The organism is Chryseobacterium sp. Leaf180, from assembly GCF_001424585.1.
GTDB lineage: Bacteria > Bacteroidota > Bacteroidia > Flavobacteriales > Weeksellaceae > Chryseobacterium.
Genome location: NZ_LMPJ01000001.1, coordinates 1268773 through 1326443, shown reverse-complemented (window position 1 = coordinate 1326443; position 57671 = coordinate 1268773). Strand labels below are relative to the sequence as shown.

General features: G+C 38.8%; 57 protein-coding genes (2 of these 57 only partly in view). 25 read left to right on the top strand and 32 right to left on the bottom strand.

Annotated elements, in window-relative coordinates; translation table 11 throughout:
* On the top strand, positions 1-463 hold the 3' portion of the coding sequence (locus tag ASG01_RS06220; protein ID WP_055861450.1) for a TIGR00730 family Rossman fold protein. Its footprint begins 293 nt before the window's first position; 463 of the gene's 756 nt are visible here — the last part of the coding sequence; its start codon lies off the left edge, out of view; the stop codon is at positions 461-463.
* Positions 464-514: 51 nt separating this feature from the next.
* The gene (locus ASG01_RS06215) at positions 515-985 is read left to right on the top strand and encodes a DUF6702 family protein (protein WP_055862225.1); all 471 of its coding nucleotides are present in this window, start codon (positions 515-517) and stop codon (positions 983-985) included.
* Positions 986-1033: 48 nt separating this feature from the next.
* On the opposite strand, the gene ASG01_RS06210 is transcribed toward ASG01_RS06215, so the two are convergent.
* Both ASG01_RS06210 and ASG01_RS06205 read right to left on the bottom strand, forming a co-directional pair.
* Positions 1034-3091, bottom strand: a complete 2058-nt coding sequence (locus ASG01_RS06210) for a DUF5689 domain-containing protein (RefSeq protein ID WP_055861447.1) — start codon at positions 3089-3091, stop codon at positions 1034-1036.
* Positions 3092-3102: 11 nt separating this feature from the next.
* Positions 3103-5844 carry a TonB-dependent receptor gene (locus ASG01_RS06205; protein ID WP_055861445.1) on the bottom strand — a complete coding sequence of 914 codons (2742 nt, stop codon included), beginning with the start codon at positions 5842-5844 and terminating at the stop codon, positions 3103-3105.
* A 204-nt stretch (positions 5845-6048) separates the two neighbouring features.
* Between ASG01_RS06205 and ASG01_RS06200 the strand changes: the two genes are divergently transcribed.
* Positions 6049-7248 carry an endonuclease gene (locus tag ASG01_RS06200; RefSeq protein ID WP_055861441.1) on the top strand — a complete coding sequence of 400 codons (1200 nt, stop codon included), beginning with the start codon at positions 6049-6051 and terminating at the stop codon, positions 7246-7248.
* 40 nt (positions 7249-7288) lie between these two features.
* Positions 7289-7717, top strand: coding sequence for a DUF6146 family protein (locus tag ASG01_RS06195; RefSeq protein WP_055861438.1), 429 nt, complete (start codon positions 7289-7291; stop codon positions 7715-7717).
* 6 nt (positions 7718-7723) lie between these two features.
* Here ASG01_RS06195 and ASG01_RS06190 read toward each other — a convergent pair whose 3' ends face one another.
* Together ASG01_RS06190 and ASG01_RS06185 are read right to left on the bottom strand one after the other, a co-directional pair.
* Positions 7724-7909, bottom strand: coding sequence for a hypothetical protein (locus tag ASG01_RS06190; RefSeq protein ID WP_055861435.1), 186 nt, complete (start codon positions 7907-7909; stop codon positions 7724-7726).
* Positions 7910-7971: 62 nt separating this feature from the next.
* Positions 7972-8571 carry a superoxide dismutase gene (locus tag ASG01_RS06185; protein ID WP_055861432.1) on the bottom strand — a complete coding sequence of 200 codons (600 nt, stop codon included), beginning with the start codon at positions 8569-8571 and terminating at the stop codon, positions 7972-7974.
* 142 nt (positions 8572-8713) lie between these two features.
* Here ASG01_RS06185 and ASG01_RS06180 point away from each other — a divergent pair, with 142 nt between their 5' ends.
* Positions 8714-9298: a hypothetical protein gene (locus ASG01_RS06180; protein ID WP_055861429.1), complete on the top strand. Its 585-nt coding sequence runs from the start codon at positions 8714-8716 to the stop codon at positions 9296-9298.
* A gap of 53 nt (positions 9299-9351) precedes the next feature.
* Here the strand turns inward: ASG01_RS06180 and rho are convergent, their stop codons facing one another.
* Entirely contained in the window at positions 9352-11268 is a 1917-nt protein-coding gene (gene rho / locus ASG01_RS06175) for a transcription termination factor Rho (RefSeq protein WP_055861426.1), read from the bottom strand.
* Positions 11269-11409: 141 nt separating this feature from the next.
* On the opposite strand from rho, the gene ASG01_RS06170 reads away from it, so the two are divergent.
* The 4 genes from ASG01_RS06170 to ASG01_RS06155 all read left to right on the top strand — a co-directional run bounded on the left by ASG01_RS06170 (position 11410) and on the right by ASG01_RS06155 (position 15117).
* Entirely contained in the window at positions 11410-11799 is a 390-nt protein-coding gene (locus tag ASG01_RS06170) for a DUF4293 family protein (RefSeq protein WP_055861423.1), read from the top strand.
* Positions 11800-11936: 137 nt separating this feature from the next.
* A complete protein-coding gene (locus ASG01_RS06165; protein WP_055861420.1) occupies positions 11937-12860 on the top strand; it encodes a M28 family peptidase in 924 nt (307 codons plus the stop codon).
* Positions 12861-12913: 53 nt separating this feature from the next.
* Positions 12914-14752 carry an ABC transporter ATP-binding protein gene (locus tag ASG01_RS06160; RefSeq protein WP_055861416.1) on the top strand — a complete coding sequence of 613 codons (1839 nt, stop codon included), beginning with the start codon at positions 12914-12916 and terminating at the stop codon, positions 14750-14752.
* A gap of 17 nt (positions 14753-14769) precedes the next feature.
* A complete protein-coding gene (locus ASG01_RS06155) occupies positions 14770-15117 on the top strand; it encodes a DUF1801 domain-containing protein (protein WP_055861413.1) in 348 nt (115 codons plus the stop codon).
* A 103-nt stretch (positions 15118-15220) separates the two neighbouring features.
* Here ASG01_RS06155 and ASG01_RS06150 read toward each other — a convergent pair whose 3' ends face one another.
* The 6 genes from ASG01_RS06150 to rsfS form a co-directional block, all read right to left on the bottom strand.
* Positions 15221-16543, bottom strand: coding sequence for a peptide-N-glycosidase F-related protein (locus ASG01_RS06150; protein WP_055861410.1), 1323 nt, complete (start codon positions 16541-16543; stop codon positions 15221-15223).
* A gap of 132 nt (positions 16544-16675) precedes the next feature.
* On the bottom strand, positions 16676-17329 hold the full coding sequence (locus ASG01_RS06145) for a phosphatidylserine decarboxylase family protein (RefSeq protein WP_055861407.1): 654 nt from the start codon (positions 17327-17329) through the stop codon (positions 16676-16678).
* A gap of 7 nt (positions 17330-17336) precedes the next feature.
* On the bottom strand, positions 17337-18209 hold the full coding sequence (locus ASG01_RS06140) for a phosphatidate cytidylyltransferase (RefSeq protein WP_055861404.1): 873 nt from the start codon (positions 18207-18209) through the stop codon (positions 17337-17339).
* A gap of 22 nt (positions 18210-18231) precedes the next feature.
* Positions 18232-18813 carry an LUD domain-containing protein gene (locus tag ASG01_RS06135; protein ID WP_055861401.1) on the bottom strand — a complete coding sequence of 194 codons (582 nt, stop codon included), beginning with the start codon at positions 18811-18813 and terminating at the stop codon, positions 18232-18234.
* Positions 18814-18940: 127 nt separating this feature from the next.
* Positions 18941-20926, bottom strand: coding sequence for an ATP-dependent zinc metalloprotease FtsH (ftsH, locus tag ASG01_RS06130; protein WP_055861400.1), 1986 nt, complete (start codon positions 20924-20926; stop codon positions 18941-18943).
* A gap of 9 nt (positions 20927-20935) precedes the next feature.
* Entirely contained in the window at positions 20936-21304 is a 369-nt protein-coding gene (rsfS, locus tag ASG01_RS06125) for a ribosome silencing factor (protein ID WP_055861396.1), read from the bottom strand.
* Between the two features lie 86 nt (positions 21305-21390).
* Here rsfS and ASG01_RS06120 point away from each other — a divergent pair, with 86 nt between their 5' ends.
* Positions 21391-22104, top strand: coding sequence for a biotin--[acetyl-CoA-carboxylase] ligase (locus ASG01_RS06120; protein ID WP_055861393.1), 714 nt, complete (start codon positions 21391-21393; stop codon positions 22102-22104).
* On the opposite strand, the gene ASG01_RS06115 is transcribed toward ASG01_RS06120, so the two are convergent.
* The 4 genes from ASG01_RS06115 to ASG01_RS06100 are packed head-to-tail and all read right to left on the bottom strand — an operon-like array spanning position 22098 to position 25465.
* Complete coding sequence (locus ASG01_RS06115; RefSeq protein ID WP_055862223.1) at positions 22098-23207, bottom strand: LptF/LptG family permease; 1110 nt, start codon at positions 23205-23207, stop codon at positions 22098-22100. The two genes, ASG01_RS06120 and ASG01_RS06115, sit on opposite strands and share 7 nt — an antisense overlap.
* 32 nt (positions 23208-23239) lie before the next feature.
* Entirely contained in the window at positions 23240-24376 is a 1137-nt protein-coding gene (gene tgt / locus ASG01_RS06110; protein ID WP_055861391.1) for a tRNA guanosine(34) transglycosylase Tgt, read from the bottom strand.
* Positions 24377-24380: 4 nt separating this feature from the next.
* On the bottom strand, positions 24381-24752 hold the full coding sequence (locus tag ASG01_RS06105; protein WP_055861386.1) for a DUF4296 domain-containing protein: 372 nt from the start codon (positions 24750-24752) through the stop codon (positions 24381-24383).
* Complete coding sequence (locus ASG01_RS06100; protein WP_055861383.1) at positions 24749-25465, bottom strand: polyprenol monophosphomannose synthase; 717 nt, start codon at positions 25463-25465, stop codon at positions 24749-24751. The genes ASG01_RS06105 and ASG01_RS06100 overlap by 4 nt, the downstream gene beginning before the upstream one ends.
* 77 nt (positions 25466-25542) lie before the next feature.
* Here ASG01_RS06100 and ASG01_RS06095 point away from each other — a divergent pair, with 77 nt between their 5' ends.
* From ASG01_RS06095 to fabF, 11 genes are all read left to right on the top strand, one after another.
* Complete coding sequence (locus ASG01_RS06095) at positions 25543-26214, top strand: DUF4271 domain-containing protein (protein WP_055861381.1); 672 nt, start codon at positions 25543-25545, stop codon at positions 26212-26214.
* 11 nt (positions 26215-26225) lie between these two features.
* A complete protein-coding gene (locus ASG01_RS06090) occupies positions 26226-26966 on the top strand; it encodes a uroporphyrinogen-III synthase (protein WP_055862221.1) in 741 nt (246 codons plus the stop codon).
* A gap of 91 nt (positions 26967-27057) precedes the next feature.
* Positions 27058-29103 carry a S9 family peptidase gene (locus tag ASG01_RS06085; protein WP_055861375.1) on the top strand — a complete coding sequence of 682 codons (2046 nt, stop codon included), beginning with the start codon at positions 27058-27060 and terminating at the stop codon, positions 29101-29103.
* A gap of 27 nt (positions 29104-29130) precedes the next feature.
* A complete protein-coding gene (locus tag ASG01_RS06080; RefSeq protein ID WP_055861374.1) occupies positions 29131-29475 on the top strand; it encodes a hypothetical protein in 345 nt (114 codons plus the stop codon).
* 199 nt (positions 29476-29674) lie between these two features.
* Positions 29675-31222, top strand: a complete 1548-nt coding sequence (locus tag ASG01_RS06075) for a sensor histidine kinase (RefSeq protein WP_055862219.1) — start codon at positions 29675-29677, stop codon at positions 31220-31222.
* A 29-nt stretch (positions 31223-31251) separates the two neighbouring features.
* Positions 31252-31938: a response regulator transcription factor gene (locus ASG01_RS06070; RefSeq protein ID WP_055861372.1), complete on the top strand. Its 687-nt coding sequence runs from the start codon at positions 31252-31254 to the stop codon at positions 31936-31938.
* Between the two features lie 83 nt (positions 31939-32021).
* Positions 32022-32666, top strand: coding sequence for a hypothetical protein (locus ASG01_RS06065; RefSeq protein WP_055861370.1), 645 nt, complete (start codon positions 32022-32024; stop codon positions 32664-32666).
* A gap of 427 nt (positions 32667-33093) precedes the next feature.
* Positions 33094-33459: a hypothetical protein gene (locus tag ASG01_RS06060; protein WP_238584505.1), complete on the top strand. Its 366-nt coding sequence runs from the start codon at positions 33094-33096 to the stop codon at positions 33457-33459.
* A gap of 63 nt (positions 33460-33522) precedes the next feature.
* Complete coding sequence (locus tag ASG01_RS06055) at positions 33523-36213, top strand: TonB-dependent receptor domain-containing protein (RefSeq protein ID WP_082498294.1); 2691 nt, start codon at positions 33523-33525, stop codon at positions 36211-36213.
* A gap of 123 nt (positions 36214-36336) precedes the next feature.
* Positions 36337-36753: an OsmC family protein gene (locus ASG01_RS06050; protein ID WP_055861364.1), complete on the top strand. Its 417-nt coding sequence runs from the start codon at positions 36337-36339 to the stop codon at positions 36751-36753.
* 129 nt (positions 36754-36882) lie between these two features.
* The gene (gene fabF / locus ASG01_RS06045; protein WP_055861362.1) at positions 36883-38124 is read left to right on the top strand and encodes a beta-ketoacyl-ACP synthase II; all 1242 of its coding nucleotides are present in this window, start codon (positions 36883-36885) and stop codon (positions 38122-38124) included.
* Between the two features lie 45 nt (positions 38125-38169).
* Here fabF and ASG01_RS06040 read toward each other — a convergent pair whose 3' ends face one another.
* Positions 38170-38928, bottom strand: a complete 759-nt coding sequence (locus ASG01_RS06040) for a murein L,D-transpeptidase catalytic domain family protein (protein ID WP_055861359.1) — start codon at positions 38926-38928, stop codon at positions 38170-38172.
* Positions 38929-39053: 125 nt separating this feature from the next.
* Entirely contained in the window at positions 39054-39500 is a 447-nt protein-coding gene (msrB, locus tag ASG01_RS06035) for a peptide-methionine (R)-S-oxide reductase MsrB (RefSeq protein ID WP_055861356.1), read from the bottom strand.
* A 142-nt stretch (positions 39501-39642) separates the two neighbouring features.
* On the opposite strand from msrB, the gene ASG01_RS06030 reads away from it, so the two are divergent.
* Positions 39643-40887 carry a DUF445 domain-containing protein gene (locus tag ASG01_RS06030; RefSeq protein WP_055861353.1) on the top strand — a complete coding sequence of 415 codons (1245 nt, stop codon included), beginning with the start codon at positions 39643-39645 and terminating at the stop codon, positions 40885-40887.
* Positions 40888-40958: 71 nt separating this feature from the next.
* Here ASG01_RS06030 and ASG01_RS06025 read toward each other — a convergent pair whose 3' ends face one another.
* From ASG01_RS06025 to ASG01_RS06010, 4 genes are all read right to left on the bottom strand, one after another.
* Positions 40959-41450, bottom strand: a complete 492-nt coding sequence (locus ASG01_RS06025; RefSeq protein ID WP_055861348.1) for a hypothetical protein — start codon at positions 41448-41450, stop codon at positions 40959-40961.
* A 57-nt stretch (positions 41451-41507) separates the two neighbouring features.
* Positions 41508-42545 carry a quinone-dependent dihydroorotate dehydrogenase gene (locus tag ASG01_RS06020; RefSeq protein WP_055861346.1) on the bottom strand — a complete coding sequence of 346 codons (1038 nt, stop codon included), beginning with the start codon at positions 42543-42545 and terminating at the stop codon, positions 41508-41510.
* A 75-nt stretch (positions 42546-42620) separates the two neighbouring features.
* The gene (locus tag ASG01_RS06015; RefSeq protein ID WP_055861343.1) at positions 42621-43316 is read right to left on the bottom strand and encodes a pseudouridine synthase; all 696 of its coding nucleotides are present in this window, start codon (positions 43314-43316) and stop codon (positions 42621-42623) included.
* Positions 43317-43341: 25 nt separating this feature from the next.
* The gene (locus ASG01_RS06010) at positions 43342-43536 is read right to left on the bottom strand and encodes a DUF4177 domain-containing protein (RefSeq protein WP_055861339.1); all 195 of its coding nucleotides are present in this window, start codon (positions 43534-43536) and stop codon (positions 43342-43344) included.
* Between the two features lie 137 nt (positions 43537-43673).
* Here ASG01_RS06010 and ASG01_RS06005 point away from each other — a divergent pair, with 137 nt between their 5' ends.
* A complete protein-coding gene (locus ASG01_RS06005) occupies positions 43674-45215 on the top strand; it encodes a glycine--tRNA ligase (protein ID WP_055861336.1) in 1542 nt (513 codons plus the stop codon).
* A gap of 39 nt (positions 45216-45254) precedes the next feature.
* On the opposite strand, the gene ASG01_RS06000 is transcribed toward ASG01_RS06005, so the two are convergent.
* Together ASG01_RS06000 and ASG01_RS05995 are read right to left on the bottom strand one after the other, a co-directional pair.
* Positions 45255-45572 (bottom strand): hypothetical protein, encoded by a 318-nt coding sequence (locus tag ASG01_RS06000; RefSeq protein ID WP_055861332.1) that lies wholly within the window; start codon positions 45570-45572, stop codon positions 45255-45257.
* A 20-nt stretch (positions 45573-45592) separates the two neighbouring features.
* Positions 45593-46396 carry a M48 family metallopeptidase gene (locus ASG01_RS05995; protein WP_055861330.1) on the bottom strand — a complete coding sequence of 268 codons (804 nt, stop codon included), beginning with the start codon at positions 46394-46396 and terminating at the stop codon, positions 45593-45595.
* A 96-nt stretch (positions 46397-46492) separates the two neighbouring features.
* On the opposite strand from ASG01_RS05995, the gene ASG01_RS05990 reads away from it, so the two are divergent.
* The gene (locus tag ASG01_RS05990; protein WP_055861328.1) at positions 46493-47035 is read left to right on the top strand and encodes a DUF4251 domain-containing protein; all 543 of its coding nucleotides are present in this window, start codon (positions 46493-46495) and stop codon (positions 47033-47035) included.
* Position 47036: 1 nt separating this feature from the next.
* Here the strand turns inward: ASG01_RS05990 and meaB are convergent, their stop codons facing one another.
* The gene (gene meaB, locus ASG01_RS05985) at positions 47037-48020 is read right to left on the bottom strand and encodes a methylmalonyl Co-A mutase-associated GTPase MeaB (RefSeq protein ID WP_055861327.1); all 984 of its coding nucleotides are present in this window, start codon (positions 48018-48020) and stop codon (positions 47037-47039) included.
* A 127-nt stretch (positions 48021-48147) separates the two neighbouring features.
* On the opposite strand from meaB, the gene ASG01_RS05980 reads away from it, so the two are divergent.
* Positions 48148-48429 (top strand): hypothetical protein, encoded by a 282-nt coding sequence (locus ASG01_RS05980; RefSeq protein WP_055861323.1) that lies wholly within the window; start codon positions 48148-48150, stop codon positions 48427-48429.
* A 19-nt stretch (positions 48430-48448) separates the two neighbouring features.
* Here ASG01_RS05980 and ASG01_RS05975 read toward each other — a convergent pair whose 3' ends face one another.
* The 8 genes from ASG01_RS05975 to prfA all read right to left on the bottom strand — a co-directional run.
* Positions 48449-48964, bottom strand: a complete 516-nt coding sequence (locus ASG01_RS05975) for a tetratricopeptide repeat protein (protein ID WP_055861321.1) — start codon at positions 48962-48964, stop codon at positions 48449-48451.
* A complete protein-coding gene (gene prfH, locus ASG01_RS05970; protein ID WP_055862216.1) occupies positions 48951-49649 on the bottom strand; it encodes a peptide chain release factor H in 699 nt (232 codons plus the stop codon). Before prfH ends, ASG01_RS05975 begins: the two co-directional genes overlap by 14 nt.
* Before the next feature lie 212 nt (positions 49650-49861).
* The gene (locus ASG01_RS05965) at positions 49862-51253 is read right to left on the bottom strand and encodes an RtcB family protein (protein WP_055861311.1); all 1392 of its coding nucleotides are present in this window, start codon (positions 51251-51253) and stop codon (positions 49862-49864) included.
* A 583-nt stretch (positions 51254-51836) separates the two neighbouring features.
* Positions 51837-52349 carry a hypothetical protein gene (locus ASG01_RS05960; RefSeq protein ID WP_055861308.1) on the bottom strand — a complete coding sequence of 171 codons (513 nt, stop codon included), beginning with the start codon at positions 52347-52349 and terminating at the stop codon, positions 51837-51839.
* Between the two features lie 115 nt (positions 52350-52464).
* Entirely contained in the window at positions 52465-54585 is a 2121-nt protein-coding gene (gene scpA / locus ASG01_RS05955; RefSeq protein ID WP_055861306.1) for a methylmalonyl-CoA mutase, read from the bottom strand.
* Positions 54586-54914: 329 nt separating this feature from the next.
* Positions 54915-55295 carry a DUF5071 domain-containing protein gene (locus tag ASG01_RS05950; RefSeq protein ID WP_082498293.1) on the bottom strand — a complete coding sequence of 127 codons (381 nt, stop codon included), beginning with the start codon at positions 55293-55295 and terminating at the stop codon, positions 54915-54917.
* 32 nt (positions 55296-55327) lie between these two features.
* The gene (locus ASG01_RS05945; RefSeq protein ID WP_055861304.1) at positions 55328-57439 is read right to left on the bottom strand and encodes a prolyl oligopeptidase family serine peptidase; all 2112 of its coding nucleotides are present in this window, start codon (positions 57437-57439) and stop codon (positions 55328-55330) included.
* Between the two features lie 91 nt (positions 57440-57530).
* On the bottom strand, positions 57531-57671 hold the 3' portion of the coding sequence (gene prfA / locus ASG01_RS05940; protein ID WP_055861301.1) for a peptide chain release factor 1. It continues 945 nt past the right edge of the window; only the last 141 of its 1086 coding nucleotides appear in the window; its start codon lies beyond the right edge, outside the window; it ends in the stop codon at positions 57531-57533.

Genomic DNA, 57671 nt, shown 5'->3' with positions numbered 1-57671 from the left:
CACCGGCGGCGGCCCGGGAATTATGGAAGCAGGAAATAAGGGCGCGTTCAACAGCGGTGGGAAATCAATCGGTTTGAATATCGATCTCCCTTTTGAGCAACATTTCAACCCGTACCTCAGCAAACTGTATTCAATGAATTTCGATTACTTTTTTGTGCGGAAAGTGATGTTTGTGAAGTACAGTCAGGGATTCGTAGTGATGCCCGGCGGTTTTGGAACTTTGGATGAACTTACCGAAGCAATTACGCTAATTCAGACAAAAAAAATCGGAGCTTTTCCAATAGTTTTGGTGGGAACCGAATTTTGGAGCGGTCTTCTCGACTGGTTCAAAGATACGCTACTGAAAGAAGGAATGATTGCTGAGCAGGATCTTGATCTTTACAGAATTGTAGATACTGCAGATGAAGCGGTGGCGCATATCAAAGCTTTTTATGATAAGTATACTGTGAATGTTAATTTTTAGTGGCATCCTATTTGAGCGTTTATATTAACACAGATGAAAATTTACAATAAAATGAAAAAATTAATTGTTCTTACAGGGATCTTTTCGGTCCTGATTATGATGAGTTTCGGTGTCGCCGATTTTTTCTCATCAATGACAAAAATCGATTATAATGACGGAAGCAAAACGTTAAAATTCACCACAAAGATGAATACAACGCATATTTCTGACGCTTTAAAAATAAACCGCAGCACAGCAGGTTTTGAGGCTGAAGTAAAAAAATATGTGAATAATAACTTCGATGTTTTTGTGAACGGAAGCAATAAGACGCTTACTTTCACCGGTAGCCAGGTGAGTGGCGAGACTGTTTGGGTGTATTTTGAAACCTCAAATATCGATGCAATTAGTAATTTAAAAATTAAAAACACGATACTGCTGAGTGCTTTTCCGAAACAGATTAATCTTGTGAATGTTGCCTATAAAGGTGATCAAAAAACAATGAATTTTCAGCGTGGAAAGGAAGTAAACGAAGTTTCGTTCTAAAAGAAAATCTAATAATCAAAAGCCGTTCAACAGAGCGGCTTTTTTTATTTAATTCCCTTTGATTTTAAACTCATCAATCTGCCAGGTTGCTGCCGAAAATGAGGTAGAAGTATATTTAAAAGCAATCCGTACATTTTTTCCGAGAAACGCATTAAGACTTACATTTCCAGAATTTACCCAATCACCAAATGCGAGATTATTGCTGTCCAAAGTTGCTGGCAATAAAAACCAAACCGTTGTCGCAGGATTTCCCGTGTAATTATCTGTAGCATACACCTGCAGCGAATTTCCTGCGTACCGAACATCTGACACAAAACTCAGCGCAGCTTTACTTTTTCCCGCCAAACTTACAGGCTTCGATATCAGCCAGTCTTCATTAGCAGTATTTCCGCCGGAAAAACCGTTGATCACGGCATAATAATCATTTCCATTGCTCACATTTGATGTTGCCCAGGTTTGCGTACCAAGAACATTTACAATCGACCAGTCTGTCGAGAATCCGCCGACGGCAAAATTTTCTGTATACAAAGTGGGCAGCGTTTCATACACCGAACCGTCGCACCGTGGAAGATCCAAATCAGCGCCCAAAAGATCAAGAATAGTCAGCTGAAAACTTCCGTTAAAAATTCCAAGAATTCCTTTCACATCACCTCTGCCTGATTCTACAATTTCGGAAGCAAAATCTGCAAAATTACTCGTTCGTAAAGTTATCTGATTACCGTTGCAGTCTTCAAAGGTTCTATTGGTGGCAATAGCTCCCGCATATTTCCGTTCTAAATCTGATGTGATAAACTGCAGGTTTTTAATGGTTATAAATTTGCCGACGTCTGCCGTTGTAAGCTGAGAAATCTGTTTCTCTGTGGCTACTACATTCGTGGAGATTTTATTTGAATCAAAAAAATATTTATAAACATCCTGTTCGGGGATTCTGCCGACACTTCCGTTGAAAGCAGCGCCCAACTGAATTTCACCTGAAACATTTCCTATAACCAGGTTTTTGAGTTTTACATAAAGTTCTTTGCCAACCATAAAACGTGCATCATTATAAAGATCAAGCTTATCAATATTTATCCTGATCCCGCCGCTGGCATCTTCCACAAACAGATATTTATAAAGATTTCCAGATTTATCATTCCCGGTAACTTTTGCTTTTAAGACAAAATCTCCGCTGACTGTTGATAAAGTTCCGGTGTAGAGTTGCTTGATTTCCGCCACGGTTTTCTGTGTCAGTCCGGCATCGCTGTATTCGCAAGGATTTGCCGTGATGCCATCAAGACGAGGAAAATTATTCATTTCCAGATCTGAAACTTTATTGATAAAAAGCTGGTACGTCGAATTGTATTTAGAATAAATGCCTACAAATTTTCCGTTTCCTGCAGGCAAAATCTGATTGGCAAAAGAGGCAAAACCGCTGTTTCTCACAATTCTTGCTGAAGTGCTGCTCGCATCACGAATTATTTTCTCTTCAGTAACGCCCGGCGGCGCAAAAGTCGTACACAAAACCCGGCTATCAAATTCTGCATCATTCATCTGAATCAGGCATCCGATATAGCGGTCGTTTGCAGAAACCATCTGCGCAGAAGTAAGCACAAAAGGGACAATTTTCTCTCGCACCGTACATGATCTAAAAATTTTATCTTTAATCAGCGGTTCAGGAATCCGCGAGACAGCCGTCGTATTTGATGAGCCTGCTTCCTGTATTCCAAGCTGTACAACACCTCCATAAACACCGACGGCCAGGCCGGCCAGCTTTATGTAAATTTTCGATCCCTGCGGGAATTTCGTATAGACACTAAGAAGATCCACGCTGATGACAAAACCCTGGGTTGGATTTTCAGGTTTGTCCTGAATATAAATAGTCTTGTAAATATTGCCGGTTTCGTCGGTAGAAGAAACGTATCCTTCAACAATCTCTGTAGAGTTTTCTGGGAATACGTATACTGCGTTTGCATATTTTGCCTTAAGCGCAGATAACGTAAGATTGGGAGTCAGATCAGCGCACATATAGCCGTCTAAATCAGGATCCTGATAACTGTCATCATGTACACAGCCGGCAAACTGTATCAGTAAAAATATAAAAACCAAAAATTTCAATGTCTTATTCATAATATGATTTTTTAAAACCGCAGATAAACATTGGTGAAAAAAGTTCGGCCACGATCGTACCACAATTTTGGTCCGAATGCAGGATATTCTTTGGAAGCATCTGCGAGCGCATCCTGAAAATTAACATTTCTTCCCTGCTCAAAACCGCCGGTAACATAATCTCGGTTATTCAGCAGATTATTTACCGAAACGCTCACCACCATTCGGTATTTTCCAAAAGAGAAAGATTTTCCACCGCTGGCATTAAACATAATCTGATTGTCAAATTTTTTCTGAGCAGTCAATCTTTGAATCAATTCCGGTGTTGCTTCAGCATAAGGATCGTTGGCGGAAGGATTTGTATAGAGAAACGGCGTTTTATTTAAAGCCGAAAAATCGAGATACTGATCGGCGAGATAATTTGCAGAAGCACCGAGCCACCAGTATTTTGGCGAATTGTATTTTAAACCAAACGAATAGGCTTTTTGCGGCGTACCGGCAATTTTATATCCTTTGATATTCGCTTTTCCCCAAACTGCCTGCGAAGAACGAAAGCCATTGATGTCGTCAAAAGTAGAAACTTCAGGATTATTGGTGTACGTATATTCTCCAATGCTGGCTGCGCCTTGCGAGGAAAAAGTCGGTGTAATTTTCAGATCAAAACCAAGTTCGGCGCCCAGATACCTTTTATTCACACCGCTCATCGCTTCGTTTACCAATGTGCTGAACGTGGAAGCGGTGCCAGGCCGGTCGACATCCACAAAATATCTGCTGATTTCCGTTGCCTGATTAATCATTGTGTAAAACCCGGACACACGCAGTTTCAGAACTTGCCCGCGGAGAATATAACTGAGATCATTTGCATTAATAATCTGATTTTTCACGCCTGGCGTAAAATAATCAACCGCTCTGGGATTAATGAAAATTTCGTTAAGCGTTGGCGCAAGTGTGAAAAAAGTCCCGTTGTAAACAATGAAGTTTCTGCCATTGATTTTATAGGTGATTTTTGCTTTAAAACCGGCATTCAGGGCATCATATACCGCGCTTTTTCCTTTCGAATTATCTTTAAAACGTTGAATTCCGTTGCGGTAATCGCCGTTTCTGTAAGATTCAGAATACGCTGAAAATGCTGACGCCACAAGATTCCATTTGCTGAGATCAATTTCTGTGGAGACATTTAAACTGTACAAACTGCGGTAGAACTGATACGAATACTGTGTGCGGTCGCCGACATTTGCCGTGACATCGGGATTGTCTGCATTGTATGGCACATCAAAATTAAATGCATTAAGATTATATGCAAAACGTGCACCCAGAAGATCTTTTACCCTACGGAAATTATCAGACTTTAAATTTTGATAATTAAAATTGATATTCAACTTCCAGTTTTCGGCAAGTCTCGTATCAAAATGCGATGCAAAATTGTAGGTTTTATCTTCGTTTACATCTTCAATAATGCTGTAAACTGCACCTCGGGGAGATCCATCAGAATTATTGAGATTGAGTTTATTGGCATTGTATAAAGCTTTCCAATCGATCTGAGACTGTGCACGGAATTCATCTGGAGAGAAATTTCCGAAGCTTGGAAGTTTGCGGTAATAGGTAGGATTCGGATCGGCCGCGTGAAACCAGTCGAGCCGGCTTCTGGCATCGCTTCCGGTCTGAAAAGAAATAGTGTTAATAAGATTTGAATTTTTACCGATTTTAAGATAATCAGTCAGCATAAAAATCGGCTCAAAACTTTTTCTGATGCGCGAATTTCTCTCTTCGCCATCCTGAAATCCCCAATAAGAATTGTAATTTTTACCCAAAATATCATAAACTTCCTGCGTGTTTGGCGAGTTTGAAGATCTGTATGTCGGAGAACCAAAAGCCGTAATGTTTATCGCATGACCATCACTGAATTTTTTCTCGACCGCCCCAAAATAAGCATACGAATCCTGGTAAACCCCATCGATAATGGCATTGTCGCCCCACCGCCTGCTTCCACTCACCGTCACCGACCATCCTTTTCGGCTAACACCGGAAGAATAGGTGGCCATTGCGCGATGCATATAGCTGCGGTTTGTAAAAGAATACGCAAGTGAAGTTTGCTTTCTGTACGAGGATGCCCGTGTATTATAATAGACCAAACCGCCAAGGTTCCCGAAGGCAAACTCTGAGGGTGTCAGGTTATCGACAGATTCCAGAGGAAAACGCGTAATATCATTCAGTCCGCCCCAATTATTAAAATCAAGTCTTCCATCGTCACTTTTAGACATTGCAACACCGTTAAAAACGACATCTTCAAAACGATTGTCCACTCCTCGAGGGCGAAACCAATAAGCTCCCAATTCAAATGCCGACACATTTTGAAAAGCATCCCGACTGGCGCTCAGCAAGCCAACGGTGGGCAACATCGAGGCACCGCCATCTTCACCATCAGTTGCAGAATCGTCGATCACAACAACTCCGGCTTCTGTAGGCGCACTGAATTTTAAGATAACATCCCCAACATCTCTGCGCTGTTCGTCATCGGTGACGTCGAATTCAACTGTTTTCGTTTCAAAATTCGGTTTTGAAACAGTAATCGCATAGTGCCCGGGTTTTATATTAACAAAAATAAAATGACCTATTTTGTCTGACAGTGTATTCTCCGTCTCATCAAGATCAATTTTTGCTTGGTCAATCGGTTTACCTTCAGAATCTTTTACAAAACCATAAATGGAAGTCTGAGCATGGCAGAGAGAAAACATCGTTAAACAGACGGACATCAGGAAGAATTTTAGTTTCATTTTGATTTTTTTTCATGGTGTTTTTTGTGATATCTAAATTATAATTAAATTTGATTCGCACAAGTGATGATTTATTATTTTTCATAATTTATACTGATTCTGAAAATTATTTATAAATTAAGCACTCGAAAATCACTTTATTCATGGTAATCTGCACATAAAATTATCTCTTATAAAATTATTTTTTAAGTTAAAAATCCAGAAATGAAAAAAAACTATATTTTAATATTCATGATAATCTCAGTTGTGATATACGCGCAGCAACGGCAGGTGAAACGGGCAACGGTAGCTTTTCTGAACGTTGAAAATCTTTGGGACACCATCGCTTCTGCGGATTATATAGACGGAACTTTACCACCTGATAATCCAAAATTTCACAGAAGTATTCCGTTAGATTCTGTAAATCTATTGGAAACCACCGAAAATTACCGTGGTGAATGGAGTGATGAACTTTTGATTGGTAAAAAAGTTATAAAAAGACAAATGCTCTCAGAAGATTTCACGGCGAAAAGCGCTAAAAGATGGGGAACGAAATTTTACAATCAGAAGATTCAAAATATTACAAAAGTGATTTCTGAACTTGGGAAGGCTTACACCAATGACAATCCAGCGATCTGCGGACTGATCGAGGTAGAGAACCGAAAAGTGATTGAAGATTTAATTAAACAACCTGTCTTAGCTAAGAGCAATTACGGCATCATCCACTACAATTCTTATGATGCGCGAGGCATTGATATTGCGCTGATTTATCAGAAAAGCAGATTCGTTCCGGAGAAAACGTACACAAAAGAAATTAAAATTTACAACGAAGAAGGCCGCAGAAATTACACGCGCGGAATCCTCGTCGCCGTCGGACTTTTGGACGGTGAAAAGTTTGCCGTTTTCATGAATCACTGGCCGTCTAGAAGCGGTGGTGAAGCGGCTTCGCTCGAAAAGAGAAACGCTGCTGCAAACGTTTTAAAAACAGAAATGGATTTATTACGATTTGAAAATCCGGGAATAAAAATGGTGGCGATGGGCGATTTTAATGACGATCCCGTGAGTCCGAGTCTGCGAAAATTTTTAGGCGCAACCGGAGATCCGGATGAATTGTCAGCTGAAAAACCCTATTATAACCTTATGTACAAACTGTACAAATCCGGAGTGGCATCTCTGGCATATAGAGATGCGCCCAATCTTTTTGATCAGATTATTATTTCGCAAAACCTCTACAGCAAAGAGAAAAGCAATACAAGCTATGCACTATTCAAAGCTGAAATTTTCGCACCTCCCTATTTGATTACAAAAGAAGGACAGTTTAAAGGATATCCTTTCAGATCGTGGGAAGGAGACCGTTTTACAGGCGGCTTCAGCGATCATTTTCCGGCAGTTTCTGTTTTTCAGAGAGATTATGTGAAAAATTAAAATCATAATTTTAAGGATAATTTTTGTGTATCTTTAATTCATGAAAAAGTTGATTATCATCTTATTAGCATTTATGTTCGTTGGTGTGAATGCTCAAAATAAAAAAACTCCTGCAAAAGATAAAGAGGAAGAACCGGCACTGAAACCGGAGAAAAACGATGACGGAGAATATGATCTTATTGTGATCGATACGCAGTTTGATTATTTCCTGAATGCGATTGCAAGACCAAAAAGTCAGTACACAGAATCGTATCTTAAAAACAGAAATACGTTTCTGGTAAGCGAATGGAACTCTTATTTTACTTCAGGAAGATACCGAAATGTGATAGAATCGAGAATTGATTATGACCCGCAGGAAAAGTACGGATTGAATTTTGAGTATAAACTGTATCAAGTTTTTGCGTATGTCAATTGGCGGTACAAACTCAGGATGAGCGGACTTGGCGGAAGCGACGCCACAAGATTTTAAATAGAATCAGGCTTTGATGTAATATCTGATTCCGCTGACCAAACCTCGCGTTCCTAAAACAAAAAAGCATGCAAACGAAACCCAAAATGCAGCAGTTTCGAGACCTGTGCGAAAAGGACCGAATTTTAAAACAAAAAAGATCAGCATAAAGAAAACGCCGGTTATACGAATAAGTGATGTGTAATTTTTCATTTTTAAAAAGTTTTCACGAAGATAAAAAAAGGCTCAGAAAATCTGAACCTTTTTTATTTTAATTAAATTTTGTTGTAAAGCTCTTCCACTTTATCCCAGTTTACCACGTCAAAAAACGCTGAAATGTAGTCGGGTCTTCTGTTTTGGTAATTCAGGTAATAAGCGTGCTCCCAAACATCAAGGCCCAAAATAGGCGTCCCTTTTTTATCTGCCATTGGCATCAAAGGATTGTCCTGATTTGCTGTAGATGTTACAGAAAGGCTTCCATCTTCATTTTTTACCAGCCAAGCCCAGCCAGAACCGAATCTTGTTTTTGCAGCTTCAGAAAAATCCATCTTGAATTTCTCCATTCCGCCGAAGTTTTCAATTGCTGATTTCACCAATCCTACAGGCTCTTTGCTTCCGCCGGGAGTAAGGATTTGCCAGAACAAACTGTGGTTATAATGACCACCGCCGTTGTTTCTTACCGCTGGTTTCTCCGCGCCGTTTTCACAGATCTCTTCTATAGAAAGACCTTCAAGATCAGTCCCTTCTATTGCTTTATTCAGATTATCTATATACGCTTGATGATGTTTCGTATGGTGAATTTCCATCGTTTTTGCATCAATAGTTGGTTCTAATGCATCATATGCGTACGGTAATTTTGGTAGTTCGAAAGACATAATATAATTTTTAATGTTTATCAAGTAAAGTTAGCCAATTTTGCACCAAATTTTAAAATCATTTTTGTTTTAATAAATCTTTAACAAAAGAAAAATTGCAAGTCATCATATTTGAAATGCGTAAAATTTTATATTTGCCTCTATGAAGAATTTTTATCTGATTTTAATAATCATTTTAGTGTATTCCTGCAGCTCAAAAAACGTGTCATCAGACGAATATGAAATCATCAATGAAGCCATTGCTGAGATTGTGCAGCCTTACGGAATGACCTCAATGTCTCAGGAAGAACTTACCGAAATCGCTTCTGCCAACGGAATAAGTCTCAGCGGATCAATGAGCCAGAAAAATGTAAAAATCATTCAGGATGCTGTGGCTGAACGGCGAAAATTTGAGTTTGCTGTCGACGATTCGATCCGCCAATCGTACGCAGAGAAAGTGCAGTCGGTTTTGGATCTCGACAGCATAAAACCTAAAAACAACGAATTGCCTTCTGCTCTTTTGGATTTAAGTAAGATAAAATCTCCGGAGCATTATCAGCGCGTGGATAAACCTTCCGGAAACGGCGAATATATTGGTAAAATAATTTTAAACCGCCCGCTGATCGACAAATCCGGTGAGAAAGCATTTATTATGTATTGTAAATCCAAAAGTGGCAAAGAACAAGAATGTTATCCAAGGATTCTTACCTTTAAAAAACGACACAATGAGTGGATCAGACAGGATTAAACAAAAAAGCAGCCTTATTTCTAAAGCTGCTTTCTATTTATTTTAAATGAAAATTATTTATTCATCGACATCAGGAATTCTTCATTATTCAGTGTTCCTTTAATATTTTTATTTACAAATTCCATCGCTTCAATAGGATTCATTTCTGAAAGATATTTTCGCAAAATCCACATTCTCTGGCTCGTCACTTCATCCATCAGAAGATCGTCTCTTCGCGTACTTGACGTAATCAGATCAATTGCCGGATAAATTCTGCGGTTGGCAATTTTTCTGTCGAGCTGAAGTTCCATGTTTCCTGTACCTTTAAATTCTTCAAAAATCACTTCATCCATTTTTGAACCTGTGTCGATCAATGCGGTAGCAATAATTGTAAGCGACCCTCCGCCTTCAATTTTTCTTGCTGCACCGAAGAAACGTTTAGGTTTGTGCAAAGCATTCGCATCCACACCACCGGAAAGTACTTTCCCGGAAGCCGGCGTCACTGTATTATAAGCTCTTGCCAGACGCGTAATAGAGTCGAGCAAAATCACGACGTCGTGGCCGCATTCTACCATTCTCTGCGCTTTTGCCAAAACAAGATTTGCCACTTTTACGTGCTTGTCCGCTGCTTCGTCAAAAGTTGAAGCAATAACTTCTGCATTCACACTTCGCTCCATATCAGTTACTTCTTCCGGACGCTCGTCTATCAAAAGAACCATCATGTAAACTTCCGGGTGATTTGCCGCAATCGAATTGGCAATATCTTTCAGAAGCATTGTTTTACCGGTTTTCGGCTGCGCTACGATCATCGCACGCTGACCTTTTCCGATCGGTGCAAAAAGATCTACAATTCTCGTAGAAATCGTAGCGTTATTTCCGGCAAGGTTAAATTTTTCTTCAGGGAAAAGCGGTGTCAGATATTCAAAAGACACGCGGTCTTTGATGAATGCCATGTCCCGTCCGTTAACTTCTGTCGGTTTTAAAAGTGAAAAATACTTTTCACCTTCTTTCGGAAGACGCACAATTCCGGTTACAGAATCGCCCGTTTTCAAACCATAATTACGTATTTGCGCGGTAGAAACATACACATCATCTGGCGAAGAAATGTAGCTGAAATCTGATGAACGCAGGAAACCGTAGTTATCCGGAAGAATTTCCAGAACACCTTCAATCGTTACAAGCCCATCAAAATTAAATTCTTTTTTCTCCGGCTCATCATGTTTTTCTGCATGGCGGTTTTGATTTTGATTTTGATTCCTGTTTTGAGAATTTCCGCTGTTGTTCGGATTATTTTGGTTTCTCTGATTTTGCTGATTTGGATTTTGCTGATTCTGATTCGGCTGATTCTGATTTGAATGTTGCTGATTCTGATTAGAATTCTGCTGATTAGAATTTTGATTCGGCTGACCCGGATTCTGATTTTTCCTCGGTCTTTCCTCACGCTGTTGTTGCTGAACTGGCGCGGTTACAGGATTTTCTTCAGAATTTGTATTTGTCACAGAAACTTCAGTTTCAGTTTTTGTAGATTCTTCTGCAGGCGCGTTTGGTACGCGTTTTCTTTTTTGTTTAGACTGACTATTTGCAGGTCTTTCCGTAGAATTTACTTCTGCGTTTTCAGTCTGAACCGAAGCTTCTGCAGTTGTTTCAGCAGTTTCCTCTTTCTTTTCTTCCTGCTCTTTCGGCTGTTCTGAAACCATGTCAGCAGATTCTTCCTGTATTGCAGGTTTTGCTTTCACTGGTTTCTTAGCAGCAGGTTTTTTCAGGGGTCTTGCTTTCTCTTCTAAAACTTCAGAAACGGCTTCTGTTGCAGTTTCCGGGTTGTCTGTATTGTAATATTCCCGTGTCACTTTAGGATTAGAAGCCTGAAAATCAAGTATTGCAAATATTTTGTCATTATCTGTACTGCTGCGGGCAACTTTCACGCCCAAATCCTTTAAGATTTTAGACAGCTCCGTTACGGATTTTGACCTTAACGTTTCTATGTTAAACATAAATAGGGAAAATGTAATTTGTTGTGAATAAGAAATTTAAGTCCGGTGACTTTTATTTCAAGTGTATTGTATATTGCAAATCTACACTTATTTTTGATTTGTGCAAAATTAATGCTATTTTTGCTCTGTTTTAAAAGATTTATGCTACAAAGGATACAGACCATATTTATTTTGCTGTCGCTGGTCGCGCCCGTTTTTCTATTCATTACGGCGCAGGATGTAGATATTTTCGGTACTTTACCGGTTTTGAATGCCATTTGTGTGGTATTGATTCTCGCAGGAGCTTTAAGTCTTTTCAGCTACAAAAACAGAAAAAGACAGATTTTGCTGAATAATTTCAGCATCATTATAAACGTTTTGTTGATTGGTCTGCTGGCGTATTGGCTGCTAAAATTATCCGGAGGAATTGCTTTTCCTGAGAAGGGTATTGAGCCGCTTTTCCCATTGATCGCGGTGATATGTCTGCTTATTGCAAATGTATACATCAAGAAAGATGAGAGGCTCGTAAAATCTGTAGACAGACTTCGGTAACCTTACAACGATTTTTTTTGAGAGAGTGCAGCTTCAATTTTTTGAAGCTGTTTTTTTTATTTAAAATTTTAAAGCAAACTGTAATATTTTCACCAAAGCAGCGACTTATCGCATAATATATTTAAATTTAAAAAATCATGAAAAAACTGATATGCCTTCCTTTTGCTTTGATTTCTGCAATTTCTTTCGCGCAGGAAGTTTCGGTAGCGCGTGTAAAAGAAGTCGTTTCCACACTTGCTTCAGACGAAATGAAAGGCCGCGAAATCGGCAAACCTGAAAACACAAAAGCTGCAGAATATATTGCTACACTTTTTAAAGAAAACAATCTGGAATACTGCACCGGAAATTCTTATCTCGTGCCGTTTGATTATAAAGGACAAACTGCATACAATGTTTGCGGCATCAAAAAAGGAAAATCTGAAAAACTTTTAGGCTTTTCAGGGCACTTCGATCATATCGGCGTGAGTAAAAAAGAGGGCGACGATAAAATCTACAACGGCGCAGACGACGATGCAAGCGGAATTACTACACTTGTAGGTATCGCTGATTATTTTAAAAACAAGAATCCTGAGTTTTCGATGATGTTTATGGCTTTTAACGGAGAAGAAAAAGGGATGCTCGGCTCGCGCGCGATTTCTACCGATGCAGGTTTAGAAAAACATTACGCCAATCTTACCGCACTTTTTAATTTTGAAATGCTGGCAACAGAATCTCAGTTTGGCAAAAACGCCGTCTACATAACCGGCGACGAGTTTTCTGATCTTGATGAACTGTTTAATAAAAATGCTGTGAACGGAATTAAAATTTATCCTGATCCTTACGCCGGACAAAATCTTTTCTACCGCTCAGATAACGTAAGTTTTGTAAAGAAAAATATTATTGCACATTCGATTTCGACGGTTGACATGACCAAAGCACATCATTATCATCAGGTGAACGACGATATGGGAATCGTGGATGCCGAAAATATGAAGAATATCATCAACAGTTTCGGTAAAACGCTTGAGAAACTGTCGCCGAAAAACTTTGCCCCGAAGTATAATGATAAAGTAAAAATATAATTAAACCGTCTTATCCTATATTTTAATTAATTTTGCTTTTTCAATTTTCCTGAATGAACGACTACCAAAAAATACTCAGATTCGCCAAGCCTCACCGCAAATATATATACGGAAGTTTACTTTTTAATTTGATGTATTCTGTATTTCAGATTGCTTCATTAGGAACAATTTTACCGGTCTTGGGAATGCTTTTCGGAACCATAAAGCCAGAAAAGTACGAGTCGGCACCAGTTTATTCCGGAAATATCATTGATTTTTTTGCTTATTTAAAAGAATACGCCAACTATTACGTACAAACGCTCGTGTCAGATTATGGCTCACTGAAAGTGCTTGCGTGGCTATGCGTGATCACTTCTTTTATGTTTTTGCTGCGTAATCTCTTCAGATATTTGGGATCTTATTTACTTATTAATTACCGTGTCGGCGTTACCAAAGATCTTCGTGGTGAGATGTACCGTAAAATTCTCTCGTTGCCGGTTTCATTCTTTACAGAGAGCCGCAAAGGAGATTTGATGTCGAGAATGTCGAATGATGTTGGCGAAGTTGAAGGTAGTATTCTTGGAAGTCTTGTGGATCTGATTAATGCGCCGTTTATGCTGATCAGCACTTTGCTTACTTTATTTTTCCTGAGCCCTGAAATGACACTTTTCTCACTTCTCGTTTTGCCGGTCATGGGGACAATGATCGCGCTCATCGGGAAAAGTCTGAAAAAAGACTCCCAAGAGGCACAACATGAGATGGGAACTATTTTCTCAATCGTGGATGAAACGCTGAAATCAACCAAAGTCATTAAGATTTTCAGTGCCGAAAAAATTATGGATACGCGTTTTATGCAATCTATGCAGCGATGGATTAACAGTTCAATACGTCTTGGCAGAAAAAAAGAACTCGCTTCTCCGATGAGCGAATTTTTAGGTTCAGTCACTTTTTTAATCATAGCCTGGTACGGCGGAAAGCAGATTATTGTTGAACAGAGCATTTCTCCCGCAGATTTCCTGGTTTTCCTTGGGATTTTCTTCCAGATTCTGCCTCCGGTAAAAAGCTTGTCAAACTCCATATCCAGTGTACAGAAAGGTGAAGCTTCGTTGAAAAGAGTTTTGGAAATTTTGGATGCTGATGTGCGAATTGAAGAAGTTGCAGAGCCTGTTTCGATCTCAAATCTGAACAATCATATCGAATTTAAAGATATCGGTTTCTATTATGATAAATCGAATCTCATCCTTAAAAACTTCAGTTTAAATATTCCAAAAGGAAAAACCATAGCGCTTGTAGGGCAAAGCGGCAGCGGAAAAACCACAATCGCCAATCTTCTTGCCCGTTTTTACGATGTTTCGCAAGGCGCGATTCTTATTGATGGTGTTGATATCAAACATTTAAGACTGAAAGAATACCGCAAACTTCTCGGGATGGTGACGCAGGAATCGGTTCTTTTTAATGATTCTGTGTACAATAATATTTTGATGGGGAAACCTGATGCCACGCGTGAAGAAGTGATTGCAGCAGCAAAAATTGCCAACGCCGATCTTTTCGTCACTCAGCTTCCGGATGGTTACGACACAAATATTGGAGACGATGGCGGCAAACTTTCGGGCGGACAGAAACAGCGCGTTTCTATCGCAAGAGCTGTTCTGAAAAATCCACCGATCATGATTCTGGATGAAGCCACCTCGGCACTTGATACAGAATCTGAGAAATTTGTGCAGGATGCCCTTGAGAAAATGATGGAAAACCGTACTTCACTGGTCATCGCTCACCGACTTTCAACCATACAAAAAGCCGACTGGATTGTAGTGATGGAAAAAGGCGATATCGTAGAACAGGGAACACATCACGAGCTTTTAGCACAAAAAGGAACCTATCACAAACTTGTCGAACTTCAGAATTTTGACTAAATTTCTATTGAACTGATATGAATCCGCTGCAGGAATATTTTTTCAGAATTAAAGAGCCTGAAAGAATCATCCTTTTATATATCAGACAGCAGATTTTAGCATCAGATCCTGAAAACATCACAGAGACTTTAAGTTTCGGACTACCGTTTTTTAAGTTTAAAAAGAAAATGCTTTGCTATCTGTATTTCAGTAAAAAGCATGGCTTGCATTACATCAGTTTTTATCACGGAGACCGCATCAATCATCCACTACTTCTTAGCGAAGGCAGGAAAAAATTTAAAATTATGCTGCTTCATCCAGACAGAGATATTCCCATTGAGGATATTCATTCGATTTTAAATAAAGTAAAAGCTTGCATAAAATAGTCTTACCAGAAACAAAAAAGTGCGCAGCGAACAAACCGTCACAGCGCACAAAATTTTCTTTTTGCAATGAGGAAGCCTTCACTGCGTTTCAAAATTTAAAAAGTTATTTTCTAATGATTTTATGCTTAAACTGCGTTCCGTCTTGCAGTTCAACAGACATCACGTAAGTTCCACTCGGGTACGCACTGAAATCGATTTTTGAATCTTTACCGGAAAACAGTTTTCTTCCTTCCATATTGAAAACTTCCACCATTCTTATCTTTTCCTGTGCTTTAATGTTTACAAAGTCAGCCGTAGGATTGGGATAAATTGATACATCTATGGTCGAAACATCTTTCACAGCAAGAAGATTATTATTGCTCTGCATATATAGGGAAAGCACAATTCTTCCATCCTGCCCCACAAACTGCGCAGTAGGAACTTCATATTTTAAAGTATGAGCGCCACCGCTTAGAGATCCAACAGAAAAACTTCTGATCGGTACTGCATCTCCTGGGCACCAGTTATTCCAAGCCGTCCACCAGCCTTGAGTTTGCGCAGAACTGCCGTAAATTCCGTTTGGCTGCGTATTATACATTCTGTACGGTTCGCAAGATTTTCCTCCGGGCGTAAATGTCATCATCTGAGCATTATCGAGCGTAACGATATTCTGTCTGCGCACATATTCTTCACCGCCACTGTTGGCACCGTGCGGCGTTGTGGTAATAAAAAATTTTGCACTGCCTGTGCTTTGGTTTAAATTGAAATTTACCAGACGCACAGTTTGTCCGGGTTGATCCGTGTTGTTATAATTATTCAACTCATTAGAATCGAGCAATGGAAGAAGATTATTATATAAATTAGGAACTGCGGGATCGTTGTAAGTAACAAAATTTAAAGTTCCTGCAAAAACGTCATTTCGGTTGGCACAACCCGCAACCTGCGTATTGGCAGCATACGGCACACCAAAAACATCCAGTTCGATATAAATATCATACATATTTCGGATCGATGTGCTGCTGAAAACCGAGTATAAATTATCAACTTCAAAAGTGTAAGGAACCGAAGTCGGCGACACATTTTTATTCATAAACGGTGTAATGTAGCGGCCGATTTCTATGCGTTTTACATTCACATCACTCAGCGTGTACGAAACCTGATTTTTTGGAACCAATGCCAGATGTACGCCTCCAATTCTATCATAGTTGTCACAGAGTGCGCCAATTGTCACATTCATCTGAATTTTATTCTGAAAAGTATTCAGTTCCGCATCGGTAAGTTTCTTTGTGTAGCGGTAATTCGCCAGTCTCGTCACATTCGCAGGCGTAGAAGCTGTATTAGTCGTGGCATAACCATCATAAAACGTAATTTGCGAAAATACATTAATCGTTGTTTGCGCTGTGAATAAGTTAGAAATTAAAGGCAGAAACAGTAAAAGTTTTTTCATATTTATATTTTAATTAAGTGATTTTCAAATATCATATAAAAATACCATATCTGCAAGAAATAATTTACATATCCGTTTCAAACAAAAAAGAAGAACACTGCTGTTCTTCTTAATTATATCTCCTCAACTAAATTAATCTTTCATTTTTGCGATGATGTCGGTACCGCCTTTTGTTTTGTCACCGATTTTACATATAATCTCAGTATCCAGAGGAAGGAAAATATCCATACGCGAACCGAATTTGATGAAACCAAACTCGTGACCGGCTTTTGCCTGATCACCTTCTTTACAGTAAAAAACGATACGCCTTGCAACGTAACCCGCAATCTGTCTGAAGACCACTTTATGATGCGTGAGACTTTCTACTGCAACTGTTGTTCTTTCGTTTTCTGTGGAAGATTTTTCGTGCCAGGCAACAAGATATTTTCCGGGATGATATTTCTTATAAATCACATTCCCCGAAACAGGAAAACGGCAGATATGCACATTTAAAGGAGACATAAAAATAGAAATCTGAATAGATGGCTGCTTCAGAAACTCGGTTTCCACCACTTCTTTTATCATCACCACTTTACCGTCTACAGGTGCAATGACATTTTCTGTATGATCAAAAATATCGCGGTTCGGCACTCTGAAAAACCAGAAAACAAGACCGTAAATAAGCAACATCGGAACAATGATCAGCAGCGACCACATTTCGAGAAAATAGATCGAAGTGATGGCGATGGCAGCGAAAAGTACCGTTGCCACGATAATCGTCCCTTTCGATTCTTTGTGTAATTTCATTATATATTTATATAAGTTTTTCTAAAATAAAATAAAGATAAACGACCGGCACGCAGAGAATAAAACTGTCTAAACGGTCGAGCACGCCACCGTGTCCCGGCATAATGTTTCCGCTGTCTTTCACGCCAAAAGTACGTTTAAGCTGGCTTTCTACCAGATCACCCAGAGGAGCAAAGATAGCAATGAGAAAACCAACCACCATCCAGTTTCCGCGAAGCTGCGGCTGATACATTTCAACAAAATAAGACAATATCAAAGTAAGAATCACACCGCCGAAGTAGCCTTCCCAGGTTTTTTTAGGTGAAATTTTTGGCGCCATCTTATGCTTTCCTATGGTTCGCCCGACGATATAAGCGAAGGTATCGCTGCTCCAGATTAAGATGAATAGAAACAAAACTTCATACGAGAAAGTAGAATCGTAGGAAGTATATTTTGGTAATCCTAAAGCGAAAGAAAACGGCAAAGCCACGTAGATTACTGTGAAAATCAATTTACCGCTATCCACGTACAGTTCGCTGGCAAATTTAAATAAAGTAACAACGGCAATTCCGATCAGTGCAATCGCCAGAATTTCTGAAATCCTGAAATTAAAATAAAAATCGTGATAAAAAAATCTTTTAGAGAAAATATAAAAAACAACACCTACCAAAGGAAAAACAACCCATTTTTCGTAGCCGTTTCCGAACTTCATTATCTTAATACATTCCCAGGTTCCGACAATCAGAAAAAAACAGATTAAGCCGTAATACAGCTGATGCGGTTTTACAAGATCGGGAGAAACAGAGTTGATTAACTGAGCTCCGAATGGCGTTGTACAAAAAATAATAATGGCAGTGTAGACAATACCGGAAAGCGTTCTGAGAAGTAGATTTTTATCCAAAATAAATGGTTTAGAAATGAGATCAGTCTTCCAGAAGGAGCAAAAACAGTTTGGTATTGTTATTTGTCGCTGTATCGAGTTTAGAATGATTGCCGCTGATCGACGTAAGATTTTTAATATTTCCGGTGCGTTTTATTTTGCCCATCGCGTCATTCAGATTATTCACAATTTGCGAAACATTGGCCATAATAATAATCTTAGACGGCATTCTCGATGAGTGATAATGCAGAATATTGTTATGCGAAAGCATGATTCTTCCGTCATACGCAATCAGATATTCGCAGGTAATAAATGCGGCATCATTTGAAAGTTCAAGATCTTTGCTGAAAGGCACTTTCAAAACATTGAGAAAATTCTGCAGGTCTTTATCACAACAGAAAACCGAATTGATATCTTCGATCTTCAAAATCTGATTGAGAATCTGCAAAGCCTCAGCCTCGTCTGCACAGTAATTAAAAAACCCGCCTGAGTGTGTAAACAATTGTGCAAACTTGTAGTCGAGATCTGCATTTTTCAGCGAATCTCCAAGCTTCTCCAAACTCTGTTTTTCAGCCTCTTCAGGCTGATTGGTAAGTTTGCTGACAATTTTTTTGAATAAACTCAAGTTTTGTTTTTTTAGACAACTTTATACAAAAATAGAAAATAAATTATATTTGAATCGTATAATAAGCTGCAGATTATAAAAAAACCCGCCAATGCTGACATCGGCGGGCTTGTATTTGCAAATTTTGTTATAATTGAGTCGGACTTTCCGGTGCTACTACGGCACCTTCTTCCTCTTTCTCCATAATCGGGATTGCTCCTGTCACAGGTCTTTCCGTCAGTTCCGGATCCCAAGCACGTTCACCGAATATTTCTTCTAAATCTTCACGGAAAATAACTTCTTTTTCTAAAAGTTTTTTCGCTAAAGTATCCAGTTTATCTTTGTTTTCGGTCAGAATCTGCACCGCGCGATCATACTGGTTTTCAATAATCGCTTTAATCTCACGGTCTATTTTAGAAGCTGTTTCTTCAGAATAAGGCTTTCCGAAATTATATTCAGACTGACCAGAACTGTCGTAATAAGAAATATTACCGATGCTCGGACTCAAACCATATACCGTAACCATGGCCTGAGCACGTTTTGTTACCGTTTCAAGATCGGAAAGTGCACCGGTAGAAATATTATTAAATATCACCTGCTCAGCTGCTCTTCCGCCTAAAGTCGCGCACATCATATCAAGCATTTGCTCCGTTGTTGTCAGCTGACGTTCTTCCGGTAAATACCATGCAGCACCTAACGAGCGGCCTCTCGGAACAATCGTCACTTTCAACAAAGGCGAAGCGTGCTCTACCAACCATGAAATCGTCGCGTGACCTGCTTCATGATAAGCAACCCGCTTCTTTTCTGAAGGTTTAATGGCCATATTTTTCTTCTCAAGACCACCGATAATACGGTCAACCGCATCTAAGAAATCCTGTTTAGTAACTGATTCATGACTGTTTCTTGCAGCGATCAAAGCCGCTTCATTACATACGTTGGCAATATCTGCTCCAGAGAATCCCGGCGTTTGTTTAGCCAAAAATTCACGGTCTACATTATCATCAAGTTTAATTTTCTTCAAATGGACATCGAAAATCTCTCTTCTCTCATGAAGTTCAGGTAAATCTACATAAACTGAACGGTCAAATCTTCCTGCACGCATCAAAGCTTTGTCCAGAATATCTGCTCTGTTTGTCGCAGCCATTACGATTACGTTAACGTCAGTTCCAAAACCGTCCATTTCTGTAAGGAGCTGGTTCAAAGTGTTTTCACGTTCGTCATTACCGCCCGAAAAATTATTTTTCCCTCTTGCTCTACCGATCGCATCAATCTCATCAATAAAAATAATTGCCGGAGATTTCGCTTTCGCCTGAGCAAAAAGATCTCGCACTCTCGAAGCACCAACACCCACAAACATTTCAACGAAATCTGAACCTGAAAGTGAGAAGAACGGAACTTTAGCTTCACCAGCCACAGCTTTCGCCAATAAGGTTTTACCGGTTCCCGGAGGACCAACCAATAAAACTCCTTTTGGAATCTTACCACCAAGTTTCGTGTATTTTTCAGAATTTTTAAGGAAATCCACAACTTCCTGCACTTCTTCTTTTGCGCCTTCTAATCCTGCAACATCTTTAAAAGTGGTCTGGATTTTTTCTTTCTCGTCAAAAAGTTTTGCCTTAGATTTCCCAATCGAGAATATCTGTCCGCCAGGACCGCCACCGCTGCCCATTTTTCTGAAAAGAATAAAATAAAACAATCCCAAAATCGCAATCCAAACCAATGCCTGAAGCAAGAAACCAACTAATGGATTATCTCCTGCTGCATAATCTTTGGATGTTTTTATCTGTGGATTTTCCGCTTTTACTTTATCGAAATTCTGTAAAAATAACTGCAAATCGCCATATTTCAGAGTGTAGTCAGCTTTGTTAGCCGCCATTCCCATCCCAGGGAAACCTACACCTCTTTCTTCGGTTTTCGCCATACCCGATTTTGCCGCCGCAGTAAGAAAAACATCTGCCTTCTCTGCCTGCTTATCGATCATCACGCTTTTCACTTTGCCCGCCTGCATATCTCTGAAAAAAGCATCTTCATCAATACTTTTTGCCGAATTGTCACCCAAAAACGTGGATCCAAAAAACAGCAAAAGCGCTACTATCGTGATCGGAAAAAACCAGTTAAATCCTTTATTATTCATTTAAAAATTTTAAATTACATTTTCTACCTTGGTAATTTTTGCATCGCCCCAAAGTTCTTCGATGTCATAATACTCGCGCGTCTGCTTCTGGAAAATGTGCACCACTACGGTTACATAATCTACCAAAATCCAGAGCGCATTTTCTGTACCTTCTACATGCCAAGGCCTGTCCTGAAGCTCGTTCCGAACCTTTTTTTCTACAGCACCCGCAAGTGCAGAAACCTGAGTGTTTGAATTTCCGCTGCAGATGACAAATGTCTCTGCTACAGAGTTTTCGATGTTAGAAAGATCAAAAATCATGATGTCTTCTGCTTTTACATCCTGTAATGCCTCTATAATTTTATCTATTAAAGCCTGCTTTTCTGTCGTTTTGTTCATTAAAATATACTATAATCTGCAAATTTATTGTTTTTCTTTCACTTTAGGCTTACTTTTATCCGCTATAATTCTTAAAGTTTTCATAAATGAACCATCTGTTTTACAGCGATGAGTGCTCTTCTACTAATGACGAAATACATCAGTTTTTACTTTATCCGGAAGCAGATTTTATTGGTCTTTACACTTTTAACCAAAAAAGCGGCCGCGGACAGTACGGAAATACTTGGAAATCGCTGCCAGACGAGAATATCGCTTACTCTGTTGCTGTAAAAAAAGACCTTATTTCTGTGCCAGATTTGATGTTCAATTACTGTACCGCGATAGTTTTCAGAAACTGCATTGCCAATGTGACACAAAACCAAGTTTCTGTTAAATGGCCAAATGATTTAATTATAAATCATAAAAAAGTTGCCGGAATTTTAATTGAAAAAAAGAAAGTGAACGGCGAGTGGTATTTTATAGTGGGAATCGGCGTCAATGTTTTACAGAAAGATTACACAGAATTTCCGCAGGCAGGCTCGCTGTACACGCAGACACGGCAGATTTTTGAACTTAAAACTTTGATTCAGAATCTTCATCAGAGTTTCATTTCTTTTATTCTGAATTTTAAAAATGAAAACGAAATTTTAAAAGAATTTAATGAAAATCTTTACCGCAAAGATGAAATTTCGGTTTTTGAAATCGGCGGTGTGAGACAAAACGGCATCATCCGCAAAGCCTTACCTACTGGAGAACTGCTGATCGAACTCGAAGACGGCGAACGGAAATTTTATCACAAAGAGATCAAACTGCTTTACTGATTTGCCCTGCGGATATAAAGGAATAAGGTAAGCGGCAGAAAGATCATATTCGGAAGCCACATGGCGACTGCCGGCGAGAGAACTTTGTTCGCGGAAACGACCTTTAACGCTTCAAAAGAAAATACGAAAACGAAAGCAAGCGAAATACCGATCGCGAGGTTAATGCCAAGTCCGCCACGCTTTTTCTGTGAAGCAAGTGATAGTGCCAGAAACGTGAGAATAATGATAGAAACCGGCATTGAAGTCCGCTGATGAAGTTCGTTCAGGTGCGTATTGAGGTTGCTGTTTCCTTTTTCTTTTTCGCGGTTGATGAAATCGACCAGTTCAGGCGTTATTTTATTCTGACCAAGCAATTCGTTCGGGAAAAGCTCGTCAGGCGTCTGTTTATAATCTTTCAGCAACTCAAAACCCTGCCCGAGTTTCTCGGTGTCATCTTTATTAATGGTCTTTTCGAGGTAACCGTTTAAGACAAATTTCTTCTTCGCTGCATCCCAAAAAACATCATTGGCCTTAAGTTCATACAGCATTCTTCGGTTCTTATCAAATTTCTGAAAGACGAATCCGAAGCCGCGTTTTTCCCTTTTGTTCCAGGAATTAATAAAAATATATTCTGACCGGCTGAGCTGCGCAGAAACCGGGGCAATTCCCATGATTTTTTCCTTTTTTGTCGCGTTGTACGTATACGCTTCAAGTTCATTTTTCTTGGTATTTGCCCAGGGCAAAACGAGATGATTTACCGCCAAAGAAAGCAATGCGATAAATAGCGAAGTATACAAATAAGGTTTGGCAAAACGGTGAAAACTGGCTCCACTGCTGATGATGGCGACAATTTCTGTATTATTGGCAAGTCTCGAGGTAAAATAAATCACCGAGATAAAAACGAGAATTGAGAGAAAAGTAACGATGAGATTAATGATCCAAAACGGATAGAAGTGAATCAGAAAATAAGTCAGGTTCAGTTTAGGATCGAGTGCAGTCGCATTTTCAATTCTCGGAATTTTCTGCTGCACATCGATTACCAATACCACAATAGAAAGAAGAATCAGCATGAAACTGAAGGTTCCAAGATATTTTTTTACGATATATCTGTCTAAAATTTTCAGCATGATGCGCTACTCACTTTTTTGCAAATGTACTAAAGTCTCTGTCTCAAACGAGGCATTACTGAATCTTTCCACTGATAAAAATCGCCGGCGATAATGTGCTCGCGTGCCACTTTTACCAAATCTAAATAGAATGCCAGATTGTGTATTGAAGCAATTTGCTTGGCCAGATATTCTTTTGAAACGAAAAGATGACGCAGATAGGCTTTAGAATATTCGTGGTCTACGAAACTCGTTCCGAATTCGTCAAGCGGCGAAAAGTCTTTCTTCCACTTTTCGTTTTTAAGATTCATCACGCCGTTCCATGAGAATAAGGTCGCATTTCTTGCATTTCTAGTTGGCATTACGCAGTCCATCATGTCTATTCCAAGACCGATTGATTCCAGAATGTTCCATGGTGTTCCCACGCCCATTAAATAGCGCGGTTTTTCTTTAGGCAAAATATCCGTCACCTCATCGGTAATTCTGTACATTTCTTCTTCCGGCTCGCCCACAGAAAGTCCGCCAATCGCGTTTCCATCCGCACCGGAATCTGCAATGACCTGCGCTGAAATTTTTCTTAAATCTGAAAACGTCGATCCCTGCACAATCGGGAACAGGCGCTGTTTGTAACCATAGAGTTCTTTGTTTTCTTCAGTCCACTCGATGCAGCGTTTCAGCCATCGGTGGGTAAGTTCCATCGAAAGTTTCGCCTGATTGTATTCGCACGGATAGGCCACACATTCATCAAAAGCCATAAAAATATCGGCGCCGATCTGCCGCTGAATTTCCATTGATTTTTCCGGAGTGAAAAGATGATAACTTCCGTCAATATGTGACTTAAATTTGACACCTTCTTCAGACATTTTCCTGCTTTTCGAAAGCGAAAAAACCTGAAAACCGCCAGAGTCGGTAAGAATCGGCAAGTCCCAGTTCATAAATTTATGCAAACCACCGGCTTCCGTCATCACATCCATTCCCGGGCGAAGATAGAGGTGATAAGTGTTTCCTAAAATAATCTGCGCTTTTATGTCGTCTTTCAGCTCTCGCTGATGAACAGTTTTTACGCTGGCAACGGTTCCTACAGGCATGAAAATCGGCGTCTGCACCGTTCCGTGGTCGGTAACGAGTTCGCCGGCGCGCGCTTTTCCTTCGGTCGTTTTATGTATGGTGAAAAAATTATTCTGCATGATTTTATCTAATTAAAGCCGGCGCTCCTATTGGATTTCCTTTCAGCCGATCCTGAATAAATTTTTCGGCTTTCGGGTCTTTCTCGAGGAGTTTTTCCTGCGCTTCTTCTGTTATCTTCTTCATTTTCCGCTTCACAACGTAATATTTGTAACTCGCCAGAAAATCTTCCTGCTTTACATTGTGCGATTTCAAAATATATTTGGTTTCACTTTCAAGATCTTTGCCCTGATACGTGTAAATTACCTGTTCGGCTACTGCGAGATCAACCAGAATATCGGCCATCGTTGTCTTGTCGACCAGATTTTCAGGCTTCTCGATGTAATCGCTGCACGACGCAAGCATCATTAATAATGAAAGAATTAAAAACCTTTTCATAGCTTTCCTATCAGCGATTTCCATTTTAAATTTAAAACACCAAAAACAGCCTCGTGAATGATGCCGCCGTTCATTTTGCTTTCGCCCAGCTCACGGTTGGTAAAAATAATCGGCACTTCAACGATTTTAAAACCTTTTTTAAAGGTGCGGAATTTCATTTCAATCTGAAAACCGTAGCCTTTCAGGCGCACATTATCAAGACCGATTTCTTCTAAGACTCTTCGTGAGAAGCAGACAAAACCGGCCGTCGTATCGTGCACCGAAAGTCCGAGAATGAAACGCACATATTTTGAGGCAAAATAAGAGAGCAAAACCCTTCCCATAGGCCAGTTTACCACATTCACACCTTTAGAATAGCGCGATCCGACCGCCATATCGGCATTGAGACATGCATTAAAAAGTTTGGGTAAATCTTCCGGATTGTGAGAAAAATCGGCATCCATTTCAAAAATGTAGTCGTACTCGTTCTGCAAAGCCCAGCGGAAACCATGAATGTATGCTTTACCTAAACCGTCCTTCACTTTTCTGACGGAAAGGTGAAGTGTATGCGGAAATTCCTGCTGTAAATTCCGGACGATATCGCCCGTTCCATCTGGCGAAGAATCATCTACCACGAGAATGTGAAACGTATCTTCCAATGCAAAAACGGCAGAGATAATATTCGCGATATTTTCCTTTTCGTTGTATGTGGGGATGATAACGAGCTTTTTCATTTGAATGGGCAAAGATAGTTATTTTCAGCTTTTTGTTTTGAACAAAAAATAATCTTTAATTTTGCAAAAAAAGCACTTTGCCTTTACTACTACAAAGTTTTACCGACCAGCTGAGAATACCGGAAAATAACGACTGGGTGATTTTCATTCTCACCGGCTGCCTTTTTCTGTATATCTTTATGATGAATGTCGTGGAGCGTGAGGCCAATTTGCTTGATTTTCTGCTGCAAAAATTCTACGATGCCAGCAACAATTTCCCGAGCTGGATGATTACTTCAATGGTTACCGTACTTTCATTGGCAGTTTTGGTATCACAATATATTCCTACTGTTCCGAAGTTTGTTGCAGATTTGCAAGTTGCCGGTTTTCAGCTGAATAAAATAGGTTTTGCCGTCATCGCGATCAGCATTTTTTATCTGATACGTACGACTTTGGGATTTCTTCTTTATCACAGCATTGGCGACGGGAAAAAATGGGCGATATTTTATTTTACGTCGACCAAATTCCATTTTATTTTTACTTTTCTGGTGCTTATTCTGTGCGTAATGCACTACTACTTCCCGATTGATAAAAAAGAAGCATTTATCTATTATCTGGGATTTTTCGGATTGGTTTTTATTTTCAAGATTTTTTTCTATTTATTTCACAAGAACAAGGTATTACCACAAAAATGGTATTATAAATTTTTGTATATTTGCACCCTCCAAATTGCACCTCTGATGCTTCTTTGGAAGCTATTATTTTTTTAATACACGATAAGATGAGAATAAAGTCTATATTGGTTTCCCAGCCGGCGCCTAGTGAGTCTTCACCGTATCTGGAAATTGCGAAAAAGGAAAAAATAAAGATAGATTTCCGTCCGTTCATCCATGTAGAAGGAGTAGACAACAAAGAGCTCCGCACACAGAAAATAGATCTCAGTCACTTTACAGGCATTATTTTTACCAGTAAAAACGCAGTGGATCATTATTTCAGATTGGCCGAAGAGATGAGATTCGCCGTTCCGGATACGATGCGGTATATCTGCCAGTCTGAGGCGATTGCCAACTATCTTCAGAAACATATTGTTTACCGAAAAAGAAAAATCAGCTTTGGTGAGAAAAACTTTGCCGATCTTTTGCCTTTGTTTAAAAAATTTCCCTCAGAAAAATATCTTTTGCCTTCATCTGATGTTTTAAGTCCGGATATTACCAAAACACTTGATACCGCAAACGTCGACTGGACACGCGCTATCATGTACCGTACGGTTTGCAGCGATCTTACCGACATCAATATTGATGATTATGATATGTTGATATTTTTCAGTCCGCAAGGCATTAAATCGCTTCAGCAGAATTTCCCGAATTTTAAACAGGAAACTACGAAAATCGGTGTTTTTGGAAATACAACACTGGCAGCAGCCGAAGAAGCCGGCATTAAAGTTGACCTGATGGCTCCTACGAAAGAAACGCCTTCTATGACGATGGCACTCGAAAAATATATAAAAAGTCTGCACAAATAACTGCCGCTTTTTTAGCCTAAAAACCGTCTTTTCAGCACAGGAAAGATGGTTTTTTTTTAATTACATTTAAAAACAAGATTCCCAAATACTGATGAAAGCTCCAGAAGCATTAAAAATAGATAAAATCCTTACAATACACGGCGACACGCGCAATGATCCTTATTTTTGGATGAATGACCGCGAAAATCCTGAAGTGATAAAATACCTCAACGAAGAAAACGCTTACGCAGATGCGGTGATGAAAGACACTGAAGCGCTGCAGGAAGAACTGTACGAAGAAATGAAGGCGCGCTATAAGAAAGATGACGAGTCGATTCCGTATTTTTTTAACGGGTACTGGTACATCGTGCGATATGAAGAAGGAAAAGAATATCCGATTTTCTGCCGCCGTTTTCAGACGCTGGAAAATGCCGAAGAGATTATTCTCGATGTAAATATTCTTGCCGGTACGCACGAATATTTTGAAGTGGCAAGCGTAGCCACAAGCCCGGATAACAAACTCGTTTCTTTCTCTGAAGACAGCGTTGGGCGAAGAATTTATACTTTAAAGTTTAAAAATCTTCAAACCGGAGAATATCTTGGCGACGAAATAGAAAACACGACCGGAAAAGCCGTTTGGGCAAACGATAACGAGCATGTTTTTTACATCAGAAAAGATAAAAGTCTTCGTGCGTACAAAGTCTACCGCCACAGAATGGGCACAGATTCTTCTGAAGACGTTTTGATTTTCCATGAAAAAGATGACACATTTGACGTGAATGTTTTTAAAACAAAATCGCTTGAATATATTTTTCTGGCAAGCTCAAGTACGATTTCAGACGAGCATTATTTTATTCCGGCGGATGATGTTTTTACCGACTGGAAGGTGATTCAGCCGAGAATCGACGATCTCGAATATTCTGTTGAACATTACAAAGACGAATTTTATATTATCACAAACGCCGATGATGCTACGAATTTCAAACTTGTAAAAACGAAGATTGAAAACTGCACCATGGAAAACTGGGTGGATGTAATTCCGCACCGTGAAGAAGTTTTGCTGGAAGGCTTTGAGATTTTCAATGATTATCTCGTTTTGGAAGAGCGCGAAAGAGGTCTGCTTTACATTAAAATTATCCAAAATGCGACAGGAGAAGTTTTTAACATTCCGTTTACGGATCCTACATACACTGCATATATTGGTTTGAATCTCGAATTCAATACGGAGATTCTGCGTTTTGGTTATACTTCGCTCACCGTTCCAGGCTCGACGTATGAGTTTGATATGAAGAATAAAATCACACATCTTCTAAAGCAACAGGAAGTTTTGGGTGGGAAATTTTTGGCAGAAAATTATATTTCGGAAAGAATCTGGGCGCCTTCACGAGACGGAAATGAGCAGATTCCGGTTTCGCTGGTTTATCATAAAGACACGAAAAAATCTGCCGACACGCCGCTTCTCCTTTACGGCTACGGAAGCTACGGTCACACAGTTGACGCAACTTTTTCGAATGTCCGCCTTTCGCTTCTCGACCGTGGATTTATTTATGCTATCGCGCACATACGCGGCGGTGAATATTTAGGAAGAGAATGGTACGAGGACGGCAAAATGCTGTTTAAGAAAAATACTTTTTACGATTTTATTGATGCAGGAAAATATTTAATACAGGAAAATTATACATCATCAAAACATCTGTACGCTATGGGCGGAAGCGCTGGAGGACTTTTGGTTGGCGCTGTCGTAAATTTGGAGCCAAAACTTTTTAACGGAATTGTAGCACAGGTGCCATTTGTAGATGTTGTGACGACGATGCTCGATGAAACCATTCCGCTCACGACCGGCGAATACGACGAATGGGGAAATCCGAATGACGAAGAATATTATTTTTACATGAAAGAATATTCGCCGTACGACAATGTGGAAGCCAAAGAATATCCGCATATGCTTATCACGACAGGACTTCACGATTCTCAGGTGCAATACTGGGAACCCGCGAAATGGACAGCGAGATTGCGCGAAATGAAAACCGACGACAATCTTTTGGTTTTCAAAACCGATATGAGTGCCGGTCACGGCGGCGCCAGCGGAAGATTTGAATCTTTGAAGGAAGATGCTTTGGAATTTGCATTTCTTTTAAAAATTGACGGAAAAATTTAGAACCACTTTATTAATTATTTAAAGTTAATGATGACAGAATCAGAATACTGGAAAAAAATACAGGAGTTTTTTATCGAAAATTTTGAAACGGAAAAAGACGCGCCAATCGAAACGTATCTTTTCCTGATCGGACTTCAGGAACTGGGAAGCGGAAAGCAGAAATACACCAAAGATGACAAACTGAATATCCTGCACATCGCAGTTTGCCGACTTTTGGAACCTTTCGGATATTACAAATTTTCGCATTACGATGACGACGGATATCCGCACTTTGATCAGCTGGAAGATTTGCCGGAACTGAAGCCTAACGAACAGCAGCTTTTAATGAAAAAAGCGATCATACAGTATTTCCAGGATGAGGAATTACTTTAACAGAATTTGGCAAATTACATAAAAGGAAGGCAGATAGCTTTCCTTTTTTGGTTTGAATCAATCTCTGGTCAAACCTTTTTCGTAAATATTTGTTAAAAATATTATTTTTAAGAATAATAAACCATTTCTATGGCTGGATATTTGTTTATTTGTTCTTAAAATATTTCATTTTAACATTTATCAAAGAATCTAAATGGTAATGAATAACAGATTCATCCCGATTATTTCGGTGTTTATGACCATCTCACTGATCGTTTTTGTAACGCTTCAGTTTTATTGGCTGAAAGGATATTACGGCGCTCTGGAGCAGGAATTTTCCAATAAAGTTTTCACAGCATTAGAAAATACTTCAAAGCGTGTGTCTGAGATTGAAATTGATAAATATTTGAATCAAAACAACAGCAATTTTAGAAATAATATTCTCGCAAACAGCGATCAGCCCTCGCTTACGACGATTCAGCAGGTTGAAGATTCGGGTAAGCAGCGCTCGATTATATATTCTAAAAATTTAATTGAAAAAAAACAGCTTCCGATCTCAAAAAGGGGTGATTCTTTGAGTCTGACAACACTTTGGACAGACGAAGCGGCGTATAGAATTCAACGTGATACGACCAAACGTTCCGAACTGACGACAGAACTCAATCAGGATATTCAGAATGGCGATTACAGCATGAAAGAGTTTGTAAAAGTCGTTGGGAACAATCTTCCGATTTCCAAACGTGTCGACCGCAAAATTTTAGATTCCATTCTGACCAAAGAACTGGCGATGAAAGGTATTTCGGTAAAATTTGGCTACGGAATTACCGATAAAAATAATAATGTGACCGCTGTTGCCAACAGTATTTTTAAGGAAACTAAAAACACGGGAACCTATTCTTATCCGCTTTTTACCGACACCAAAGACCGCACATTATATACTCTGGCACTTACTTTTCCTGAAAAAGGATACTCTCTCGCTATGAACAACTGGCCGATGCTTCTCGGAACTTTTCTCTCGCTGCTGACGATTTTGGGCATTTATATTATCTCCATTAATTATATGATGCGGCAGAAAAAAATCGCGGAAATCAAAACCGACTTTATCAATAATATGTCGCACGAGTTTAAAACTCCGTTGGCGACGATCAGTGTCGCAACAGATTCTTTAGCGAATGACATTATAGCGACCAATCCGGATAAAGTTAAATACTATTCCACGCTCATTAAACAGGAAAATTTAAGGATGAAAAAGCAGGTCGAGAACGTGCTGAATATGTCTAAACTGGAGCGAAACGAGGTAAAATTATTTTTAAAAGAAACTAATGTGCGCGAACTGATCAAAAGGACCACTGAATCTTTTAATCTCATTGTAACACAGAGAAACGGCACACTGACGCAGGAATTTAATGCTTCGAAATACGTCTTTAAGATAGATGAATTTCACATTTCGAATATGCTGGTGAATCTTCTTGATAATGCCAATAAATACAGTCAGGAAACACCTGAAATTTCAGTTAAAACACGTAATGAAGGCAATTGGTACGTAATCGAAATTGCCGACAAAGGAATGGGTATGGAAACTGAGAACAAAACCAAAATTTTTGAGAAATTTTTCCGGGAAGAAACCGGGAATATTCATAATGTAAAAGGTCAGGGACTTGGTTTGTCTTACGTGAAAAAAATTATCGAACTGCATAAAGGTCAGGTGATTGTGAACTCTAAAAAAGACGAAGGAAGTACATTTATCATTAAACTTCCGATGGTATAAAAACAAATTTTAACCTTAAAAAATAAACGATGAGCAACAGAATATTATTAGTAGAAGATGACCAGAGTTTTGGCGCTGTACTGAAAGATTACCTCATGATCAACAATTTCGACGTGACATTGGCGACCGATGGCGAAATGGGTTTGAAAGAATTTACCGAAAACGACTTTGACATTTGCATTTTTGACGTGATGATGCCTAAAAAAGATGGTTTTTCATTAGCTGAAGATGTAAAGAAAATTGATAAAAACACGCCGATTATCTTTCTCACCGCAAGAAATATGCGAGAAGATATTTTAAAAGGTTATCAGCTGGGCGCCGACGATTATATCACAAAACCATTTGATACTGAGCTGCTTTTATATAAAATCAAAGCGATTTTACAGAGAAGTTCAACTTTGGAAAACGAAGAGCAGGAGCAGTTTAAAATCAGCAATATTTTCTTTGATTCTATGCTGCGACAACTTCGTGTAGGCGATAACGAATATAAATTATCACCAAAAGAAAACGAACTTCTGAAACTTTTGTGCCTGCACAGAAACGATTTTATGCCGAGAGATTTGGCTTTAAGAAAAATCTGGAAAAAAGAAAATTACTTCACCGCAAGAAGTATGGATGTATATATTGCCAAACTCCGTAAACTTCTGAAAGAAGACGATGGTCTGGAAATTATCAACGTTCACGGCGAAGGTTTCAGGCTTTTGGTAAAAAACTGATTTTTAAGATTTAATATTAATAACAAATTAGCAAGGCATTTCAAAATGTTTTGCTAATTTTGTTTTATAAGTTTATTATCATCATGAAAAATATATTTCTCTCCGCCACATTGTTGTCTCTAGCCTTCGTTTCGTGTAAAAAAGATGAGAAACCAACATATTTAGACGATAAAGATGCGGTGGCCAGTCTAGGAAACATGCCTAATCAGCCATCAAAAACAGCTTTGCTTGATCAGGCAGGAATTTCAACCTCAACTGCACAAAGCGGAGCAACGATGGTGACTGCACAGGGAATGAATCCGCCGCATGGCCAGCCGGGACACCGATGTGATATTCCTGTAGGGCAACCGCTAAACGGAGCTGTGCCGCAACCACAGACAGCAGATACACAAAACATGACAGTTCCTGCAAACAATGCGGTACAGATTGATCCTAATTCAGTTTCGCCTGGAAAAATTGCTGTCGATCAAAGCGGAAAACAGATAAAAACCGCCCCAGGAATGAATCCGCCACATGGTCAGCCTGGTCACAGATGTGATATCCCTGTCGGACAACCGTTAAACAGCAAGCCTGCTGCTGCAGCAACTCAGACAGTACAGCCTGCTGCTAATCCACAACCTGCTCAACCTCAGCAAGCCGTGGCGAATACTGGCCCAAAACCAAAAACAAATCCTGCACACGGCGAGCCTTGGCATGATTGCGCTAAGCAAGTTGGAGCGCCTTTATAGATTTCATGAAATTCTGATCAGAAATATTTTTTTATTACAATTGTCTACAGTTTTCACTCAGCAACTATTAAACAGTCCAAAAGATTTACTGATTTTAATACAGGCAGTACTTGAGTTTTCTGGATTCTATTTATTTGAGCAGAATATATCTCAATTAAAAATATTTACAGACGGCTATCGGAGGTGTGCTGAACTAAATATATACGTCTGATAAATTCTGATGTACTCGACAATTTCAATCAATATCTTTTTACAGAGTTTGGGAAAGAGCAGCAAACACCGTTGGGCTATTATGATTTTTCTTCACTGAATTTATCTGATACGGAGAAATTTAATTTATTCAAACAAATATTTAATAAATTTATTAACGACAATAATATTCATTCTAAATTAGTCAATTAATCTTAAATTTTCTACATTTGCATCTGTGAAACACCTTCAGACTTTATTAATTATCTTTTGCCTTGGAATCTTCTTGATTCCGAAGGATAATTTCTATGCTCAGGCTTCACAGGAAAGCTGCTGCAAGACCTCATCTTCGTCTTCTTGTTGCGAAAAAAACTCAAATAAGGACCATCATTCAAATGATTCCGGGAAAAGCAACAAATCGTGTACCGACGACTGTTGCTCTTTCTGCATGACGTGTCACACCTTTATTCAAAACAGTTTCGCAAAAAAATCTTTCTGGAATTTTCACTTTATCGAAAAAGCTGAGAAAAACTACGCTCAATACACAAATCCTTATGTTTCTAACAGTTTAAAAAAGATCTGGCAACCGCCAAAATTAGCTTAAATAATATGTAAAACCCACTAATAGTCAGTCGGGGAACTTTTATTTAATCTAAATTTTAAACTCATGAAATTACTGATCACCAAGATTCTTCTTGGAGCATTTATCTTATTTAATATTTTACTTTCTGCACAAAATCTTTCTAAAAACCAGTTTCAGGTAAAAGGAAACTGCGAAATGTGCAAAGAACGCATCGAGTCTACCGCAAAAAAAGCAGGTGCGTCAGCAGCGCGCTATTCGGTTGATACACAAACGCTGACCATCGAAATCGCAGAAGGAGTTTCGCCGGAAAACATTCTGAAAAAAGTAGCTGAAGCCGGACACGACAATGAAAAATTCCGGTCTGACGATGATGTTTACGCAAAACTTCCGGGTTGCTGTCATTATGAACGTGAAACAAAAACAGAAACTGACAACGCTTTAACGGTGGTTTCTGAAAAGAAAGCCAATGAGTTTTATGTAAAAGGAAACTGCGAATCCTGCAAAAAGCGTATTGAAAAAGCCGCGAAAGATGCCGGTGCAAACGCCGCAGAATGGAATGCCGAAACGCAGAAAGTGACACTGGATTTTGATCCGGCAAAAACTTCTTCAGATAAAATTTTAAAGAAAATCGCGGAGGTTGGTCACGATAATGAAAAGTACAAGGCGGAAAAAAGTGTCTACGACAAACTCCCAGGCTGTTGTCTGTACGACCGTGAAAGTCCATTAGGCGAAAATACAAAAGTGCATTCTGATGTTGTTTCGAATTCAAACAGCGGACAAATGCCTAATCATGAAGGTCATGAAAATCACGACGGAAATTCGGAAGCGAAATCAATCGAAGGCGTAACGGTGATTGCCAACAAAGCAGCAACAGCGATTAGCAAAAAAGATGCGGCGCTCGTTTTTAACATCGATTCGAAAGAGCTTTTGAAAGCCGCCTGCTGTAATCTCTCCGAGAGTTTTGAAACGAATGCGACGGTTGATGTTTCGTTCAGCAATGCGGTGACAGGCACAAAACAGCTGAAAATGCTCGGCCTAGATCAGAAATATACAAGTCTTACGAAAGAACTATTACCGGAAATCCGTGGGATTGCTTCTGCATACGGATTAAATTTAATTCCAGGAAGATGGATTGAAAGTATTCAGCTGACAAAAGGAGGAAGTACTGTGACGAACGGCTATGAAAGTATCACCGGACAAATCAATACCGAGCTCATTAAACACGCTGAAAAATCTGAAACAACACTGAATCTTTTTGCCGATTTCAACGGTCGTGCTGAAGCCAACATTACTCATGTAGAACCGATCAACGAACACTGGACGCAGACTTTTCTTCTTCACGGAAACGGAACTTTTGGCGATACCGATATGAATGATGACACATTTCTTGACCGTCCAAAAGGCACTCAAATCAACGCCGCATATTTGCTTAATTATAATGATCTCGGGCATTCAGGTTTGGGATCTCACTTCGGGATGAATTACGTGAAAGATGAACGGACAGCCGGACAGATCGGTTTCAATAAGAAACTTCCGCAGGACAAACAAACGCCTTATGGCGTAGGAATCGATATCTCAAGGTTTCAGGTTTGGAATAAAACAGGCTATGTTTTTAAAGGAAAACCGTATCAGAGTTTGGGTTGGATGAATCAGTATGTGTATCATCAGCAGGACAGTTTTTTCGGTTTGAGAAACTACAGCGGTCAACAGCAAACCTATTATTCAAACCTGATTTTTGAAAGCATTATCGGAAACACCAATCACAAATACAAAGCTGGCGCGAGTTTCATGTATGATGGTTTTAAAGAAAATTACCTGACGAATAATTTTAAAAGAAACGAAATTGTGCCCGGAATTTTTGCTGAGTACACTTTGACCGGTTTAAAATATACTCTCGTTGCGGGTGCAAGAGCCGATTTTCACAATTTGGCAGGTACACAGTTTACGCCGAGACTTAATTTTAAATATGATTTTACGCCGCAGACTATTTTACGACTTTCTGCGGGAAGAGGTTTCCGTACGGCGAATATTTTTGCCGAAAACCAGCAGTATTTTGCTTCAAACAGAACAATTAATATCGTACAGAATGGTGGTAATATCTACGGTTTGAGACCGGAAATTGCCTGGAATTATGGCGCAAGCCTTCAGCAGGAATTTAAAATTTTCGGAAGAAAATCTACATTGATGGCTGATTTTTTCAGAACCGATTTTCAGGATCAGGTATTGGCAGATCTAGACCGCTCGCCGCAACAGCTTGTCTTTTATAATCTGAACGGGAAATCTTTTGCCAATTCTTTACAGACACAGTTTGATTTTTCACCAGTTAAAAACTTTGATGTGCGCTTAGCTTATAAATATTACGACGTGCAGGCAGATTATGCCGATAGCCGTCGTCAGGTGCCTTTTATGGCAAAGCACAGAGGTTTTGTGAATCTCGCGTACGCGACCAATAAAAATACAAACGGTGGATTCTGGAGTTTTGATACAACATTAAATATTGTAGGAAAACAGCGTTTACCAATCACAGCAAGCAATCCTGCGGAATTTCAGCTTCCGGCAAATTCGCCATCTTATGCAGTTTTAAATGCCCAGATTTCCAAAAACTTTAATCAGAAATTCAGAGTGTACTTGGGTGGAGAAAACCTGACTTCATACTCGCAGGAAAATGCAATTGTAGATTTTAGAAATCCTTTCGGAAATTATTTTGACGGCGGAATGGTCTATGCACCGATTATGAAAGCAAATGTTTACGTCGGCGTTGATGTGAGTTTTTAAATAGAATTTGTGGATGACAATCATTTTTAACGAAATTTATAATGATGTGGCATTAGATTTTCTATTAAGGAAATAAGATTTTATTTTAATTAAAACTAGTTTAAAAACATCAATCAAAACACTATGAAACGTAACGCAACAGCCGTTTGGAACGGAACCGTAAAAGAAGGTAAAGGTCATTTGACTACACAAAGTACAACGCTAAATCAAACGCAATATTCTTTCGGAAGCCGGTTTGAAGAAGGCGTAGGAACGAATCCTGAAGAACTTCTTGCAGCAGCACACGCAGGCTGTTTTACGATGAAACTGAGCGCAGAACTTACTCAGGCAGGTTTTACACCAGACGAACTGACAACAAAATCTGTGATTACATTAGATCCTGCAGCAGGTAAAATCACTAAATCTGAACTGACTGTAAGCGCAAAAGTGCCAAACATCTCTGAAGAAGATTTCCAGAAATACGCAAAAATCGCAGAAGAAGGCTGCCCGGTAAGTGCCGCTTTCAATTTTGAAATCACGATGACAGCAACGTTAGATTAATTTTTAAATTTTTAGATATTGTGAAAACCATTGAGAAGTTTCTCGATGGTTTTTTTATGTTTAAAATTTTCATTTTAAACTTTGCGGTAAAATTTAATTATTTTTGCTCGCTTTAAGAGTTTAAAAAAGATGAAAAGAGTTGTTATTACAGGTTTGGGTGCGGTGACGCCTTTGGGAAATAATGTTCACGATTTTTGGGATAACAGCATCGCCGGAAAAAGCGGCGCTAACAGAATCACGAGATTTAATGCCGAAAAATTTAAACTCAATTTTGCATGTGAAGTAAAAGATTTTGATTCGAAAATACATCTGTCTTCAGCAGAAATTAAAAGAAGTGACCTTTTTACACAGTTTGCGCTCTACTCGACTTGTGAAGCCATGGAAGATTCCGGTCTGGAAGTGGAAACGCTTGATCCTTTCGATATCGGCGTTGTCTGGGGAACCGGCCAAGGCGGAATGTGGACTTTGGAAAAAGAAGTGATGGATTTTGCCGAAGGCGACGGTACACCAAGATTCAGTCCGTTTTTTATTCCCAAATTTCTTCCTAATCTTGCTTCAGGAATGATTTCTATGAAGTTTGGTCTTCAGGGAATCAATTACACCACCATTTCTGCCTGTGCTTCCGGAAACACTTCGATCATGGATGCGTTTAATTATATCAGACTTGGCAAAGCAAAAATAATGATCGCCGGCGGTTCTGAAGCTGCGATCACGCCTGCATCAGTTGGTGGATTTTCGGCTTTAAAAGGGATGTCAACACGAAACGACGGTTTTGAAACAGCAAGTCGACCTTATGATACTGACCGCGACGGTTTCGTAATGGGCGAAGGTGCAGGAACATTAATTTTAGAAGAATATGAACACGCAAAAAACCGCGGAGCAAAGATTTATGCAGAAGTCGCCGGAGCAGCAATGACAGCTGATGCATATCATATGACGGCGCCACATCCTGAAGGTTTGGGTGCGGTGAAAGCCATGCAGTTGGCATTAAAAGAAGCACAGATCAATCCGGAAGATATCGATTACCTCAATCCACATGCGACGTCTACGCCTTTGGGCGATCTTGCTGAACTTCGTGCCATACAAAAAGTTTTTGGTGGAAATAAGAATATGGATATAAGCGCTACCAAATCGATGACAGGACATTTGCTGGGAGCTGCCGGAGCTGTTGAAGCCATTCTCACCATAAAAGCTATTCAGGAAGGAATTATTCCTCCGACGATTAATCTTCACAAACTTGATGAGAATATTCCCAAAGATTTAAATATTGTTTTTGGTGAAGCAAAAGAGAAGAATATCAATTATGCTTTAAGTAATGCTTTCGGCTTTGGCGGACATAATGCTACAGTAATTTTTAAAAAATTTAAATAAAAAAAGCAGCTCAAAAAGCTGCTTAAACTGTATCTGAAATTATATTTACGCTTTCAACCATTCGGATGAAGCAAGATAATTTTGATCCGGGTAATAAATAAAAAGGCAGTTTTTACCTTTTATGGTATTGATAATCGGTTGAGCCAAAGCTCTCGGTACCGCCGGGCAACCCCAGCTTCTTCCGATTCTTTTGTGGGCCGCCGCAAATTCTTCACTCACATAATCTGCGCCGTGCATCACAACCGCACGCTGCAAAGCTGCATCATTAAAGCCTTTATCCATTCCCAAAAGTTTCAGAGAATAGCCATTTCCACCTTCATACGTTGTATCTGTGATGTAAAAACCCATGCTGCTCTGCAAAGAACTTTCGGTATTTGAAAAATTTGTCGCATACTCGTCGCCTGTATTTTTTCCGTGGGCAACAAGAGAATTAAATAAAACCGTCTTCTGATCAAGATCGATCACCCAAAGTCTTTTAACATTTGAGGAAAGCGAAAAATCGCAAACGGTAAGCAAATGAGCTTCTGATGGCAATTTCCCTGTTTCTTTTAGTTTATCGAAACCCTGAATGGCTTTAGCAAAAACATCAAAATTAAGCTGGTGAGAGTTGTCGAAAATAATTGACTTATAAAGTTCTTCTGATTTTTCTAAAGCTGTCTTTTCAGTAGAAACTGAAGATTCCTTTACGATTTCAGTTTTATTGAAAGCAGTGGACGTTGTTGTGTTCGCTGTATATTTTGGAGCAATGTAAAACGAGGTGGTAATCATGTACATCATACCAAGTGCGCTGTAAAATCCTTTCATTATTAATTATGTATTATAAAATTGGTCTTGCAAAATTATAAAAACATAACGGTGAGAGAGTTAAATCATTGTCGACTTTAACTCTAATTAAGAAACTTTAACGCGAAAAGGAATTGCAACAACTATTATTCCAAACTATCCGGAACAAATTCTAAACTCACAGAATTCATGCAGTATCTTGTGCCTGTAGGTGCAGGACCGTCGTTAAAAACATGCCCCAAGTGCGAATCGCAACGTTTGCAAACAACTTCTACGCGTTCCATACCATGAGAACGGTCTCGGTTGTACGCTGTTCCTTCTTTATCAGCCTGAAAAAAACTTGGCCAGCCACAGCTCGAAGAAAATTTAGAATCTGAACGGAAAAGATGATTGCCACAAACCGCACAATAATATTCTCCCAACTCTTCAAATTCATTGTATTTTCCTGTGAAAGGTCTTTCTGTAGCGGCTTCGCGTGCAATAGCATATAAATCCGGGGGAAGAATTCTTTTCCATTCCTCGTTGGAAACATTCAGTTTGGTACGGTCTGTACGCGAATAGTATGGATTGTTTTTTGATGATGTATTTTCCATTAATCTTGTTTTTGTTTACGTTTTTAGATATTTTCAGTTTAAATTTAATTCATTTAAAAGAAAATAACCGGATCTGAAATTTACTATCAAATTTTAATCCGTAAAATAAAGCACAGACAATTTCTCTGAAAAGAAAAAAAATATGACTGACCTCGAAAAGAAAATTCAGCTCAAAAAATATAAATGGTTTGCCACAGGATTATTTATTTTCATGGCGGTCGTTTTTATAGTTACGTCCATCATTCAGAAAAATAACGATTCACACTGGCTTGGGTACGTCCGCGCTTTTTCTGAAGCAGCGATGGTTGGCGCGCTTGCCGACTGGTTTGCCGTAAGTGCACTTTTTACGCATCCTTTGGGATTGCCGATTCCGCATACAAATCTGATCGAAAACAGCAAACAGAAGCTTGGTGACAATCTTGGAAGTTTTGTGGTTTCTAATTTTCTTTCGCCGGAGAATATCCGTCCGTATATTCAAAAGCTTAAAATTTCAAATTTCGTAGGTGAATGGCTTTTCCGTGAGAGAAATCAGAAAATCCTGATCGATAATCTTTCGCTGATTTTTCTCGATATTTTAAAGAAACTGGATGATGAGGAAGTGAGCCGTTTTATCGGAAAAAAAGTGGGTGAAATGACAGATGAAGTACAGCTCAATAAAATTTTGGGCAACGGTATCATCTATCTATTAGACAAAAATGACCATCAGAAAATCATCACCAATCTTAGTGGGCAGATCAGCAATTACATTGAAGAAAACAACGATCTGATTCAGGAACGCGTACGGAAAGGCAGTTATTCTTTCATTCCGTCTTTTGTTGACAATAAGATTTCCGAAAAAATAGCAAGCGGACTTTCCGAATTTTTTATGGAAATTGAGCAGAATCAAAACCACGAAGTACGACAGCTGATCACCAACAAAATTTATGAATTTTCGGAAGATTTAAAACAAAGTGAGCGCTGGAGAGACGAATTTAAAAATATAAAAAACGATTTTCTTGGCGCAGAAAAACTCGATCAGTATTCGCACGACATTTGGCTTTCTATTAAAAAAACAGTCTTGAGTGAACTTCAGGAAGAAAATTCTTCACTTAAAAAATACGTCAAAAAAAATATCAACGAGTTTGCAGAAAATCTAAAATCTGATGAAAATCTGCAGCATAAAATTGACAATTGGGTGCGTGTGACCGCTTACAAATACGTTTTAAAAAACACACATCAGGCCGGAATCCTCATCAGTTCGACAGTAGGAAACTGGCAGGGCAAAGAATTGAGTCAGAAACTGGAGCTGGAAGTCGGGAAAGATTTACAGTTCATCCGTGTCAATGGCACTTTGGTTGGAGGTTTGGTGGGATTGATTATTTATACGGTTTCACATTTTTTTATTTAGCCCTAAGAGTTATTATTGATAAGCTTATTCATATAAAACCGACACATTTTCTACAGAGCAAAAAACTTATTTTATCTTTTCTTCCAAATAAATTTATATGGAAGAAAAAAATATAAAAACAGGATCAAGGAAAGAAAAGCGACTAATCCATAATCTCGCCTATCCGAAATATTTTTATCAATTAGTATTTTTTGCCCTTTTTCAAGTTGAATTATATCAACTGTATTTTTTCTTTTTGTAAAACTTTTGCTATAAATTTTGACATAATCATTCTGCTTTAGGTTTGCTATAATAAAATCATATTTAGATTCTTTTTTAAAAAAGAATGAATATATAGTATCATTATTATTTAACTTAATAAAAAGTACTTTTGTTTCTGTCATAGGTGATTTATAATTTCCTTTTACAATTTTATTAGTAAATCCGAAATTTTCAACTGTCCCTACTGAGAGATTATAATCAGTTTTGCTTTTCTGAATAAGTTTAATTTGCCAAATTATTACAGTTGATAATATTAATGGAAGAATAAAAACTGATGCAATAATGTATATTTTTTTTAGCATAAATCTATTTTGATTACTCTATATTTTATTTTATAGACTAAACTAAAATATGCAACTTTACCTCCCAATTCTACCCGCTCTCGTTAAAAGTTCCTGATTAATATCGTTAATCAATTGTGGACCTTCATAAATAAATCCAGTGTATAACTGAACTAAACTTGCGCCTGCATCCAATTTTTCAATCGCATCTTTAGCAGAATGAATTCCGCCCACTCCGATGATCGGGAAAGCACGGTTGCTTTTATCAGAAAGGTATTTGATCATTTTTGTACTGCGCTCACGGATAGGTTTTCCACTTAAACCACCGTTTCCGATTTCTGCTAAAGTTTCTGCAGAAGTTTTAAGACCTTCTCTGTTGACTGATGTATTTGAAACAACAATTCCGTCAATTTTTGTATCTGCAATCAGTTCGATTATCTCGTCAAGCTGCTGATTATTCAAATCCGGAGCGATTTTCAGTAAAATTGGTTTTGGATTTACTTTAGTTTGATTGATTCCTTTTACAGCCGTGATTAATTCTCTCAGATATTCTACATCTTCCAGTTTTGCGTGACTTCCAACATTGGGACAGCTTACATTCAAAACAAAATAATCTACGTAAGGATGCAGACCTTCGAAACAGTCGAGATAATCCTGAGTATAATTCTCAGGCGTTGTGTGCGTGTTTTTTCCAATGTTTCCGCCAATAATGATTTTTCCTTTGTTACCTTTCAGCTTTTCAATCGCCGCTTCTAATCCGTCATTATTAAAACCCATTCTGTTGATAATTCCTCCGTCTTCGATAAGGCGAAACAATCTTTTCTTAGGATTTCCAGCCTGAGCTTTTGGAGTTACCGTCCCGATTTCTACAAACCCGAAACCTAAATCACCCAATTCATTGAATAAAACTGCATTTTTATCAAAACCTGCCGCCAAACCAACCGGATTTTTAAATTTTAGTCCGAAAACTTCTCGTTCAAGTCGCTTGTCGACAATTGGTTTTGGGAGAAATAATTTAGTAAGAAATCCGAAATTCTTAAGCATTGAAAAAGTAAAGTGATGTACTTCTTCAGGATCAAATTTAAAAAGTATCGGGCGAATAAGCGATTTGTACATTGAAAAAAAGTTTTACAAAAATAATCATTCTCAGATTAATGTTCTGCTGACCTTTGATATCTTGTTTAAAATATTTTACAGAAAATCACTCAGATCGAAATTCAGGATATCGCCTACGCTTTTAAAATCTTCGTCTATGGTTGCGTTCAAAGAAATTTTCTCTCTGTTTACCGGATGTGTGAAGTTTAGCTGATGCGCATGAAGCGTCATTTTGGTGATTCCGAAAGTTTCAAGCCATAGTTTGTTTTGTTTGTTGCAGCCGTGTTTTCTGCAGCCTAAAATCGGATGCAAAATATGCTTAAAATGCTTTCTGAGCTGATGAAAACGTCCGGTTTGCGGAAAGGCTTCTACCAGACAATATCTCGAAGTCTGATGTTTGAGAAAAGGCAAATTTATTTCCGAGGTCTGCAGGCGCCTGTAGTGGGTAAGTGCATTTTGTTTTACTTCGTTTTCATTTACCAGATCGTAATCGATGGTCTCGTCCTCTCTCGCCCAGCCACGCAAAATCGCAATGTACTTTTTCTCAACTGCCTTTTTCGCAAACTGAGTACTCATCAGCCTGAGCGTATCTTTATCTAAAGTAAAAAGCAATACGCCCGAAGTTTTCCGGTCTAAACGATGCACGGGATACACTTTTTGCCCGATTTGCTTCTTAAGTTCCTGAATAGCATATGTATTTGCTTCACCGGAATAAAATGATTTATGCACCAACAATCCGCTCGGTTTGTTGATGGCGATCAGATATTCGTCGTGATAAAGAATTTCTAACATTCGGCAAAACTAATGATTATTGCTTTTAAAGTTCTCTTTTGAAGGTGTAAATAACGCCGTAAAAAGTTCCGCAGTAATCTCTGCTTTCTGCAGTTACCAGTTCCCAGCCTTCATTTCCGTGTTCATTCAGAACTTTATCAATTTCAGCAGGATCATATTTTGTTCCCCAAAAACCTTTAGGTTCGATAATCACAGTTTTGTATTCAAATCTTTTTCTCATGATAATACCTTTAATTTAAAATATCTAATTCTTAAAATTAACCAATTTTTACTTCTATGATTGCCTCTACTAAAAACATTTGACTGGAGATTCCCACTTCCCACATTTTCCCTATTTTTGCACATCAGAAAAATATTATGGCAAAGCAAGACGATGTTTTCAAGAAAGTGATCTCTCACGCAAAAGAATATGGGTTTATTTTCCCTTCGAGTGAGATCTATGATGGTTTATCTGCAGTTTACGACTACGGACAAAACGGTGCAGAACTGAAAAACAATATCAAACAGTACTGGTGGAAAGCGATGGTACAGCTGAACGAAAATATTGTGGGTATTGATTCGGCAATTCTGATGCACCCGACTACTTGGAAAGCTTCGGGCCACGTTGACGCTTTTAATGATCCTTTGATTGACAATAAAGATTCTAAAAAACGTTTCAGAGCAGATGTTTTGGTGGAAGATTACTGTGCAAAAATCGAGGATAAAGAAAATAAAGAAATTGAAAAAGCGGCCAAAAGATTTGGTGAGTCTTTCGATAAAGCTCAGTTTGAAGCTACAAATCCTAAAATTTTGGAATACCGAGCGAAAAGAGCCGAAATCCTTTCAAGACTGGCAAAGTCTTTAGAAAATGAAGATTTGGCTGATGTAAAAGCATTAATTGAAGAATTGGAAATTGCTGATCCTGATACAGGTTCTAGAAACTGGACGGAAGTAAGACAATTCAACTTAATGTTCGGAACCAAATTGGGTGCTTCTGCAGATTCTGCGATGGATCTTTATTTAAGACCGGAAACTGCTCAGGGAATTTTTGTAAATTTCTTAAACGTACAGAAAACTTCTCGTCACAGACTTCCATTTGGTATTGCTCAGATTGGTAAAGCGTTTAGAAATGAGATTGTTGCGAGACAGTTTATTTTCAGAATGCGTGAATTTGAACAGATGGAAATGCAGTTTTTCGTCGCTCCGGGAACCGAACTTGAATTCTACGAACAGTGGAAAACAAAGCGTCTGAACTGGCATTTGGCTTTAGGTTTAGGAAACGACAATTACAGATTCCACGATCATGAGAAACTGGCGCATTATGCGAATGCAGCGGCTGATATTGAGTTTAATTTCCCGTTCGGATTTAAAGAACTGGAAGGGATTCACTCAAGAACCGATTTCGATTTGAAAGCGCACGAGAAACATTCCGGAAGGAAATTGCAGTTTTTCGATCCTGAGAGAAATGAAAACTATGTTCCTTATGTAGTGGAAACTTCAGTTGGTTTAGACCGATTATTCCTTTCTATTTTCTCGCATTGTTTAAAAGACGAGGTGTTGGAGGACGGTTCAGAAAGAACGGTTTTATCATTGCCTCCGGCTTTGGCTCCTGTAAAAGCAGCGATTCTTCCGTTGATGAAAAAAGACGGTTTGGCTGAATATGCCGAAAATATTTTCAACGATTTGAAATATGATTTTAATTTATTCTACGAAGAAAAAGATGCTATTGGAAAACGTTACAGAAGACAGGATGCGATCGGAACGCCTTACTGTATTACGATTGACCACGATTCGTTAACCGATCACACCGTAACCATAAGAGACAGAGACACGATGCAGCAGGAAAGAGTTCCGGTTTCTGAACTAAGACGAATTATCGATGAGAAAACGAACTTTAGAAATTTACTTTCTAAAATTTAATAAAAAAAAGCGCCTTGATTTCTCAACGCGCTTTTTTATTTACATCTGCGGATATCTGTTCTTGTTTTGCTCTTCGAGCTCCGTTTTCAGACGTTCAGCTTCTAAAGCTTTTTTCTCAAGTTCATCTTTTTCCTGTTGTAGTTTTTTATACTCCTGTCGTTTCTGCTCCAATTTTATGGCGTTACCTTTGCTCGCGTAGCCAACCATTCCACCAATGATAAGACCAATTCCTACACCGGCCATGACGCCCATCATGTGAGAAACCGTAATTCTCTCCACCGTAAAATCGGTTGTCAGATAAAATAAAAGCGCAGAAACAGCGAGCAAAATAAGCCCAATTATGGAAATACTTTTCATATCAGATGTGTTTTTTGGTCTTAAATTTTCCCTCCCGCAGCTTTATAGTATTCTAATGCTTTCGGTAAATCTTTATTAATATCAGCAATTCTGTTTCCGGGACTTGGGTGAGTAGAAAGCCACTGTGGCGGACGCGATCCTGAAGAAGTTGATTCCATTCTCTCCCAGAAAGGTATTGCCTGTCTCGGGTCATATCCTGCCATTCCCATTAAATATAATCCCATTTCGTCAGCTTCCAGTTCCTGATTTCTTCCGTATTTAAGCAAAGCAACCTGAGCTCCCAAAGGATATAGAGCCTGAAAAACAGACGCTGTTTTTTCATTTCTAATCGCTAAACCAGATGCCTGACCAATTCCCTGAGCGATCATCTGCTGAGAAATTCTCTCGTTTCCGTGGCCGGCCAAAGCATGAGAAACTTCGTGCCCCATTACGACGGCAAGACCGGTGTCATTTTTTGTGATCGGTAAAATTCCTGTATAAACAGCAACTTTTCCACCTGGCATACACCACGCATTGACCTGATTATCCTGAATTAAATTAAATTCCCATCGGTAATTTGCCAAATCTGCACTTCTGCCGATTCCTGCATAATATTTTTCTGCTGCACCTTTTATTCTGTTCCCGACGTTTTTTACGCTCGTCGACTGAGATCCTGTAATCACTTTAGACTGTGATAAAGTCTGTTTGTACTGCTGTAAAGCCATCGCTTCAATCTCAGAATTATTTGCAATCTGCAGAGAACTTCTTCCTGTGATAGGGTTAGTCGTACAAGCGGCAGCTGCCAAAAATATCGCACCAGCGCCAAATAAATTTGTAATTTTCATATCATTGTCTATTAGTAGCACAACCTAACAATATTTATTCCAAAAAAATTTATTTATTTACTGCACATATTTTGCTCTGGTAATTATAAAAATCTCATGAAAAATTACCTTAAAATATTCTCAGCATTTGTTTTTCTCAGCTTTATCTTTCAATGTACGGCTCAGAAAACACAGGGAAACAGCCAGGCAGCTGCTTTAGTAGCATCGGGCGAATTTACCTTTAATGCAGAACGTGCGCATCCGCTGGATTATGATGTTTTAAATGTTTTAAACTCACTGCCAAACGCGCCAGCTTCCCGAGTTCTGCAGCTAAACGGACAAGGTTACGTCATTGAAATCAGAAAAGAAAAAGTGGAAGTGGCATTGCCTTATTTTGGCCGCGTTTTTAATCCTTCGATTGGAAGACAAGACAACAGTCTCCGTTTCACAACGAAGGATTTTGCGCTTACTAACACTCCGGGTAAAAAAGGAAAAACAGTTTTCAGAATAAAGCCCCGCGATAATAGAGATGTGAGCGATATTAATATTGAAGTTTTTACTAACGGGAAAGCATTTGTTTCAATAAAAAGCAACGACCGTCAGCCGATTACTTTTGACGGCTATATTTCTAAAAATGAGGAACCTAAAGAGAAACTTTAGCTTAAATTTTCTTTAAAAATTTTTCTACAAAAAGCTTTGCTTCCGTACTCGGACTTGAAATCTGTTCGGAAGCATTTTTTTTATGCTCCAAATAAGCCGTTTCAAGATTTTCGTCGCGCTTCATCAGTTGATGCAGATATTCCTGAACCCAATATTCATAACGCTTTTCCGACTGTTTTTGCCTAATCTCATCAAAAGAATTCGTTTTCTTTTTCAGATTGATAAACTCATTGATTTTCTCAAAAACTTCCTGCAAACCTTCATTATTTAAAGCAGAACCAAGCAAAACAGGAACTTTCCAGTTTTTTTCTTTTTCCGGAAGAAAATCGAGTGCTCGTTTTAATTCGAGTCTTGTATTTTTAGCTTTTTGAAGATTAGATTCTTCGACTTTATTAATGAAAATCACATCGACCATTTCCATAATTCCACGTTTGATTCCCTGCAGTTCGTCGCCGCCGCCAATGATTTTTAAAAACAGAAAAACATCGGTAATATCAGCAACCAAAACTTCAGACTGACCGACGCCAACGGTTTCGATAAGAATATAATCGTAGCCAGCCGCTTCGCAAACAAGCATCGTTTCGTAGGTAGTATTGGCAACGCCGCCCAAAAACCCTGAACTTGGCGAGGGACGAATGAAGGCGTTTTCTTCTTTGGCAAGTTCTTCCATACGCGTTTTATCGCCGAGAATACTGCCTTTATTCAGCGAAGAACTTGGATCAATAGCCAAAACAGCAACTTTTTTTTCCTGCGATATGGCAAGTCTTCCGAAGTTTTCTATAAAGGTTGATTTTCCCGCACCCGGAACGCCGGTAATGCCGACGCGGACAGAGTTTCCGGCAAACGGAATGATTTTTTTAAGCAAATCTTCAGCTTGGGAACGGTGCTCGCTTTTTTTGCTTTCAACCAGCGTGATGGCTTTAGCGATCAGCCTTTTGTCGCCACCTCGAATACCCTGTACCAGTTCGTCAGTTGAAAATTTCATGTATTCAAAAATAAAGAATTTGAATGTATTGACTTTAAAAGAAACTTAAATTTAACGCAATTAACATCGAGTTTAAATATTCTGCTGAGCATTTTTCTTACTTTTGTTTAAACCTAAAAAGAAAACTATGAAAAAAATTGGGGCGTTATCTGCCTTTATCATACTGACCGCAGCATCATGTACACCGAAAGTAAACGTCGTAAATGAGCCTTTAAAATCAACCGCTGCTGAGATTGCACAGGGAAAAACCATTTTCGAAAATGCCTGCAAGCGCTGCCACGATTTGCCCGAACCGGCAAAATACACATCCGTACAGTGGGTCGGGATCATGAATTCTATGGCACCAAAAGCCAGACTTAATGAAGAGCAACACCGCTGGGTCTATGATTATGTGGTTTCTGTAAAATAATGCAAAATAAAAAGGAGACTTATTTTGTCTCCTTCGATTTTTTAATTTTTGCCTTCTTGGGCATTTTAGACTTTATAAATTTCTTACGGTCTTTTACTACCTCTAAACTTTGTGACGAAAAACAATACTTTGCAGATTCAGTTAAGAACTTTAAAGCATTTGTTAAACTTCCTCTTTTTTCTGAAAGCATTGATCTGTAGAACCATACAGTTGCTTTATCAATTCCTTTTATTTTTAAAGAATACCTGATCAGCTTCTCAGCGTCGTGCAAATCTTCGTTATCCAAAAGACACTTGATGTAATATTTTGGCGTATTCAGATTCGTCACATCACATTGCATTGCTTCTTCGAAATAAAGCTTTGCTTTTTCGTAATCGTTGAGCATTTCGCTGTAAATTCTTCCCATCAGACAAAGCGAATCTGCATCTTCAGGATCGTAAGAAAGCGCATAATTCAACGCTTCCAGACAATCCGGCAAGCTGTATGGATAATGATCCAAAGCTTCGAAATAATATTTACTTTTAGTTAAGGTCATTTCTGTAGTTTTTTAATTCATTTTTCAGTTGATTCCTCTCTTTTTTGAAAGATTTCTCTTGATGATTCTTTCTAAAATCGCTTCCCGAAAATGTCCGGATTGGATTTCCCCGCTGGACATTCAAATGATTATTCCAAGTTTCCTGCATTTGTTTTTCCAATTGCTGAATGTGAAATTCCATCACTTTTTCTTTTAATCGGATGATGGAAATCTTCTTATTCTCCAATTGCGAACGGGAATCCTGCACGAAAACACTTTGTCCGGTTTTCACATACGTTGCCCGAACTGCGGTTTCCACTTTATTCACGTTTTGTCCGCCACTTCCCTGACTTCTTGCGGTCTGAAACTGAATGTCTCTTTCATTAAATTCAATTTTCTCCAAACCTTCAAGTTCAAAAATCCCGATAAACCAGTTGCTTCTCTTATGGAATTTTCTGAAAGTGCTTTTTCCAATCCAAAGAATGCTTCCAAGCCAGTTTTTCAGAAATTCATTTGCTTCTTTTCCTTTTAAAACTAAAGTCGCTGATTTCAAAGTCAGGTTTTCATCGCCATTTTCGCGGTGGATGATTTCGTAACCGATTTTATTTTGTTTTGCTTCCTCAAGAAAGACCTTCAGAACTTTGGCAACTACCCACTGACATTCCAAAGGTCCTCTTCCCGAGGTGATTTGTATTATTTTGTCCATTGTTTTTAGGAGCTTAATCCCGCTTTCCGCTGTATCTTTTTTTGCCTTCGCTTTTTTCAAGCCCACGCAAAAAAAGGATGCCGCTGCAATCGGGGCTATGGTTTTTCTCCTTTTTATTACTATTTGTTATAAATTATTTAATGACTTTCGAAAGAATTAAAATGCAGGTTTTTGACATCAAACACCCAACATCCCGCATCCAACATTAATCGTTATTTATCCATCCTCACAATCCGAGGTTGAAAAGTTCCGAGAATATCGACCAATTCACTTTGCGCATTCATCACTTCATTGATGTCTTTGTACGCCATTGGTGCTTCTTCCGCATTTCCGCCCATCAAGGTGACATTTTTGAGTTTCAATTCTTTCTTAATGTCATTCTGAGTAAAACGGTTTCTGCATTCTCCTCTCGAAAAAGCCCGTCCCGCTCCGTGTGAAGCCGAGTTCAGCGAATCCGGATTTCCTTTTCCACGCACGATGAAACCTTTTGCCGTCATAGAACCGGGAATCATTTCCAATTCGTTTTCGTTGGCCGGAGTTGCGCCTTTTCGGTGAACTATCACTTCTTTCCCGTTGTGGATTTCTTTCCACGCAAAGTTGTGATGGTTTTCGATTCTGGCTTTCACTCTTCCGCCGACCGCTTTCACCAGTCTTCTGTGAATATCGTCGTGGCAGGCCGAAGCATAATCTCCAGCAAGATTCATCGCTGTCCAGTATTCCACTCCGAGATGCGTGTTCAAATCCAGCCAGGCGAAATTTTGCGCTTCTTTGGGTAACGGACATTGTTCAGTCGCCACTCTCGAATAATACTGAGCGATTTCTGCTCCCAATCCACGTGAGCCGCTGTGCGAAAGGATTCCGAGGTATTTTCCTTTTGGAAGATTGATTTGTTCTTCTTCTTCCGTAATTTCAACTTCCCCGAATTCCACAAAGTGATTTCCACCACCGGAACTTCCCATTTGTTTGATGGCTTTTCCTTTTAATCTTCTCAAAATCGGAATTAAATTGAACGTGTCTCTGTCGAAAATTTCGTGGTCGACATGAGATTTGTGCGTTTCATACATCCCGAATTTGGTGTGTTCGGCAAGCGCTTTTTCATATTTATCTTTTGCGCCGTCCAGATATGAAATTGGCGTATCCAAAATACTGAGTGACATTCTGCAGCCAATATCCATCCCGACTCCGTATGGAATTACGGCATTTTCCACAGCGAGAACACCACCGATTGGAAGTCCGTAACCGCTGTGTGCATCGGGCATCAAAGCGCCTTGTGTTGCAATTGGCAATTTCAATGCGGTATACAATTGGTTTTTTGCTTCATCAGAAATATTGTTTCCGAAAATTTGAAAAGATGCTCGGTTCGTGTTGAGCATTCTTTTCTCGGTTTTCTTTGATGAAAGCAAAGCTTCCGCAATTTGTCCGAAGGTTAAATCTTTCTCGAAGTTCTCCGGATTTTGTTGGATTTCCTTGAGAAGAGATTTTACATAATGAATATTTTTGGTTGCAAAATTTCTCTTCATCACTTCCAAAGCGATGTTAACGCTCTGGTTGTTTGGATAACCTAATTTTAATATATCTTTTCCTTTTAGTTTTAAATTTCCCATTGTTTTTTAATAAGATGTTAGATATTAGACACGAGATGTTAGACATTCCTGCATCAAATATTTAAACCAACTAAGTTCTTAGTTGATTAATTTTTTTGTCAAATTTTTCAATTTTCTGACAAAGTTTGTTTGGAGTTGTAATTTCTAGCCCCGATGGAAACGGCATCCTTTTTTTTTGCATTGGCTTGAAAAAAGCGTAGGCAAAAAAAGATACAGTAGACAGCGGGATTAAGCTCCTAATAAAAAGTTGATTTCGGGGAAACTGTTTTGAGTTTGTAATATTGCGCAATAAAAAACCCGAAATCTTTCGACTCCGGGTTTTGATATTTCATTATACTGTTGCTCTAAGAATGTACCAAACCACGAAGCCCTGCCTTTGCAAAAGGCAATCCTACTGATGTATGTAAGTTGTATTTGAACATTGCTTCGTTGTTTATTTGTTGGTTGAACTTGATTTTCAGATGCAAATATAGAATAATTTTATAATTGGCAAAAAAAAATCATCGGTCTCGCAGAAATTTTTATTTAAACTAAAAAAACCTGCTTAACTTTAAAAGCAGGTTTTTTATGGATTATATTGAATTTAATCTTTAGACCCTAGTCCATCCATCGTGTCGCCCATTCCACGGCTTGTGGGACTATAAATGCGCTCGCGGTCGAGAAAATAGACATCGTTTTTTGCTTTTGCGATAATTCCGTCGTAAACATCCTGCGGCAATCCTGCTCCTTTGGCATTTTCTTCTGATTCATCGTGCTCATCAGAAGATTTCTTTTTAACTTCTACCGCACCTTTACTGTATAGAATATTTTTTGCTTCCTGGGCTTCTTCCAGATTGGCAGCGTAAACTACAATATTAGTTTTACCTTTGCTCTCGCGGCTGTACGCATCAAGCATCTCATTGTCGTTCACAAAAAGATGATCCCAGAAACTTTTGGTTCTATCATCTTCTGTATAATCTCCGATTGCCGATTCGCTTTCCATTTTTGAAGTGGAGATAATGATATTGGAGCCGTCGAATCCCTGATTCTGTAAGTCTTTTTTAATTTCTTCGGTATCTGCACTCGCAGGAAATACCGAAATCACAGTGTACGCCATACTATTTTGTTTTTTGGTTGTGGCGTAAAGTGCAAATGATGTGCAATCTGAGATTTAAAGAATGTTAAATAAAATATTTAGAATATATTTTTAATTCTAAAATCAGAGTTCCTACTTAATTTTTTAAAAACCGATTCAAAATATCCACAGCACATTTTGGAAGATTTGTTCCGGGTCCAAAAATAAAATCTGCCCCGTTCGCATACAAAAATTCATAATCCTGTTGTGGAATTACTCCGCCAACAACAATCGTGATATCTTCTGCTCCCAATTTCTTTAATTCCTCAACAACCTGCGGAACCAAAGTTTTGTGACCTGCAGCCAGAGAAGACACTCCCAAGATGTGAATATCATTTTCCACCGCCTGTTTTGCTACTTCTTCCGGAGTCTGAAAGAGCGGTGCTACATCCACGTCAAATCCCATATCGGCAAAGGCTGTTGCTACTACTTTCGCTCCACGGTCGTGACCGTCCTGTCCCATTTTCGACACCATAATTCTCGGGCGGCGGCCCTCTTCTTCTTCAAATTTTTGGGTAAGCTGAAGCGCCTGACCAAAGTATTCGTTTTTACCTGCATTCATAGCGTAAATTCCTTGTATGGTTCTGATGTTGGCTTTATATCGTCCGAAGGTTTCTTCCATGGCATCACTCATTTCGCCCAAAGTAACTCTTCTGCGAGCAGCTTCGATGCACAATTCAAGAAGATTTCCACTTCCAGACTTTGCGCACATACGAATGTCATCTAAAATTTGGCTCACCGCCACGGTATTTCTGCTTAATTTAATGGCTTCAAGTCTTTCAATTTGTTTTCTGCGAACTTCAGTGTTGTCGATATCTAAGATCTCCAATTGCATCTGTTTTAAATTTGATTTAAAAGAGTTGACACCGATGATAAATTCCTCGCCACTATCAATTTTTGCTTGTTTTATTGCAGACGCTTCCTCAATTCTCATTTTAGGAATTCCTGCTTCGATGGCTTTGGTCATTCCACCTTCTTTTTCCACCTCATCGATGAATTTCATGGCTTCTTCAATCATCTGCTGAGTTAAAGCTTCCACCAAATTACTTCCGCCCATTGGGTCTACGACATCGCAGATTCCACTTTCCTGTTGCAGAATAATTTGTGTATTCCTTGCAATTTTCGCTGAATAATCTGTTGGTAGCGCAATCGCTTCATCCAAAGCATTCGTATGTAAAGACTGAGTTCCGCCTAAAGCTGAAGACAATGCTTCGACCGCCGTTCTTGTGATATTGTTAAATGGTTCCTGCTCTGTCAAAGACCAGCCTGAAGTCTGCGAGTGCGTTCTTAAAGCTAAAGATTTCGGATTTTGAGGATTAAACTGTTTCAGCAAAGTGGCCCAGATATATCTCGCGGCGCGCATCTTGGCAATTTCCATGAAATGATTCATTCCGATTGCCCAAAAAAATGAAAGTCTTGGCGCGAAATCATCAACGTTCATTCCCGCTTTTATTCCAGTTCTTACGTATTCTAAGCCGTCGGCTAATGTGTAAGCCATTTCGAGAACCGGCGTGGCTCCGGCTTCCTGCATGTGATAACCTGATATCGAAATTGAATTGAATTTCGGAATGTTTTTAGATGTATATTCAAAAATATCAGCAATGATTTTCATGGAAGGTGTGGGTGGATAAATGTAAGTATTTCTCACCATAAATTCCTTCAAAATATCATTCTGAATGGTTCCTGAAAGCTTATCCTGAGAAACGCCCTGTTCTTCTGCAGCTACAATATAAAACGAAAGAATCGGCAAAACCGCACCGTTCATCGTCATCGAAACAGAGATTTCATCTAACGGAATTTCATTAAACAAAATTTTCATATCCTCAATAGAGTCAATCGCAACACCGGCTTTTCCAACGTCACCTACAACTCTTGCATGATCAGAATCATATCCTCTGTGCGTCGCCAAATCAAAAGCTACGGAAAGTCCTTTTTGCCCTGCCGCTAAGTTTCTTCTGTAAAAAGCGTTGGATTCTTCAGCGGTGGAAAATCCTGCGTACTGACGCACCGTCCATGGCTTCTGAACATACATCGTTGAATATGGACCTCTTAAGAACGGCGTAATTCCGGGAGAAGTCTGAGTAAGAGCTTCATCTTTTACATCATCTTTTGTGTACGATGATTTAAGCTCCAAACCATCTTTTTCAAACGGATAGATTTCAATCTGCTTTTCTAATATGGTAAATTGGGGATTTTTATTTTGAATTTCCCTTCTCATGCTTTCTGATTTAAGATTTTAAAAGTAAGCATTTTTAAGGAAATGTTTTGGTGCTGATTGTCAACATGAAAGAGGGTATTTAGATAGTGAAAAATGATTATTTTTTAACAATTTAGCCACATAGAGTTTTTTGTTATATTTAGTAAAAAAACACAGTAGTTTTTAGATATTGAAGTAGCTTATTTGGTTTAATTTAGTAGGATTTCATCCTATTCTTTGGTAAGTCGTCCCGTTGGGACTTCCAAAAATTTTAATATTGTTCGTATACAAAACAAAAAGCGATTTTGTATTGTTACAAAATCGCTTTTAGACCTGAACCTATGGTAAATTTAGTTATAATCTCCATTTAGAATTGCTTGTGCCTCCATATCAACCTCACAATCAATCTCATCTCGTGTCGGATTTGTCGCTATTCTATTAATCTCTTTTAAGAAAACTTCATCTCTTGTTTCTCTACCAAAAATGGTTAAAATCCAATATTTCCACATACCATCATTAGATATTAAAACTTCCATCAGATATGGTGTCAATTTATCTGCAAAAGGTTCTAATACATCAGCTACATCGCTTGCAATGGGCCAATTAATATCTTGAAGCCACTCTAATAAGTCAGGAATAATAGGCTGAATTTCCTCGAATGATAGCTTTTTCAGTTTTACGATGTGTCTATCGTCGTCTTTTTCTTTTGGCACTAAATCTTGCAAATTCATAATTAACCTAATTTTTTATAATTTAATCTAAATTATTTCCCAAGCTTTTTAATTCCCATTTCATACAAAGCAAAAGAAATCAAATCTGCATTTTCGCTGATTACCTGATCTGTTGCTCTTCCTGCACCATGACCTGCATTTTTCTCAATTCTCACCAAAATAGGGTTTGCACATTTTTGTTTTTCCTGCAACTCTGCACCGAATTTAAATGAATGCGCCGGAACTACTCTGTCGTCATGATCACTAGTAATAATCATCGTTGAAGGATAGCAAGTTCCTGCTTTTACATTATGAACCGGAGAATATGATTTCAAATAATCAAACATTTCTTTATTGTCTTCGGCAGTTCCGTAATCATAAGACCAACCTGCTCCGGCCGTAAATTTATTGTACCTCAACATATCTAAAACACCAACTCCAGGGAAAGCCACTTTGGCCAAATCAGGGCGCATCGTCATGGTTGCACCAACCAAAAGTCCACCGTTTGATCTTCCTGAAAGTGCCATGTATTCTTTTGAAGTGTAGCCTTTGCTTTGTAGGTATTCTCCTGCTGCGATAAAGTCATCAAATACATTCTTCTTCTGCATTTTCGTTCCTGCATCGTGCCATTTTTTACCGTACTCACCACCGCCGCGAATGTTGGGAACGGCATAAATTCCACCATTTTCCATCCAGATGGCATTGACTACTGAGAACGATGGCTGTAAACTGATGTTGAAACCACCGTAAGAATACAGCATGGTTGGATTTTTTCCATCCAGCTTTAGTCCTTTCTTATAGCTAATCATCATCGGAACTTTTGTGCCGTCTTTTGAGGTGTAGAAAACCTGTTCTGAGATATAATTTTCTGGGTCAAATTTGACTTTAGGTTTTTGGTAAACCTCAGAATTTCCGGTATCTGCATTGAATTTATAAGTAGTTCCCGGCGTGATGTAGTTGCTGAAAGAATAATACATCTCTTTCTCTTCTTTTTTTCCACCAAAACCGCCGACATTTCCTTTTCCCGGTAGCGATATTTCTCGGATGAGTTTTCCGGTTTTATCAAGCTGTTTTACCTTATCAATGGCATCAACCATGTAGGTTGCAAAGAAATAACCGCCACCAGAAGAGATTCCCAATACATTTTCGGTTTCAGGAATAACATCTTTCCAGGTTTCGGGAGACGGATTTTGGATAGTCGTTTTTACCAAACGCATATTTGGAGCATCTTTATCTGTAAAAATGAAAAGATTGTCGCCTTCTGTATCAATTAGATTTACGTTGATATCAAAGCCTTTATTGATTTGAACAAAATCGCCCCCTTTCTTTAAATCTTTAATGTATAATTCATTTCCGTTGGTTGCGTTCGCTGCAGAAATGATTAAATATCTTTGATCTTCAGAGACGCCCGCTCCCAAATATCTCCTTGGAGTTTTATCTCCACCGAAAATCAACTGATCTGCAGATTGTTTTGTCCCTAATTTATGGAAGAAAACTTTATGTTTATCGGTCATTCCAGACAAAACCGTTCCTTCTTTTGGCTTGTCGTAGCTTGAATAGTAGAAACCTTCATCGCCTTGCCAGGAAATCCCGCTAAACTTTACATCGACAATGGTTTCGTCGATTTGTTTTTTGGTAACAGCGTCGATAATGATGATTTTATTCCAGTCGCTTCCGCCTTCTGAAATTGCGTATGCCGCCAAATTTCCTTTTTTATTGAAAGACAAACTTGAAAGCGAAGTTGTTCCTTTTTCGGAAAATTTATTTGGATCTAAAAATACTTCAGTAGTTTTTGTTTTGTTATCGGTTCTGTACAATACAGATTGCGCCTGAAGTCCGTTATTTTTATAATAATACGTATAATCTCCTTCTTTGAACGGTGCACCAATTTTTTCGTAATTCCAGATATCTGTTAATTGCTTTTTAATTTGCTCCCTAAAAGGAATTTTTGATAAATAATTCTGACTGTAAGCAACTTCTTCATCCACCCATTTCTTCGTAGGTTCAGAGTCATTTTCTAAATCTCTGTACGGATCTGCAACAGCAGTTCCAAAATAGGTATCGGTCTGATTTCCTTTTGCTGCTTTAGGATAATTCATTTTCTGAGAATAAAAAGTTGCTGAAAACAGCACACCGGCTGTAAGTAATATCGGTTTTAAAATCATTGCAATGGTTTTCTCAAAAATAAGAAAGTTGGGTGAATAAAAAAAGCTCCCGATTTCTCAGAAGCTTTCAAATATTTAAATAAGAAAAAAATTAATAATTCTCTTCTTCGCCCTTCATTTTTTCAGCATTTTCTGCCATGATTACGGCGTCAATCATTTCAGAAATATCGCCATTCATATAGGCATCAAGATTATACATTGATTTACCGATTCTGTGATCTGTAACTCTTCC

Excerpts from the sequence above, each read along its gene's own strand:
- meaB (WP_055861327.1), bottom strand. The coding sequence starts at position 48,020 with ATGAAATTTTCAACTGACGAACTGGTACAGGGTATTCGAGGTGGCGAC.
- ASG01_RS06020 (WP_055861346.1), bottom strand. The coding sequence starts at position 42,545 with ATGTACAAATCGCTTATTCGCCCGATACTTTTTAAATTTGATCCTGAA.
- ASG01_RS06195 (WP_055861438.1), top strand. The coding sequence starts at position 7,289 with ATGAAAAAGTTGATTATCATCTTATTAGCATTTATGTTCGTTGGTGTG.
- ASG01_RS06015 (WP_055861343.1), bottom strand. The coding sequence starts at position 43,316 with ATGTTAGAAATTCTTTATCACGACGAATATCTGATCGCCATCAACAAA.
- ftsH (WP_055861400.1), bottom strand. The coding sequence starts at position 20,926 with ATGAATAATAAAGGATTTAACTGGTTTTTTCCGATCACGATAGTAGCG.
- ASG01_RS06145 (WP_055861407.1), bottom strand. The coding sequence starts at position 17,329 with ATGAAATTACACAAAGAATCGAAAGGGACGATTATCGTGGCAACGGTA.
- ASG01_RS06025 (WP_055861348.1), bottom strand. The coding sequence starts at position 41,450 with ATGCTAAAAAAAATATACATTATTGCATCAGTTTTTATTCTTCCATTA.
- ASG01_RS06215 (WP_055862225.1), top strand. The coding sequence starts at position 515 with ATGAAAAAATTAATTGTTCTTACAGGGATCTTTTCGGTCCTGATTATG.
- ASG01_RS05945 (WP_055861304.1), bottom strand. The coding sequence starts at position 57,439 with ATGATTTTAAAACCGATATTACTTACAGCCGGTGTGCTGTTTTCAGCA.
- ASG01_RS06050 (WP_055861364.1), top strand. The coding sequence starts at position 36,337 with ATGAAACGTAACGCAACAGCCGTTTGGAACGGAACCGTAAAAGAAGGT.
- ASG01_RS06210 (WP_055861447.1), bottom strand. The coding sequence starts at position 3,091 with ATGAATAAGACATTGAAATTTTTGGTTTTTATATTTTTACTGATACAG.
- ASG01_RS06010 (WP_055861339.1), bottom strand. The coding sequence starts at position 43,536 with ATGAGAAAAAGATTTGAATACAAAACTGTGATTATCGAACCTAAAGGT.
- ASG01_RS06105 (WP_055861386.1), bottom strand. The coding sequence starts at position 24,752 with ATGAAAAGGTTTTTAATTCTTTCATTATTAATGATGCTTGCGTCGTGC.
- rho (WP_055861426.1), bottom strand. The coding sequence starts at position 11,268 with ATGTTTAACATAGAAACGTTAAGGTCAAAATCCGTAACGGAGCTGTCT.
- ASG01_RS06170 (WP_055861423.1), top strand. The coding sequence starts at position 11,410 with ATGCTACAAAGGATACAGACCATATTTATTTTGCTGTCGCTGGTCGCG.
- ASG01_RS06070 (WP_055861372.1), top strand. The coding sequence starts at position 31,252 with ATGAGCAACAGAATATTATTAGTAGAAGATGACCAGAGTTTTGGCGCT.
- ASG01_RS06155 (WP_055861413.1), top strand. The coding sequence starts at position 14,770 with ATGAATCCGCTGCAGGAATATTTTTTCAGAATTAAAGAGCCTGAAAGA.
- ASG01_RS06120 (WP_055861393.1), top strand. The coding sequence starts at position 21,391 with ATGAACCATCTGTTTTACAGCGATGAGTGCTCTTCTACTAATGACGAA.
- scpA (WP_055861306.1), bottom strand. The coding sequence starts at position 54,585 with ATGAGAAGGGAAATTCAAAATAAAAATCCCCAATTTACCATATTAGAA.
- ASG01_RS05965 (WP_055861311.1), bottom strand. The coding sequence starts at position 51,253 with ATGGGAAATTTAAAACTAAAAGGAAAAGATATATTAAAATTAGGTTAT.
- ASG01_RS06185 (WP_055861432.1), bottom strand. The coding sequence starts at position 8,571 with ATGTCTTTCGAACTACCAAAATTACCGTACGCATATGATGCATTAGAA.
- ASG01_RS06180 (WP_055861429.1), top strand. The coding sequence starts at position 8,714 with ATGAAGAATTTTTATCTGATTTTAATAATCATTTTAGTGTATTCCTGC.
- ASG01_RS05980 (WP_055861323.1), top strand. The coding sequence starts at position 48,148 with ATGAAAAAAATTGGGGCGTTATCTGCCTTTATCATACTGACCGCAGCA.
- ASG01_RS06165 (WP_055861420.1), top strand. The coding sequence starts at position 11,937 with ATGAAAAAACTGATATGCCTTCCTTTTGCTTTGATTTCTGCAATTTCT.
- fabF (WP_055861362.1), top strand. The coding sequence starts at position 36,883 with ATGAAAAGAGTTGTTATTACAGGTTTGGGTGCGGTGACGCCTTTGGGA.
- ASG01_RS06005 (WP_055861336.1), top strand. The coding sequence starts at position 43,674 with ATGGCAAAGCAAGACGATGTTTTCAAGAAAGTGATCTCTCACGCAAAA.
- ASG01_RS05960 (WP_055861308.1), bottom strand. The coding sequence starts at position 52,349 with ATGGCGTACACTGTGATTTCGGTATTTCCTGCGAGTGCAGATACCGAA.
- ASG01_RS06065 (WP_055861370.1), top strand. The coding sequence starts at position 32,022 with ATGAAAAATATATTTCTCTCCGCCACATTGTTGTCTCTAGCCTTCGTT.
- ASG01_RS05990 (WP_055861328.1), top strand. The coding sequence starts at position 46,493 with ATGAAAAATTACCTTAAAATATTCTCAGCATTTGTTTTTCTCAGCTTT.
- ASG01_RS06085 (WP_055861375.1), top strand. The coding sequence starts at position 27,058 with ATGAAAGCTCCAGAAGCATTAAAAATAGATAAAATCCTTACAATACAC.
- ASG01_RS05975 (WP_055861321.1), bottom strand. The coding sequence starts at position 48,964 with ATGACCTTAACTAAAAGTAAATATTATTTCGAAGCTTTGGATCATTAT.
- rsfS (WP_055861396.1), bottom strand. The coding sequence starts at position 21,304 with ATGAACAAAACGACAGAAAAGCAGGCTTTAATAGATAAAATTATAGAG.
- ASG01_RS06030 (WP_055861353.1), top strand. The coding sequence starts at position 39,643 with ATGACTGACCTCGAAAAGAAAATTCAGCTCAAAAAATATAAATGGTTT.
- ASG01_RS06075 (WP_055862219.1), top strand. The coding sequence starts at position 29,675 with ATGAATAACAGATTCATCCCGATTATTTCGGTGTTTATGACCATCTCA.
- ASG01_RS05995 (WP_055861330.1), bottom strand. The coding sequence starts at position 46,396 with ATGAAAATTACAAATTTATTTGGCGCTGGTGCGATATTTTTGGCAGCT.
- ASG01_RS06080 (WP_055861374.1), top strand. The coding sequence starts at position 29,131 with ATGATGACAGAATCAGAATACTGGAAAAAAATACAGGAGTTTTTTATC.
- ASG01_RS06000 (WP_055861332.1), bottom strand. The coding sequence starts at position 45,572 with ATGAAAAGTATTTCCATAATTGGGCTTATTTTGCTCGCTGTTTCTGCG.
- msrB (WP_055861356.1), bottom strand. The coding sequence starts at position 39,500 with ATGGAAAATACATCATCAAAAAACAATCCATACTATTCGCGTACAGAC.
- ASG01_RS06055 (WP_082498294.1), top strand. The coding sequence starts at position 33,523 with ATGAAATTACTGATCACCAAGATTCTTCTTGGAGCATTTATCTTATTT.
- ASG01_RS06190 (WP_055861435.1), bottom strand. The coding sequence starts at position 7,909 with ATGAAAAATTACACATCACTTATTCGTATAACCGGCGTTTTCTTTATG.
- ASG01_RS06040 (WP_055861359.1), bottom strand. The coding sequence starts at position 38,928 with ATGAAAGGATTTTACAGCGCACTTGGTATGATGTACATGATTACCACC.
- ASG01_RS06150 (WP_055861410.1), bottom strand. The coding sequence starts at position 16,543 with ATGAAAAAACTTTTACTGTTTCTGCCTTTAATTTCTAACTTATTCACA.
- prfH (WP_055862216.1), bottom strand. The coding sequence starts at position 49,649 with ATGGACAAAATAATACAAATCACCTCGGGAAGAGGACCTTTGGAATGT.
- ASG01_RS05950 (WP_082498293.1), bottom strand. The coding sequence starts at position 55,295 with ATGAATTTGCAAGATTTAGTGCCAAAAGAAAAAGACGACGATAGACAC.
- ASG01_RS06100 (WP_055861383.1), bottom strand. The coding sequence starts at position 25,465 with ATGAAAAAGCTCGTTATCATCCCCACATACAACGAAAAGGAAAATATC.
- tgt (WP_055861391.1), bottom strand. The coding sequence starts at position 24,376 with ATGCAGAATAATTTTTTCACCATACATAAAACGACCGAAGGAAAAGCG.
- ASG01_RS06205 (WP_055861445.1), bottom strand. The coding sequence starts at position 5,844 with ATGAAACTAAAATTCTTCCTGATGTCCGTCTGTTTAACGATGTTTTCT.
- ASG01_RS06090 (WP_055862221.1), top strand. The coding sequence starts at position 26,226 with ATGAGAATAAAGTCTATATTGGTTTCCCAGCCGGCGCCTAGTGAGTCT.
- ASG01_RS06160 (WP_055861416.1), top strand. The coding sequence starts at position 12,914 with ATGAACGACTACCAAAAAATACTCAGATTCGCCAAGCCTCACCGCAAA.
- ASG01_RS06200 (WP_055861441.1), top strand. The coding sequence starts at position 6,049 with ATGAAAAAAAACTATATTTTAATATTCATGATAATCTCAGTTGTGATA.